Genomic DNA, 44,992 nt, shown 5'->3' with positions numbered 1-44,992 from the left:
GCTTTGTGGCGGTTATATTTATATTTCTTTAACTTTAGTTATGAAGAGGCAATTAGAGGGGCATCGTTACTTAGATATCTTGGATGTTATGTTATAGCTATCGGAATGATTGCAGCTTCGTATGTTAAAAATAGTATTTTCTTACACAAGCAAAGTAATAAAGAGTTATTTATATTCCCTCTGCTTCTTGCTGTTTCTACGTTTTCCGTAGTAAAAAATATACTAAGAATCAAACACTTAAACTTAGAACAAAAGAATTTTATCCAGCAAACAACAGAAGTTAAAAAGCTATTGGAGCAAGGTAATAAAATTGAATTTAACTTTAGCGGTAAGAAAGATAATTTACAATGTTATATATTAAATTATAATCTAGTACCATATTTAGGTAAGAAATCCTTACAAGAATGCATAAAAGCTCCTAAAGAAGCGATTATAGAAACAAAGGAAGCAGCGGTATACGCTCCTTTTAAATAGCGTTGAGGATTTGTTGCACAGTTCCTATGTTATTCCTGTGTGGGCTTGTTGTGTAGATATTACCCCATCATTGCGAGCAATTGTAGTACTTGCGTGGCAATCTCATAAAATAATAACAGACTTCTGAGATTGCTTCGTCAATTGCTATGCAATTTCCGTAGCTCAGACGGGAAAGCTGATTCACGCAACAACATCACGCGAGAATAACATAAAACCAATATAGATTTTAACAATTATGGATATAAAATATAATTTAGCTGCTGCTTACCGAATAATGGCGTATTTATCGCTGGATGATCATACTTATACGCATCTATCCGCAAGACCTAAAAATGCCGATTTTTACTATATTTATCCTTTTGGACTAAGATTTGAAGAAGTAACTACAAAGAATCTTTTAAAAGTTAGTTTAGACGGACAAATTTTAGAAGGGGAAGAATATCAATATAATAAAACCGGTTACTTTATTCATGGTAGTATTTATAAAACACGCCCTGATATTTCTGCCATTTTTCATTATCATACTCCTGCAGCTATTGCCGTTTCTGCTTTAAAATGCGGGCTTTTACCGATCAGTCAATGGGCATTACATTTTTACGATAGAATATCATATCATAATTATAATTCTCTAGTACTAGATGCCGACAAACAGAGTAGTAGACTTGTTACTGACCTTAAACAGAATTATGTGATGTTACTTCGTAATCACGGTGCTATTACCTGCGGCAAAACTATTCATGAAGCTATGTTTTATACTTACCATTTAGAACAAGCTTGTAAAACGCAATGCCTACTAAATTCTACAAAAGAACAAGAGCTTATAATTCCTTCCGTAGAAATATGTAAGCAGACGGTAAAAGACTTATTATCGTTTGAAGAAGATTTAGGCAAACGTGACTGGGCAGCTTGGCTACGACTTGTGAAGATGTGATCACAATACTACGACCCCAGCGGCTTTACTTGCTTGTTTTAAGGATTTATCAAGTGTTGCTATTGGTAACCCACAGCGTAATGCTAGCTCTAAATAGCTAGCATCATAAAGTGTTAATCCATATTGTACGGCTAAATCCATTGTCTCAAACCATATATGTTCCAGTGTTATTTGATCAATTTTGATGTAAAGATCCTTTAAAGTATAAATTGCTTGGTGACGTTGATTTGCAGTAAGACGTTTTGCACGCTCTGCACATAATAATACATTTCCAATCTCAAGCCCCCAAATAGCAGGGACAATTGCTCTTTCTGTTATGGTTTTATCTAGTATATCCAAGCTTGCTACTTCATCAGGCATAAGCCATGATAAAGCAATTGAAGAATCTAAAACAAAAGAGACCATTTTTTACTTCTTACCCTCATTTTTGTAATTTAGCCATACTTCTAAATCCGATGGTTGTAAATTAATTTCTTTTGCAAGTTTTCGCAGTCTAAGAGCTGCAATCTTTGCTATTTCAATATTATTATGAGAATCAATAGGAACAATTTTTGCAGCAGCTTTCCCTCTTTTAGTAATTAAAATTTCTTCACCTTTACTAGCTCGGTCTAATAATTTAGAAAAATGGGTTTTAGCATCAAAGGCTGTAATTGTGTTTTTCATATAATTAACTAGTTAATTAACTAGTCAGTTATAACATATTTTAAATTTAAATGTCAAAAACTTTAATAGACATCTTTCCAAACGCTTATAGAGAGGAATTTAAAGGAGCTACGGAAGCACTTATCACCGCAGCGTACACACTAGTACGTGAGGATACGAGTCTAGGCTTGATGTATAAATTACCTCTAGAAGCGAAGTTTGAGAAAATGTCTAATGCCTACAACCGCTACCGTGAATATGTGGAGGATGGAGTTTTATATGTTTTAGCATCTTTTTAAGTAATGTATCACGCTTAAGTTTTGATAAATAATCTAAGAAAGTTTTGCCGTTTAAATAATCTATTTCATGCTGAATTACAGTTGCTAAAAAGCCTTCTGCTGCTAGTTCTTGCTTATTACTGTTATAATCAAGATATTTTACCTTGATTGCTTTTGATCGTGTAATAGATGCTTCAATGCCTGGAAACGATAAAGAACCCTCAATAACAGTTTGTTTTTCTTCCGAAAAATAAGTTATGTCCGGATTAATAAAAACTATAGGCGATAATTTATTATTTTCATGTAGGTCAACTACCGCTATACGCTTTCATATTCCTACCATATTAGCACCCAAGCCCACTACCCTTTCTATATGTAAATTCTGAAGCATTTTATCGACAATAGTACGAATATTATTATCAACAATGTCTATATATTCTGCTTGTTTTTTAAAAATATAGTTTGGTGCATAAACTATTTGATAGTAAGGTTTATCTTGATTCATTAATATACTCCGATAAATGAAGAGTTATTTTTGCATTGCTAAATAAAGATAGATATCGTTATTGCGAGTGAGCATTGTTGCGTAGACCGGTTTTCCCGTCATTGCGAAGAAATTACAAAGTAATTGACGAAACAATCCAGTAAAAAATTCTAATTTACAGAATTTTTTAATTATTTTCTAGATTGCCACGCAGCCTATGGCTGCTCACAATGATGACTCAGTGTCCATGCAACAACGCCTCCTTGCAATAGTGTAGCTTTTTCAAACCATCAATATTTATTTAGCAATACCATTATTTCATTACGATAGCTGATAATATATTCTGATTATAAGGTTCTTGCAAATGATATGAGCGTCTTTTACTTGGATATTTTAACGGATTTGTGTAAGTATCTTCAGCAATATTTTTTATATCTTTGACGCCTGCTTCTTTAAGTTTTAACTCTACAAAAGCCGGTAAATCAAACATATAATGATTTTCTTTTATAGAGTTTATAAAAAACTGTTTATTGTTAATATCCTTACTTAAGAAAGCTTTATAATATTCATCATCAACTTCATATGAACTTTGAGCTATAGCAGGACCTATCACTGCTATTAAATTCTTTGCTCCTTTTTCTGTTATTTTAGTAACTATATTACTAATAATATTATTTATACTTCCTTTCCAACCTGCATGTGCCGCTCCGATTATTTTACCGTCGCCGCTTGCAAGTAATACCGGTACACAATCTGCCGATTGTACCGCTAATACTAAATTTTTCTTAGTTGTAATGCTGCCATCTGCTTCAGGTACGGCAATTATGGACTCATCAGCATTAACAATTTGATTGCCATGTACTTGGTTTAAAATTAAAATATCTTGTGCTTTAAAATAAGTAGTAATAGATTTTTTGTTTTCAACTATTTCTGTTTCATTTATAGAGTTATTTTTTTTTATATATCTATGACTAGAATTATTGAATGTTTTATCAAAAATTTTATAATAAACTGATCCGTTTATTAATCCTTCCATGAAAATACTCCATATTAATTATAATAGTTTTATTAATACTTTATCCGGTCGTTTACAAAAAAATAAACGGCTAGAAAAAATAATAGCACAATTTCATCAAGACTATAACCTAATCCCTATTATCGGCGTAGAAATAGAGTTTTATTTAAGTCACAATATTGATATAGCTAAATTTGAAATACTTTCAAGAAAATACTTAGCTAGATTTAAAATTGCTAAAATAAAAAAAGAAAAAGGTAATAACCAATTTGAAATAGATCTTCCCCCTTCTGTAAACTTAATACAATATATAAAAAATATATTAGAGGTTAAAACTATTTTAAAAAAAATGGCACAGCAGTTAAACGGTTATATAGATTTTTCGCCTAAGCCGTTTTTGGATGATTATGGCAATAGTATGCATTTTCATATTAATTTTAATTCCGAGTTCAATGATTATTTTTTAGCAGCGCAAGGGCTATGTCACTATATGTTAGACACCCTACTCGTTTTTATGCCTACTACTCTAGATTATTCACGGATAAATAAAAAATTTATGGCTCCTACGCATATATCGTACGGTGGAAATAATAGAAGCGTAGCCGTACGAACCCCAAATGCTTTTCCCAAACGTTTAGAACATCGCTTATCTTCCCCCGAAACCGATCCATATATAGCAATTTTTACTATTTTAAAGTCAATATTGTTGGCTTTAAAATCTCCAAGTTCGCTCCAAACAATAGAAAAAATTTACGGGAATGCTTTCGATCCACAATATAATTTAACTCCATTACCGACATCATCTCAGGAGAGCTTTATGTTATTTAAACCAGATTTTTTTTTTAATAATTTGTATTTTGTGCACAAAACCTAAAAACTAAACAATAATTGTTTTTTACAACTAAAATAAAGATTGATATAAAATATTAAATATAAAACTGCCGAAATTGTTTCAATTAATTATTTTATTTTTGTAAAACTAAATACTGATTAAGTGCTTTAAGCTGCACTTCACTCCATATTTTCATAATTTTTCATTAGATAATTAAATTCTGCACCATAGATAAATATCATATTTATAATATAGAAGAATATTAATGTAACTATTATACTACCAAGGGAACCATACATTAGATTTAATTGATTATAGTAGACTATATAAGTTGAAAGCAAATAACCGCTTATTATCCATAATATCACAGTTAATAAAGCCCCTGGAAATACATCAATAAAATTTAGTTTTACATTAGGTAATATATAATACAAAGACGAGGCACCTAAAAATAATAAAATTAAAATTAAAGAATATCTTATAAAATTTAAAATGATCTTATATTTTTCAATGGTCTCTAATATTATCGGAATTTTTGTAAATAATATTGGAATAACCACTAAAAGAAACATAGTAAAGGTAATCAATGCACTAATTATAAGAAACTGTATAATACTAAGTAATCTTCTTCTTATATAAGGGGGTGGAGATTTTATTTGATATACACGATTTAAAATAGTCCTTAAACATTCTACAAAAGAAGAAGCAGTCCAAATACTGCCTACTATGGCAAGATTCATTAAACTTTGAGGAGGAGCACTTAGTAATTCTCGTATTCTTTTTTCTATTGATTCCGTTGCTTGTTCCGGAAGACTCTCTAGAAAAATTTGTATAAAATTTTGACCAAGTTCTGAAGCTCCTAAAAAGCTTGTTAAAGCTAATAAGAATACTAGGAAAGGGAAAATAGATAAAAGTATCATGAATGACATATATCCCGAATGTTCAACGCCATCATCTTCTATTGTTCTAAATAAGGCTACGTAAAGACAATTAAAAATTTTTCTCATTATAAAAGTTAAGTTGTTATTATTAATTTTATATTTTTCTATAATATACCAAAATTTTATTTCTTTATAAATTGTAATTTGTGCTTCAGTAAATAAGTTTTTAAAACATAAGGTATTCATATTTTAAAAATAATTTTAAAGTTTTTATGATATTTTTATTTGATAAGAAATAATTTTATTCTTTAATAATTATTTACCAAATGATTACAAAAAACTTAAAAAATGTTATTTTATAGTTGCTTATAATATTAATTTATGGTATTATTTCTACTTACACTTGGATAAATTTAATGGTATTAAATTATTAATAACCACATATGTTTTATAATAATATAGGATAATATAATTTTTGTTCAAAGAAAATTTTTAAATATAGATATAATTAGTAACCAAGGAGAGGATAATGGGTAGAAAAAACGATATTATACAAAAAATCGATAGTTTTATCGGCAAGAAAATTTATTCTTTAAGACTCGCTAAGGGGTTGTCTCGTCAACAACTTGCTGAAGTAATTGATGTTACGCATCAACAATTACAAAAATACGAAAAAGCAATTAATAGAATTTCTGTAGGAAGGCTAGTACTAATCGCAGAAGCTTTAGATAGGAATATTGATTATTTCTTTGAAGGTTTAGAAGAAGCTAATAAACCGCAGCCCGTACATACTCAACATCAACGTATGTGCATTGAAGTGTCAAGAAATTTTATGAAAATTAATAGCACGGAAGAACAACAAGCCGTTAATAATTTAGTAAAATGTTTAGCTGGAAAAGAAAAACTAAAAACTAATGCATAAAGGCAAGCTGCCATCCTGATTATGTTATGATATCATTTATGTCATCCCCGCAGAAGCGGGAATAACATTGCTTACCTTAATAATATACAGAATACAAATCTTGATCAGCGTTGTGGAGGGGAAGACGCTCTTTTAATAGGCGTTGATTTATTTAAATTTTCCGACTGCATGCTATCTCTTGCATTCATTAATGCTCCCATAATTTTTATACTCTCTTTGATATTAACTCTATCTCTTCCTACTACCATTTTAGCTTTTTCAATATCCGGCTCATCTTTACTTATAGGTTTCAATTTAGACTTTCCTGATACTACTCTTACATCTTCCGTTTTAATACTAGGGTTTTCAATTGCTTCTGCTCGTTTTTGTACTTGTTCTTGTAATAACTTATCTATAGTTTGTAAACGTACCTCTTTAGATAAAGTTTTATCATCAATTAAATTAGCTTTAATGAAACTTTGCTGTTCTTCAATAGAAGATTTAGTACCAAATGCCTTTACCAGCTCATCTACTTTTTTTATTGATTCTTCTTTTTTTTCTTCAAGAGTTTTAAGGTTACCATTTGGAGAAAGTATAGCACGAAAATTATTGACTTTCTCAATTGTAAACTTAGAGATATTATTTAATATACTAGAAGTTTCTTGTACAATCCTTTCTTCTGCCGACACTACCGGTTCTTTAGATTTTTCTAATGCTTCTATAACAGGGTTAACAGCGTTAATTATTTCCTGAGCTTTGTTATATATATCATCACGAGGCTTGTGTTCTTCTATATTCTGTCCTTTTAACCCTTCAGTTAAATTTTGAGTTTCTCTATCTAAAGCTGCTTCACTCGCTGCATCTTTAGCTTTTTTAAGTGCCTCTTTCTCAGAGTCATTAATATTACTATTATCGATTCCGCTAGAAACTGCCTTAGTTATTTCAGGACCTCCTTTGCCTTCATAAATACCGTCTACTAACCCTTTAGTCATTAGCTCTCTATCAGGTAAATTGGTCTTACTTTCTGCAATACCTTTTTCCGCTGATGCCATAATAAGCGCTTTAAAGGATAAAGAGGTATCACTATGAGTAGCTATAGTCTCGCCTACCCCTTTAACAATCGCTGCTTTGTCTTGAGCTTCAAGCGAGCTTCCTGCAACTGTGTTAGTAATTTCTTGAATTATTTCGCCTTTGACTTCTGCTGTAGCCAGACCATCTAAAACATTAGACGTAATGGCTTGTATGTTTGTTGTTTTTAATTCAGTATTACTTAGAGGATCAAATAAAATATCATTTACTTTTTTTATTGTATCTTTTTTAGTTTGTTCCGCCGTAATCTTATCTAAATTCTGCTGCATCAATTGTTGTTGTGCCGGACTGAGAACTTGGGCTTCTACACCTTTCTTTAATACAGAACCTAATAATTTTTGTTTTTCCGCATTGCTTAATTCAGAGACATTAACCTTATCACCTACTGCTATAAGCATTGCCCCTTTATTTTCAGTAAAAAGGTTACTTTTTATTACAGCATCCGTAATACCGTCAATTGCTACAGCTCTACTTGCATCATCTTTAAGACTTAAACCGACATCTACTGCCTTTTCTAACATCTGCTGTTTTTGCTTCAGCTCAAGATTTTCTGAATTTAAAGCGATAGCTACTGTAGCTTCAAGCATTTTCGATTTTTCCAGGTCTGGGGTATTCTGATCATTTTTTATGGTTTCTAATACTGCATTGACTCCAGCTACTTTTGCGTCCGGTGTGAGGTTTTTATTATTGACCGTATTTTCAGCTAAAGCAATGATATTAGCCTGCTTTTCAGCAATATCACTTTTCTCATTATTAAGAATTACCGTGGCTGTTTCTTTAATTAAATCAATCTGTTTATTGCTATCAATTTCTTTTGTTAAACCTGCATTTACATAATTTAATAAATCTTGCATGCTGCCTGATAAAGCCGTAGCTGCATTAAGATGCGACTGTGGCATTTGTAAAGTCTCAGGTTGTAGTGGTTGGTTAGTAGTAATTGGCGGTACTTGTTGTTTATACTGAGGTGGTTCAACCGATGAACTTGCTGTTTGCTGTGGAGTTATTAGCGGTTGTTCCTTACTTTGTCCTTGTCCTATTATAATATCTTCAGCTTGCGATAAATCAACGCTCTGCCCTTGGTTTAGTTCTACCTCTTTCATCATTTCTTTATATTTACCGCGTGTTACCGCAAGTGTATAAATTTCTCCACCATGCTCTATATAAGCTATTGCATCATCTCCGGTTCCGACAAATTTTAAAGGTTTTGGTGAGCTTATTTCTTTAAGTTGAGGTTTACCGTTTGGTCCTTCTTCGTAGTGGACAGTGAAATATACGGCTTTATCTTTAGAGGGCTTTGTGCCATCAGCTTTTAATGCTACCATCGATAAATGCATTGATCCATCGGCTTTATCAAGTTTTATAGGAAAATCTATTTCCCTATATGAGCTGATCTGAACCTGAGTACCGTCTTGTTTAGCTAAAGTAAAAGGCTTAGTTTTAACAGTTGCTTCATTTAAGGTACAGAGTTCATCACCTGCATCATTTTTAACTACTGTTGCTCTAAGATCGCTTGCACTTACTTGATTTTCCCACTGTACCGGTTTAAATCCACCAGGGTACCCACTAGCGGCACTAAATGTATTATGAATATTTTTATAGCCGGCTATTTCTATTGATTCTAATTTCTTTTTAAGCTCAGGATTTTCTAAAGCCTTATCAATAAACTCTCTATTAGCCGGATTACCGAAAAAAGTACTTAATGCTTTATCTTTTTCTTCTTCTATTTCTTTTCTTTTTTGTTCAGCTAAATCACGGTCTGTAAGGACTGCCAGGTTTTTTAATATTTGTTCTATTAAATTATCTTTTTGCGGTTGTATAATTGTTTCCCTTACAGCCTTGGTTATTGGGTCTGATATCTGACTGTCAGGAGAGATATTGTCCGATAAAGCACTAATTGAAGGGGTAAATTGAGCAGAAGATGCAGAAGTAACGATAAAACCATCGTCAGCTTCTAGTTCTGGGGTTGTAGTTTGAGATAAAAATTCTTTTTGCTCTTGTTCTTCTGTATATTCCTTATTTGCTAAAGGATCAAATTCACTTGTATCTAGGTTACCGTCTTTACTCATAAAACCTCTCATTTAACCAAAAATTAATTAGCACAAACTGTAAGTGATGCGTAGTCAAGCCGATGTTGTTACGTTGATCTTTACCCTCTATGTCATTCCCGCGTAGGCGGGCATCCAGTCACTAAAAAGTCTAAGCACACTATATTTTTAAATTAAAAGCTCAATTTATTTCGCTTTTTTCTGGATTCCCGCCTACGCGGGAACGACATAACATATCCTTTTTTCACAGTTTGTGTTATACTGTCAAAGATAGTATATAGAGATTTTAGTAATATCAAGTATTATTATTGAGAAAATTTAATAGAATTTTTATATTCTTTATTGAGTGCTTTAGTTGCCCAAAGCCAGGTTAAGCAAGTAATTATAAATATAATCATTAAACAGATGGAAATAGATTGATAACTAGCGGAAGGTAATATTATAAATACCAATGATTGTAAAAATGCACTACCAGATTTACCGAGTTTTGTACCTATCACGTCGGCAGCAGCTTTACCTTTTATTTTTATTTCCGGATCTAAAGGAACATAGGCCATTTCTTTCGTTGAATCAAATAAGGTATATTTGCTTGATTTACTAAGCACATTTTGAATAGCACCTATTGTTATAGCAATTAAAGCAGGATCGGTTAGAATAAAATTTGCTATTATTAAGCCGGCAAATCTTTCAAAATTATTAACGGCAAAAAATAATATACCGGTAATAAAAACTATTAAAGGGGTGATAACAGCCGCCGTAAACCAGCCAAGTCTTCTAACTATATTTGAACCAAGTACGACAAATAAAATAGTCAATACTCCGGTATAGCTCAAATAACTTCCTATAAAAGCTGCATATTCGGTTGGAGTTTTATAAATTTTAGTAGCTGCTGCTTTCCAAGGACCTTCTACTAAATTAATGGCAATGCCATAGCAGATAAGCAAAGTTGCAATTAATCTAATATGTCTTGACGATAGAAGCATCTGAAAACTTTCGGCAATAGTCATAGATTTTTTCTTTGCTTTAAACCTAAGTAATGCCATATGCTCTTTGTCTAGTACTTTATGATTAAGCAACCAAAAAGTTTTAATAGCTATTATTCCTAAAATTAATACTATAGTTAGTATAATTTGTATAGAAAGTGTATGAAAAGATGATTGCAATGCAAATTTATTAGTTACGTAATCATTAATATTACTTAGATTTTCTAAAAACTGCCCTGCTAAATAAATACCTGTTTGACTCAGTAAACCGAATAACGGATAAAATCTTTTAGATTCTTCCACTGTAGTAATATTATTAACAAACTGCCAAAAAAGTAATGCGAAAACTACGTTTGGCCATAATTCGGCTATTATATAAAATAATGAAAAACTCCATTTTGATAAAAGCAATATAAACCATTTTAAATTAGGTAAACTTGCCGTTAAATTTTGAACGGTTACAGGGCTTAAATGCAGCATTTCATGATTTGGAAAAATAACGTAAGCAAAAAGAGCAAAGAATGTTAAAAATATTGATATAATAAGATAAAATATATTTTCTGCTTTCATCTTATTAATAAGCTTTACATATATAGCAGTCATTAAAAAAGCTGACGGCATCACTCCCCAAAACTTCAAAAACGAGATAATCTCGACACCGATCATAGTAGTAACAATACTATCTTTTAAAGCTCTGATTAGATTTTGGATAAATAAAATACAGAACATTAATAAAGTGATGAATAAAAATTTAGAAACTTCATGGCGTTTTATAGGCCAGATATAATCGGTAAGTTTGGAAAAACAGCTATTGATTTTAGAGGAAGAATTTTCTATATTACTGGGGTTAATCATCATTATTTGGTCTAACCTATCTTGCTATTGGCTAGAGTTATATATTAAAGATTTTCTAAATTTAAGTCAAATTAAAATCAAATTAAAATGAGTAATTATTGGTTAAATATTTATAAACCAAGAGGTATAAGTTCTGCTCAACTTGTTAGCATAGTAAAAAAAATACTTGGTAAAATCAAGATAGGACATGCCGGTACTTTAGACGTAGAAGCGGAAGGAATATTACCACTTGCTGTAGGTGAAGCTACAAAGCTGATACATCTGCTAATTGATGCTAGAAAAACCTATATTTTTACCGTAAAATTCGGAACGCAAACCAATAGCGGCGATTATGCCGGTAAAGTAATAGCAACGAAAGATTGTATCCCTTCTCAAGAAGAAGCTTATGCTGTATGTTCTAAATTTATCGGTAACGTAACACAAATACCGCCGGCTTTTTCAGCTCTTAAAGTTAACGGTGTAAGAGCTTATAAATTGGCTAGAGAGGGAAAAAAAGTAGAATTAAAGCCACGAAATATAACTATTTATGATCTAAAATGTTTAAATTTTGATGAGAAAAATGCTACCGCTACATACTATACGGAATGCTCAAAAGGTACTTATATAAGGACTTTAGCAGAAGATTTGGCATTGTCCTTGCAAAGTTTAGGATTTGTGATAGAATTACGCCGTACTCAGGTTGGAATATTTAAAGAAGAAAATGCTATCCGAATTAAATCGCCTGACAAAATTACCAAAAATTCTCTAGAGGAAAAAAGTATAAAGATAGAAGCAATACTGGACGACATCCTGGTTCTTGATGCAACTGATAGCCAAGCACAGCAAATTAAATATGGACAGAAATGTTTATTTAATTATGAAAAAGACTTTAGACATCTTGCCAAATTTGCTTATAGAGAGGAATTTGAAGGAAACACGGAACACAGCACCACAGCGTACACTTTAGTACGTGAGAATGCGAGTACCGGATTAACGTACAAATTACCTCTAGAAGTAGAGTTTGGCAAAATGTCTGTTGATCTTTTATGGGTTCGCTATAAAGGCACTTTGCTTGCAATAGGTAGCTTAAACAAGAGTTGCTTTAATTCTTTACGAGTATTTAATTTAACACAAGACTTCTTTTAAAACTGGAAGTCTATATATTTAAGGAGAAATTATCGATGTCGATTACTACAGAACGTAAACAACAATTAATTAAAGAATATGCTATAACGGAAAATGATACCGGTTCAAGTGCAGTGCAATGTGCTATCTTAACTGAAAGAATCAATAATTTAATCGAGCATTTTAAATCTAACCATAAAGATCATACTTCAAGACGCGGATTATTAATTTTAGTCGGGCGTCGCCGCAGATTACTTAACTATATTAAAAAGAATAATGTTAGCAAATATTTAGATTTAATAAGCAAGCTAGGAATTAGAAAGATTAAGTAGTTGGATAATCGTCATTGCGAGCAACCGTAGGTTGCATGGCAATCTCGTCAAATATCCTGAGATTGCTTCGTCGAATTACTTCGTAATTTTCCTCGCAATGACTTGGTAGAATACAATAAAATATAAATTATGAAATGAGATAAATAGATGTTTAACGAAATAACTAAGAGTGTTACATGGAACGGAAAAGTTCTTGAGCTTAGTACAGGTAAAATAGCAAGGCAAGCTGACGGGGCAGTTACGGTAAAAATGGGTAATTCCGTTTTATTATGTACGGCAGTAGTAGCTAACAAAGCAAAAGAGGGCATAGGTTTTTTTCCTTTAACAATTAATTATAGAGAAATGGCATATGCTGCCGGTAAGATACCAGGGGGATTTTTTAAACATGAGGGAAAAGCATCAGATAGAGAAGTTTTAGTATCTCGTTTAATAGATAGACCGATTAGACCATTATTTCATCCGGCTTTTGTGAATGAAACGCATGTAACTTGCAGTGTTCTTTCATATGATCCTGAAGCTCCGGTAGATATACTTGCAATTATCGGTGCATCGGCTGCACTTAGCATATCCCCTGCTCCTTATCTAGAAACAGTTGCAGCAAGTAAAGTAGGTTTAATCAATGGTGAATTTGTTTTAAATCCGACACTTGAATTATTAAAAACAAGTCAGCTTGATTTAGTAGTTGCAGGAACATCAAATTCAGTAATGATGGTTGAATCGGAAGCTCATTTACTCTCTGAAGAACAAATGTTAGAAGCCATAAAATTTGGATTTGAAAGCTTTCAGCCGATAATAAAGATAATTAAAGAACTAGCAGAAGAAGCTAAAAAACCAAAACTTGAAATGCAAGATTTATATCCTGCTTCATTAAAGAAAGAAATTGAGAAGTTATTTGTAAAAGAAATTGAACAAGCTTTTGCAATTAAATCTAAACAAGAACGTAGCACTAATTTAGATTTAATACCTGAAAAAGTTCTTACACATTTTGTAAGCGACATAGAAAATAAAAAATATAGTAATTATCAAATCGAATCAGCTTTAAAAGCTATTGAATCAAATATATTACGTAACGAGATTTTAGAAAAAAATAGACGTATCGATGGAAGAAGTACCACGGATATAAGACAAATTGCTTGTGAAATAGGTTTACTACCTTCCACACATGGTTCAGCTTTATTTACTAGAGGTGAAACGCAAAGCTTAGTTAGTACTACATTCGGTACTAGTTTAGATGAGCAGATAGTTGGCAGTTTAGAGGGTGAGTATAAAGAGCGTTTTATGCTCAATTATATCTTTCCGCCCTACTCTGTAAATGAAGCAATGCCGATGAAAGCACCTAGTCGTCGTGAAGTCGGACACAGTAAACTCGCATGGCGTGCTATTAATCCAATATTACCTAATAAAGTACAATTTCCTTATTCTATTAGAGTAGTTGCCGAAACTACGGAGTCTAACGGTTCTTCTTCAATGGCAACTGTTTGCGGTAGTTCTCTTGCCTTAATGTATGCCGGCGTACCGATAAAAGCACCGGTTGCGGGTATTGCTATGGGACTTGTTAAGGAAGGCAAAAAATTTGCCGTATTATCGGATATTCTCGGCGATGAGGATTATTTCGGTGATATGGACTTTAAGGTTGCAGGAACTAGCGAAGGGATTACTGCATTACAAATGGATATCAAAATATCCGGAGTAGATTTCAAAATAATGAAAGTAGCTTTAGAGCAAGCACGACTCGGTCGTTTGCATATACTGGAGCAAATGAATAAAGTTATCAGTAAACCAAATAACGAACTAAGTAAAAATGCTCCTTCTACTACTACTATAAAAATAGATAAGGATAAAATTAGAGATATTATAGGACCGGGCGGTAAAGTAATAAAGGAAATTTGTGAAACTAGCGGTGCTAAAATAGATATAAGCGATGACGGTACGGTGTCTGTTTATGCTTCAGATAGAGATAAGCTAAAAGTTGCCTTAGATAAAATTAAAGCTATTACCGTTGAACCTGAAATCGGTGAAATATTTAACGGTATGGTAATGAAAGTCTTAGATTCCGGTGCTTTTATTAATTATTTAGGTAATAAAGACGGCTTTGTTCATATTAGTGAAGTTTCAGAAGAAAGAATAGAAACGGTTAGCAGTGTTTTAAAACAAGGCGATATAGTAACAGTTAAGCTAATAGGCTTTGATAATAAAGGCAAAGCAAAATTAACTATTAAAAATGCCGATAAAGATAAATCTTCAAATAATACAAAACCAAAAACTAATGTTAATAATGCTAAGGACAATTCAGAACCTGAGCAGCGACGTGATTCTAGTAAAAAACGAGCTTGGAATGAAGATAATAATGCTGAAACTGCTGAAGTAATTACAGAACGTAAGTATTTTAATTGATATGAAGCTTAATCGTCATTGCGAGGAAATTACGCAGTAATTGATGAAGCAATCTCAGGAGTTTGTTATTATTTCATGAGATTGCCGCGCAGCCTACGGCTGCTCGCAATGACGGTTCGGGTATCCACAAAAATAGCTCATAATACTAATAATTTGCTGGATACCGTGAACAAGCCACGGTATGACAATGAGTAAATAAATGACCGACACAAATAATTACCGCATCATCGCAAAAAGGGTTATTTCTAGTGAAGCAAGTGCTTTAGAAAAATTATCCGAAAATATCCCTGAAGACTTTAACAGAATTATAGAATTTTTACTATCTTTCAACGGACGGATAATTCTAACCGGCATAGGCAAAAGCGGTTATATTGCAAGAAAAATAGCTGCTAGCTTTTCTTCAACCGGTATGCCTGCTTTTTATTTACACCCGGCAGAAGCAAGTCACGGCGATTTAGGTATGGTGACGAGAAACGATCTAGTCATTATGTTATCTAATTCCGGTGAAACTAAAGAACTATTTAATATAATTGAATATTGCAAGAACTCTTCCATAAAAATTGCTGCAATGACAATGAATAAAAATTCTACTCTAGCTAAAAGAAGCGATTTTTTATTAATAGTACCTGAATATCCAGAAGCTTCTGTAATTGGAGCTCCTACTATATCATCTTTAATCATGCTATCACTCGGTGATGCTTTAATGACTGTTATACATGAAAAACGAGGCTTTACTAAAGATGATTTTAAAATTTATCATCCGGGAGGTACAATTGGTGCTAATTTAACAAAAATTAAAAACCTAATGCATAGCGGTGATGAAATACCTTTAGTATATGAAGATACTTCCTTTGCCGAAACTATAATTATTATGAATAAAAAACGTTTAGGTTGTACGCTTGTAACAGATAAAAACCAAAATTTGGTGGGAATTATAACCGATGGGGATTTACGTCGTCATATTAACGATCAAATCCACTTAAAAACAGCATCAAGCATTATGACCAAAAACCCTATTCATATCTCATCGGAAATATTTGCAAAAGAGGCTTTAAATTTAATGAAAGCCAAGAATATCACTAATATACCGATTGTTGATGATAATATTATTATAGGCATTATTCATATTCATGATTTACTACGCATAGGGGTGAGCTAAAATCTATGCCCTCTTCTTATAAATGGCGAAAAAAAATTTGGAAATCTGTATATCTTTTAATAACAATTGGAATTTTGTATATAGGATATATATTAATTAAAAGCGGTTATATTAATGAAGAAAACGATATTAACGTTACAAAAAAAAGTTTAAAAGATAATAAAAATTTTGATTTAAAGTATAATATTATATTGAAAGATTCAATTTTTGAAGGAGTAAATAAAAATTTAAATGCGTATAAGATTAAAACTGAACGAGCTATAAAAGAGTCGAATAACAAATATAAATTAGATATAATAAATGCTATTTATAATGTAAATCAAGACCAAACTCTTATTATCAATGCGAACGAAGGCTTTTTAGATGAAGAATCAAACATATTAGATTTAAAAAACGATGTAAAACTTTTTTTTGATGGGATCATATTTAATACTAACGATGCAAGGATTGATTTAGTAAATAAGAATATAACCGGTCATTCCCCTGCTAAGTTACTTTACAAAAACTCTTCAATTACTTCGGATAGTTTTAATACGAAAGATGAAAATAATATTATAATTTTTAAAGGCAATGTCTCTACAATCATCGATTTATCGGATTAGACATCTTTCCAAACCAGCTTATAGAGAGGAATTTAAAGGAGACATGGAACGCAGCACCACAGCGTACAAAGAAGTACGTGAGGATACGAGTACCGATTCGACGTCTAAATTACCTCTAGAAGCGAAGTGTGGAAAGATGTCTATTATTAAACTTGTTTTACTTCTTATAATTAGTACCATAATATATGCTAATGATAAAAATATTTCAAATTTACATATCACATCTGATAGTTTAATCATTGATAGAACCAAACAAAAAGCAGCATATCTTGGAAATGTTATTGTTTACTTCGATAATGCGATACTGAGAACGAAAGAATTATATATTTTTTATAAAACAATAGATGAAAAGCAAACTATTGATTATATAGTTGTCCCTACTAAATTGACTGTAGAAAGAAAAATAAATAATGAATTATTACTTGCAGATAGTGCTAAATATTTTTGTGATAATAAACAACTTATTCTACTTGGTAATGTAATATTACAGCGTGACGATAATGTTTTAAAAACTAATAAACTAATCTACTATGTAGATATTATTAAGAAATAGAGCTATTTACCGTTGGTACGTCATTGCAAGCGATTGCAAAAAGTGTGACAATCCAGAAAATAATTAAAAAAAATGCTAAAGATTAGTATTTTTAACTGGATTGCTTCGTCAATTACTTACGTAATTTTCTCACAATGACGTTGAAAATTAATCCACGCAACAAAATCTTAACAAATAAAAAAGATGGACAGCTTACACGTTAAAAATATATCAAAATCCTACAAAAAAAGGAATATATTAACTGATATATCTCTGAATATAAAACAAGGAGAGATAGTTGGTTTATTCGGTCCGAATGGAGCCGGTAAAACAACTTGCTTTAACATTATTATCGGTTTAATGAAACTGGACTCAGGGCAATTACTTTTAAATGATATAAATATTACCAACTTGCCTATTTATTTACGAGCAAGGCTTGGACTCGGCTATCTTCTTCAAGAACCTTCGATATTTCGGGAATTGTCGGTTGAAGATAATATTAAGGCTGTAGTTGAGATATCTGACAATGATAAAGAAGTAATTGAACACAAAACTCATAATTTGTTAGAGAAGTTTTCGATAGTTCATTTAAAAGATTTATCCGCTGCTAGCTTATCAGGCGGTGAAAGGCGTAGGCTTGAGATTGCACGTGCACTTGCAATAGAGCCTAAATTTATCATGCTTGATGAACCGCTTGCCGGTATTGACCCGCTTGCTATTTCCGATATCAAAAATCTAATTACTTATTTACGTGAATTTAATATAGGTATATTAATTACCGACCATAACGTACGTGATACTCTAGATATAGTCGACCGTGCTTATGTTATTTTTGAAGGTAAAGTATTATTAGAAGGAAGTGCTAAGGAAATAGCAAATAGCAAGAAAGTTAAGGAAGTGTATTTAGGTGAGAGCTTTAGTTTCTAGACTATGCAAATTCGTCATTGCGAGCGACTTGCAGGTGTTATTGCATGAATTGTTTTATGTCATTCCCGCGTAGGCGGGGATGACATCGAGTAGGTTTTCCGAGCCATGCAACAAGGCTCTTTTGCAGGAATGACATAAGAGTCATGTAATAATATTCAAAACAGTTTTCTATGCAAATTAACAAAGAAATTTTTAGGGCTTATGATATAAGAGGCAATAGCCTTAAAGATTTAACGGAAGAAGTAGCTTATAAAATCGGCTTTGGTTTTGCCGAGATGACTATAACGAAAGATAACGATAAAATCTGTGTCGGTTTAGACGGTCGGCTTAGCTCCCCTACCCTTTGTAAAGCTTTAGAACTAGGATTAACTAATGCAGGGGCTGAAATCATAAATATTGGCGTAGTTCCAACGCCGGTTTTATATTTTGCCGATAAACACTTTACGCCTGCCGGTAGTATTATGGTCACGGGATCACACAATCCTCGTGACGATAACGGCTTTAAAATACTACAAAACGGTAAACCTTTTTTCGGTGATCAGATACAGGAGTTATTGACTAAGATTTTGGATAACTACTCCAATACCACACCAGCATCCCCTTATGTCATTCCTGCAAAAGCAGGAATCCATAATATACAATCTAAATACCTAAAACGTATTTTAGATGGAATAAACATTAATCCAAAATTAAAAGTAGCTTGGGATTGCGGCAATGGAGCAACCGGCGATATTGTTGAAGAACTTAAAAAGCATCTCTCAAACAAGAATATGATCATACATAGTAAGATTGACGGGAATTTTCCAAACCATCATCCTGATCCTACAAATCCTGCTAATTTGCAGGAGCTAATAAAAGTGGTTAAAGAACAAAATTGTGACCTTGGTATAGCTTTTGACGGTGACGGTGATAGAATCGGCATTATAAGCTCAAGCGGTAAAATATTATTCGGTGATCAAATTTTATGCATTTTTGCTGAGGATATTTTAAAGGAAAATCCAAATGCAACTATAATAGTTGATGTAAAAGTCAGCCAATTTATAGTCGCTAAAATAAAATCATATGGAGGACATCCTATAATATGGCGAACAGGTCATCCTTTTATTAAAAGCAAAATGCTTGAGACAAAGGCTTTACTCGCTGGTGAAATGAGCGGGCATATATTCTTTGCCGATAAATATTTTGGTTTTGACGATGCAATTTATGCAGCTCTTAGATTTTTAGATTTACTTAGTAGATCAAGTAAAACTCTAGATGAGATAATAGAGGATGTACCGAAAAGCTATAGTACACCGGAAATTAAAATTTTTGTTCCTTCAGAGTTAAAATTACAAATTATTAAAGAGATTAAAGAAAAATCATTAGAAGAGAAAATAGAGTTTAATGATATAGACGGTGTACGGGTAAATACTGCACATGGTTGGTGGCTCTTGCGTAGCTCTAATACCGAATCTATTATAGTTGCAAGGGCTGAATCAGATAGTAAGAATGGTTTAGAGGAAATAATCACTATAATTAATAAATATCTTGAAAAATACGGGTTATTAATTAATTATTAAAACATTATTGCTTTCTAAAATAGAATTTTATATATTTTTCTTACATTAAATTAATATAAAGAAAAATAATATGTTAAAAATCTCAGATATCAATCACTCATTTGTTGATACTAAATTAGTTACTACAATAACGCCAATAGGTGCAAATAACATTAAATATTAACACATTGAGGCACCATTAGTAATAAAACATAAAGACCTTGAGCCTACTGATAATCCTCTCATTTTTAAACTTAACAGTGACGTAGCCGCATCTAACGGTTTAAATAGTCTGACCATTGTATTAATACTGATGAAACCGTTTAAGGATATGAGGTCATTCCTGCAAGGCGTTGTTACATGGATATGTTTTTCCGTCATTGCGAGAAGTTGCGTTAGCAGCGACGCGGCAATCTCATAAGATAATATAAAAAAAACTCCTGAGATTGCCACGCTAGCATAAATGCTGGCTTGCAATGACGATACAAGTTCGTATTTATTAGTTAAACAAGTGATAAAGAAAGAAATATACTCAAATGATTTGGAGAATGGGAATGTAAAACGAGGAGCGAGTACGCACAGCCTATATTTAATAGGTGATCCAAAGTTTTGCAGAAACAATTCTTCAAAGCAGAAGAGTATAATTATATTATGCGGGCCGACTGCTAGCGGGAAGTCTTATTTAGGTCATGAACTGGCTAAAGCTTATAACGGCGAAATCATTAATATCGACTCAATGCAGGTTTATAAGGAAATTCCTATTATTACCGCCTCCCCTCCGAAAAGCTACAAAACTGAAATCTTGTATCATTTATATAACTTCTTATCAATGACAGAAGATTTCTCGGTAATAAAATATCTAAAACTTGCGACAGAAAAAATAAAAGAAATAACCGACAGGGGTAAGCTACCTATATTAATAGGTGGAACGGGTTTATATATCAATTCTTTAGTTTTTGGCTATAATAATATTCCTGATATATCAGAAGATTTACGAGAACAGGTAAGAAATTTACATGCTAAAATAGGCAATATAGAATTATGGGGTAAATTAGAGAAGCTTGACCCGCTTGCTGCTTCTAAAATAAACCAAAATGATACTCAGCGTTTAATTAGAGCTTATGAAGTACTCATGCAAACCAGTAAATCTATTTTTTCTTTTCAAACTTTGCCAAAAGAACAAATCTTATCTGATTTTAATTTCAAAATTATTTTCTTAAATCCTGAGCGAAAATTTTTATATAAAACATGTGATGAGCGTTTAGATAAAATATTTAAAGAAGGGGCAATTGACGAAATAGCTTTAATAAAAAAGCAATTTGCTCCTAAAGATTATACGAATTTGAAAGCTGTAGGGATAAAAGAAATTTTAGCTTATTTAAACGGCAATCTCACTTTAGATGAGGCTTTAAATGCAGCTCAAATACGAACCCGTCAGTATGCTAAAAGACAAGTTACTTGGTTTAAAAATCAGATACAAGACAAAATCACATTGGAATATGCTAACCAAGAAGAATTTACTCACACTTTAAAAAACCCTTTTAAAACTATATAGCTTATCTACGTATTTCTTCTTTCTTTTTATTATTGGAAATAGGAGTAATGGGAAGTGTATTTGTATTAGGTCCTACAATATTAATCTTACTATTTAAATTTAAGACGATACTTTGTGCTTCTTTTAATACATCAGCCGGAACTTTATTTTCTAATTCTGGTTTCTTATTAGATTTTTGATTAAAATAACCAACTCCCGCTTTAACAACATTTAGTATTTGTTTAATAATATTCAGTGCTTGCCCTTCTTTCCAAACTAAACTACCTATACTAGTAGCAACATTAATATATTTTTTATTTTCAATATTTTCTAAGATTTGAATCAGCTTATCCGGTTGATTGAGCATAGGTGTTAGTATACTATATAATTCTTTCTTATCGAGCTTATTTATACCGGGTACATCTTTTAAAGTTTTATCTAAAATACCTGTAAATATTTCCTTATTATCGTTTAAATATTTTTTGATCTCGGGATTATCTTTAGTTAATTTTTCCATTAAAAACCTTTTTTAATGATTCCGGATTATCAAGTAATATAGGCATTACATTCGTAAGTTTTGTAGTATCTTTTGTTTCTAGTCCATAATTTTCAAGCTGCTGTTTATAGTTTGGCTATTTTTTTCATCTTGCTCTAAAACGCCTTTAATTAAATTATCGAATAAACCCTCTTTACTTTGCTCTACTAATATATTTTAACTTAAATGAAGGTTCGTTAAAAGCAGTAATTACACGGCTTGTTACGGTCATATCATCGCCTTTATTTATATCTGTAATAATAGCATGTACAATTTCCGGTTTTGACATAACTTCACCTACTATACTAAGCATTAGTTTATCAAAATTATATTCTTCCATCATGCTTTGTATATTCGGAGTATTTTCAATAATAACTGAGGCAATATCTGGTAAGACTGTTTTATTATCAGCAAAAAAACTTTTTAATTTATCGTCACCTGCTACCATTTCTAAAGATTTCTCAAGAACCACCATTACTCCTTGATTTGCATTCAGAGTATCAAAAATCTTTGTTGTTTCAGGCATTTTATTTAATAAAGTAGGAATAGTATCTACAATACTCGGATCAACTTTATAGCTTTCAAAATATTCTTTTTAAGAAAGGTTTAGCTTGTTCTTTAGTTTCTATTAAGAAACCTGCTATAATTATTTATTTTTCAGAAGATAATTTATTAAACCTTTTTAGAGCATTAGGATTGTTTATATTTTCAGCCAGCTCTTGTTTAAACTCAGGATGTTCATTAAATATTTTTATAACTTTTGCATATGTATCATTACTTTGAGGTGTTTGTAATATATTATCAAAAGCTTTTATATAGTCGCTTGGAAGTATTTCAGTTATGTAATTCACAATATCGTTACCTTTTTCATTAAAAAATTTTAAGCAATTTTTATCCGTGGATAACATTTCTAATGTTTTAGAAGTTATTTTATTATAGTCCGGTACTTCTTGCTTTATCTCAAGTGCAATTTCTTGAAGGCTTTTAAGTACAGCATCATTTTTAAAACATTCTTTTAATGTTGTAAGACCCTTGTGATCTAGAAAACTACCTTCTTGAAATTCTCTAAAACCTGCTTTTACTAAGATTTGTCCTATTTTTGGTAAATCATCGGCATGCTTTTTTAGAAAATCCTATATTTCGAATTTTTCAAGAACAGATTTTTGAAACTTTGAATCAAGATATATATCAGAGAGGCTTGCAAGTTTAACAAGATTATAACTATTTACGGGATTAGTGAAGGCAAACTTCGCACCTTTTAATAATGCTCCTATATTAACTGGTAATATTTTTTTCTTTGGAGATGCAAGGTCATAAATAAAGCTTGTCAATGCCTTGTCTGCATCAGGAGAAGATAATGTCTTTTTAACAGTTTTATTAAAATTCTTTAATTTAATATCTTTAATGGAATTTGTAACTGCCATAAAAATAATGAAATATATTTAATTACATAAATATTAAATTATCTTAAAATTGATTCAAAGAAATAAATTAAGTACTACTTAAATATTTTAATTTATATTACATAATATGGTAATTCAATCAATTTGATCTAAGATTTATGGAGTTATCTGTGTATTTGTTTACTTTTTGTAGGTAATGATGCGTAAGTATGTGATTTATCGTGATAATCTACTATATGCATTTTACTATCTAAATTTGAAACTATATTTTTTGCTTCTTTTAAAACATTTAATTTTTTAATATTTTCAAACTCATTTTTAAAGTTATCTTTTAACTGTTCATTGAAGATTTCTTTTGGTAAATAAATCCCACCGGTAATAGTGCCTACCCCAGTATATTTAGATTTAGAATTTAAAGTAGAGGCAATATTACTTGCTAACTTTTCTAGATTTTTTGGCTCTAAAAAATTATTTATATTATCAGGATTTTCTTTAGAATATTCAGAAACGATAGATTTTAGCATCTGATTCATCATGTAAAAATCTTCACCTCTATTATTACCTTTATCAAAAAGTTTTTGTGATATTTTCTCGCTTAAAATATTTGCCAATAAATTACTCTTAATATTTTGTTTATTTGCAATATTTTCATATAAAGGGTTCAATATTTGTAATGGAGAATTTACATGATTTGTAATATGTTTATATTGATTTGTTTGAGGAGTAGCTAGGTTAGTAACCATATTCATAGGTAGTGAATTTAGTTTTTCTATAATATAGTCTTTAATCGTTTGATTTTCTTCATATAATCTTTTTACTTGTTGAGCAAAATTTTTTTTACTAAGTACATTTCTTTTTCCTTCAGCTTGTATTTGTAAAAATACTTTATCAATTGCCTTATCAATTAATTTTGCTTGTTGTTCTTTAATTAGTTTAGGTACTAAAGGAGGGATAACCTTATCAAGATTATAAGTATCAGTAAGTAGCATTAAATTATCAGGTAATTTAGCCTCTGCTAAATTAATATTTTTAAAATTACAATCTTTTAAAGAAGTTACTTTAGTTAAATCTGCATTTTTTAATGATACGCCTGAGAAGTCGATATTAGATAAATTACCTACTAATATAGCTCCCTCTAAGCTGAATTTTCCATTTTGTATTTTATGTAAATTATTTCTAAGAGTAATTTCATCTATAGTTTTATCTTTAAAATCTTGTGATGGACTAAATACATCTTTTACTTTTTCAGTAGCATAGCTAAAACCTGCTTTTATAATATTCGGCAATTGCCCTTCCAAATAATTTGTTTTTTGAACTAGATTATATATAGCACTAGCAGCCCCACGATAATTACTTTTTTCAACCTCTTCTATAACTTTAACTAATTCATTAGGATGGTTTAACATTGATGGAAGTACATTATATAATTCTTTCTTATCAAGGTTATTTATACCTGGTATTTCTACTAAAGTTTTATCTAAAATACTTGCAAATATTTCTCTATTATTGCTTAAATATTTTTTAATTTCAGGATTATCTTTAGTTAAAGCTATTAACTCTTTTGCCATGCCCGTATAATCACCTTTAATAAAATCGCGAAAAACCTTTTTTAATGATTCAGATTTATCAAGTAATATAGGCATTATGCTCGTTAGCTTTGTAACATCACTCGCTTCCAGACCATAATTTATAAGTTGTTGTTTTATAGTTTGGCTATTTTTTGCATCTTGTTCTAAAACTCCTGTAATTAAATTATCAAATAGACTTTCTTTACTTTGCTCTACTAATATATCTTTTAATTTAAATGAAGGATCATTAAGGGCGGAGATTATATTACCGGTTAAACTTATATAATCGCCTTTATTTAAGTCTGCAATAATCTCATGAGCAATTTCCGGTTTTGACATAACTTCGCCTACAATACTAAGCATTTGTTTATCAAAATTATATTCTTTTGTTATGCTTTGTACGCTAGGAGTATTTTCAATAATACCTAAAGCAACATTTGGTAAGATTGTTTTATTATTAGCAAAAAAACTTTTTAATTTATCATCACCAGCTACCATTTCTAAGGATTTCTCAAGAGATATCATTACACCTTGATTTGGAGCATTAAGAGTATCAAAAATCTCTTTTGTCTCAGGTATTTTATTTAATAAAGTAGGAATAATATCTAAAATTTTAAGATCAATTTTGTAGGTTTCAAAATGTTCTTTTAAGAAAGGTTTAGCTTGTTCTTTTGCTTCTTCTAAGAAATTTTCAATAATTATTTGTTTTTCAGGAGATAACTTATTAAATCTTTTTAGAGTATTAGGATTGTTTATATTTTTAGCCAGTGCTTGCTTAAAATCAGGATGTTCATTAAATATTTTTAATAAATTTTTCTTTTCGGGTTTTTGTAATATATCATCAAAAGTTTTTATATAATCGCTTGGAAGTATTTCAGTTGCTCCTGTACGTATGTATTTCGTAATATCTTCACTCTTTTCGTTAAAGAATTTTTGGAAGTTTTTATCGGTAACTAGCATATCTAAAGTTCTAGAAGTCACTTTATTCCAGTCCGGTAGCTCTTGCTTTACTTCAACTGCAATTTCTTGAAGTTTTTTAAGTACTTGTTCATTTTTAAAACATTCTTTTAGTATTTTGAGTCCCTTTTCATCTAAAGCACTCTTATCTTGAAATTCTCTAAAGCCCGCATTTGCTAAGATTTGACCTATTTTAGGCAAATCATCCGAATGTTTTTTTAAAAATTCCCATATTGGAGATCTTTCAAGAAGTGATTTTTGAAATTCCGGATCAAGATATATCTTAGAAGAGTTAGCAAGCTTAACAAGATTATAAGTATTTACAGGATTAGTTAAAATAAATCTTGCTCCGAGTAACATCGTTCTTAAGCTTATACTCTTTGAAGATGATAAGTCCTTAATTGCACTCTTTAGTACTTTATTAGCTTTAGAAGAAGATAAAACTTTTTCTACAACTTTTTGATAGTGTTTATTATTTATAACAGCCATAAAATTACTCGAAATTTTTAAATATTCTAAATCTATTTTAAAAAATTTTTAAAAATAAAGATCAGGTATTTTTAATTTTTTGTTATTGTTGTTGTTAATATGTATACTTCGACACAACATGTTCAGCATCCGAGGACTTACAAAGACATGGCTACCAATTTTTCAAGTTCTATCTGAGTATATTATTTAGCCTCCGCTTTTGGCGTCCATCTCAGTGAATACTTCTTCCCATGAACCGGTAGTCGCTGCTTTTGAATATTCAGTTGCTCTATTTTCAAAAAAGTTCGTATGTTCGACTCCGTTTAGCATTTCATCAAGCCAAGGAAGGGGGTTATGATTTACCAAATATACATCTTTGAGTCCTAGCTGCATTAAACGACGGTCGGCAATATAACGAATATATTGTCTTACTTCATATGCCGTTAATCCCTCAATACCGCCAACTTCAAAAGCAAGTTCAATAAAGGCATCTTCAAAATGCACAATAGTCGTACAAGCTTCATAAATACGTTTACGTAAAGTTTCCGTCCAAACTTCAGGGTTTTCTCTTACAAAAGTCTTAAACAGAGTAATAATTGAGTTAGTATGAAGTGTTTCATCACGCACTGACCAAGCAATAATCTGTCCCATACCTTTCATTTTATTAAAACGAGGGAAATTAAGCATGATCGCAAAAGAAGCAAAGAGCTGTAATCCTTCAGTAAAAGCTCCAAATACTGCGAGTGTAGTTGCTATATCTTCTTTGGCATCCACTCCGAATTGCTGCATATAATCATACTTGTCTTTCATTTCCTTATATTTAAGAAATGCTGAATATTCTACTTCCGGCATACCTACCGTATCAAGTAAATGTGAATATGCTGCGATATGTACCGTTTCCATATTAGAAAATGCCGATAACATCATTAATATTTCAGTCGGTTTAAATACTCGTGAATAATGCTTCATATAGCAATTATTCACTTCAATATCTGCCTGTGTAAAAAAACGAAATATTTGTGTTAATAGATGTTTTTCCCCTGGAGTTAAGTTATATTTCCAATCTTTAACATCGTCGGCAAGTGGTATTTCTTCTGGTAGCCAATGAATTTTTTGTTGAGTGTGCCAAGCTTCATATGCCCATGGATATGAAAACGGTTTATAAATTGGACTTGCATCAAGTAGTGACATAATTTTTCTTCTTTTAATTTTTCTATTTCTTCTTTTGAAAGCTTAGTCACCTTGTTTTATCCGTAAACAATTTTTTAAATGCTACATCATTTGTTGGGTCTAAATATCTTTGCATAGTTATATTATACCTACTGACAAGCTAAGCATTCTTCGTAGTTACCGGCTTCTGCTAACTTATCGTTTTGTTCCTCTAAATCTTTAAAATCGGCCTTTAATACGTCATGCGAGACCTTATCGGCTCGCTGTATTGATGTCGATCTACAATAATATAAACTTTTTACTCCTTTTGTCCAGGCTTTAAAATGAATATTATTTAAATATTTCTTACTAACATTCCCTGGTAAAAAGATGTTTAAAGATTGTGCTTGCGTAATGTAAGGAGTACGATCGCTTGCCAGTTCAATTAGCCAATTCTGATCAATTTCGTAAGCGGTTTTGAAAACTTGTTTTTCTTCTTCGGATAAAAATGTTAAATGTTGTACTGATCCTTCATGTGTTGCAATCGAAGACCAAACTTGATCATTATTAAATCCTTTCTCCTCTAATAACTTTTCTAAATGTTTGTTACGCACGTTAAAAGAACCGGTTAAAGTCTTTTGTACAAAGCTATTAGCGGCAAACGGCTCTATTCCGGGTGAGGCATTACCTGCTATTACCGAAATTGAGGCGGTAGGTGCTATTGCGGTTTTATTGCTAAATCGTTCATTACTTCCTGCATCTAGAGCATCAGGACATGCTCCTTTTTCTTTACCGATTTCTATTGAGGCTTTATCAGTTTCAGCAGATATATATTCAAATATTTTTTTATTCCAAACTTTTGCCATAACCGATTCTATCGGTACTTTTTTCATTTGCAAAAATGAGTGGAAGCCCATTACGCCAAGTCCAACGCTTCGCTCACGTAAAGCTGAATATTTAGCTCTTGCCATAGTATCCGGTGCTTTATTAATAAAGTCTTCTAAAACATTATCAAGGAACAACATAATAGAATGGATAAATTCTTTATCATCTTTCCACTCTTCGTAATACTCTAAATTTAAAGAGGAAAGGCAGCAAACAGCAGTTCTTGACTTTCCTAAATGGTCAATTCCCGTCGGCAATGTAATTTCGCTACAAAGATTAGACATTTTAACTTGAAGCCTTAATTTTTTATGATGCTCAGGGATAGATTTATTAACACTATCGATAAATAACAAGTAAGGCTCACCTGTTTCTATTCTAGTAGTTAATAACTTAACCCATAAATCTCTTGCTCTAACTTTATTTACGACTTTTTTGGTAGCAGGACTCACAAGGTCAAAATCCGTATTGTTTTCAACTGCTTTCATAAATTCATCGGTTATAGCTATACCGTGATGAATATTAAGAGCTTTACGGTTAACATCCCCACCTGTCGGACGTCTTATATCGATAAATTCTTCAATTTCAGGGTGATTAATAGGCAAATATACAGCCGATGAACCTCGTCTAATAGAACCTTGCGAAATAGCAAGAGTCATAGAATCCATTACTTTAATAAATGGTATAATACCGGATGAATGACCTTTATCACGAATCTCTTCATTAATAGCACGAACATTACCCCAATAACTGCCAATCCCGCCACCGCGTGCAGCAAGCCAAACATTTTCTGTCCATAAATTTACTATATCGTCTAAGCTATCATCGGTCTCATTCAAGAAGCATGAAATAGGAAGTCCCCTATCCGTTCCGCCGTTACTTAAGATTGGTGTTGCTGGCATAAACCACATTTTACTCATATATTCATATAACTTCTGAGCATGCTGTTTATTTTCGGCATAATAACTAGAAACTCTTGCAAATAAATCTTGAAAATCCTCACCTTTCATAAGATATCGATCTCGCAGAATAGCTTTACCGAAAGGAGTAAGTAAATTGTTATGGTTGTTGTTTATAGTTATTTGAAATTTATTTTTTTTAAGCGTGTTCATTATAGGTACTATGGGGTTGTAGGCGTTATTTATAATGCTTATTGTGAAAAAATGACACCATATTCAGTGTATAGAATCTTCACCTAAGTAGACACGAGAATAATAATTTATTCAATATAAATATTTATTTTTTTTTAGATTTTTGACTTGACACAAATCACTCTTGATTACTATATAGAATAGTTTTTACAAATATTATGCTTTCTTAAGGCACAAGCAGTCTTATCTTGCGGAAGTAAGGCAACGTTGCGTGGTTCCCGGTTACATTTTCGTGTAGATACATAAGTTTAAGGATCGATTCCATCTCTGTCATCTCACGATCAAGTCACAGCGTAACAGAAAGCAAACCGATCCATGCAACAAGACCATCTATGCGGGAATAACGTTAAAAACATTCTCCATCATTCGTATTAAGACCTAGCGGTGTAACCTCATCCTTATATTCAACAATAAACGATACAACAAACGTGGTGTGTCGGCTACTATCCAATCAACTTCTACAACATAATATCCTGGCTCTCTATCTGGAAAAGTTACTTCAATCATTTTAGAAGGAGCTAATGTATGATCCCAGTAAGGAAATTTATCAGAAAGTTCACTATAAATTTCTTCTAAATCATCGTGTTTCAATCTATTTTCAAAGGTAAACTCTGCCTTTGTCATTTGCACTATATAACCACGAGTTTTATGTGACGCAGTACAATCCCATTCTATTGTAAGTTTTTTCTCACCCTCTAATGGTATAGCACAGTTTATCCAGTTAAACGTTGGATCTTTTAATTCCGCTCTTATTTCTTCATTATTAGCATTTACCCAATCTGTATCATCTGTACGCCCACCATTAAGAATATGCCCATCTAGTGGTAGCGGTTCCCTTGCAACATCATTTCCAAAACGCTCATCACTCCCTTTCCCTGTTTCAAATTCGTTAAGTTTCCACTCTTCATCTATTAGCTTCTTATCTACACAAACTTTTCCCATTGTGTAAAGCGGGAATATTATTCGACCATGTTTTGGAGTTGGTTGATTGTGTTGTTCTTCATTTTTCATAAATTCGACCTTTATTTAAGTTAAAAATATTAAGTAACTACAAAATACTAAATGTAGTTATAGTAATATAAAACTTAAATTATTTTTGATATTATAATCAAAATACAGCTTCATAATACCGGACAGCAATGTCTAGCACCCTAGGAGTCAATCCATACAAGCAACAAAGTTAGAACCTAGGCTGAAGAATTTTGATTTTAAAGATTTTTTATTATATAGCTATGGCTGGGTTATGGTAATAGTGTCTTGAAACGTGCCAGCAGTAGCAAGAGGTTGTGACGGCAAGCGTGCATATACGGTATAGTTTTTTGTGACCGGTTCAAGACCTATTGTATAGCTATCGATAAATGTTACAGTACTACTAGTACCGTTACCGAGGATTTGAGTAAAACCGGCATCTTTATACAAATTATAATTCAGCTTACGTACTCCATTAATCATATTTCTTGGGTTATAAATATTAGCAGCTCCCGTACTAAAAGTTACGGTATAGCTAACAAGTAGTGATAATAAAGCACTACAAGTAACTGAAGCAGTAACGGAAGTTATGCTAACGGCACCGACATTAAAACTACCGAAGTTTACGGTTGGAACTGACGGATTACACATTGCAAGTAACGCCATAGCATTTCCTGATATAATCATGTTGATTAATAATATTATTACTGATTTCTTGACATTGCTTAAAAAGAATTTGTCATACCGTGGTCAAGCCACGGTATGACAACGGAGCATTTTTAAGTCCACACAAGAGTAACAATAAAGTCTTCATTTACATATTGCTTCGCCTAAATCAATTACAGGGTCATTTAAATCTCTATTAACCGGTACGCTAAAATGACAGCATTTATTATTTTCCTCATTCTCGTCACAAATAGAACCGTTTAATACTTCAAGATCTTTAATATCATTAATATATATCTTACCGTCATAGCCTACAAATATTTTTTCATCTAAACCTTCAATACTCACTGTGCTATCAAATGGAATAAAATGTTTATTACTATCAAATACTGTCATTTCAATGCTTTTAATTATTTTAATATTAATAATAATACCGCTGATTTTATTTTTGGAGCAATTTTCAAAGCAATTTCTTCAAATTCTGTATTAAGAGGTAGATTTTCATCGTCTAGTCTTATTTCGGAAGGAACATACGGTGTTAAGTTAGGTATAAGCATTTTACCTTTATCATCGGTATCACCCGCTAATAGATTATTATTATAAACCCCGACATTCTTTAAACTATTTACTTTAATCAAAGCAAGACCTCCGTTAATCGGTCTTGTCGCATAATAGCTTTTATCAATAGAGAAAATTCTTCCTTTGATATTAAACTGTTTCATTATTTCGGTATCATTTTTCTGCAGATAAATTCCAATATCATTATTTTTACCGTTACGGTCAACTTGTACATTGTAATTTGTAGCTTTAGCTTTGATCAGGTTAGCATTATATCCCCGTCCCATATTTGAAGTAATCGGCGAGGAAACACCAAGTTGCTTTGTATGATATTTATTTTGATATAAATCGGTCAATGAAATACTTTTATTGGAATCTAAATTTAAGTTAAATGGTATATAGGCAAAATTATTTTTACGTTTACTGTTTAAATCGGTACCTATAGTAAAACTTAAGAAACCTTTTTTAGTAATATTTCTTTGATAAGTTGATGATAATATATTTGAGCGTTTACCTTTTTGTATTGTGTTATTTACGACAAAAGACAAAAAATTAACACTTATATTACCAAAATCGGTATTACCGCAGCTAGCTGAAATCTGATAATTTAAACTTGAGAAAATTTTATCGGGATAGTTATATACGTCCTGATAATTACTATTAATATCAAAATATTCCGATTCATAAGTATAGCCGCAATTAATTCTTTGAGAGCGACCGAAATTTTTGATATTATTTGCAGCTGAAATGCCTATAATGCCAAAATTCCCGATTTTTAAATTATTAATTACCCCTACTGCTCCATTATTTTTTAAAAATTCAAAATGTCCGCCACTTGTTAAATAATCATTCATACCAAGCATATAATCAGTATTTAGAACTAAATATTTATAAGCATTGCTATATATAGTAAAATCTTGTCTTTGAAAACCTGCTTCATAAGAGAAATGTGAAAGCCCGGGACGTAATAAACTCGGTGATGCATAATAAGGAATAGTAATTGCCTGAACTTTACCGATTATATCTTGCGTTTTAACTATTAAATCACCTCTACCGGTGATAACCGGAATATTGGTTATATCAAAATCCCCCATATGAGCTTTAGCATTATATATAGGTATACTATTTGAAAACATCTCTATACTGCTTGGAAGTTCTGATTTCTCTCTAAAATCCAGTAACGGATAAGTAACTAAATTCGGTCTAACTGCAAAATTAGTAGCATACTGAATACCGGCAAATCTAGTTGAATTAGACCAAGAAGACGCTTTAGTTATGTTATCCCCTATCTGCCAATTAGTCATCTTATCCACATTCTCATATGTCCAATTTGTGTCTAAACGTGTAAATTTATTTTGGTTTTTTGTGGTATTTGTGATTTTAGAAAAACTTGATTTAACGGCTTCAGTTTGAAATAAGAAACTATAACTATATACACCGTTTTCAGTGAAATAATTGAGTTCCTCTACTCCAGCTAAATAATTAATATCATCATTTGCACTAAGAGTCACATCATAGTTTAAATATACCCCACTAATAAGTTTAGTATCGACGTTCTTCATAGGATCACCCGAAGCATCAAATGATTGAGGTTGCATTTTTTCCGCTGGAAAAGTAATATTTAAATCTAAATTCTCAAAGTTTAAATCATATTTAGTACCCTCAAGCAAATCTAAATTAATATATGCAGTATCATGATAATTCACTAAACCCTGCTTAAGATAATCTTCTTGAACATCAAAATGTTCTATATCTTCAAGAGGAATTAAATAATGACCTTGAGCGTTTTGCACTATAGTCGGCAATATATCGGTTTCGGTATAATTAACTTTTAACGAAACAATCAATTCACTCTCACCCGCAATTTCATTAGCGCTATTCTCAAATTCTACTGCTAGAGGTAATTGGGGCAATAACTCTAACTCCTGATCCTCATATACGTTTGTATCCGCTGCGATTCAAGGCAAAATATCGCCAAGAGATTCAGAGATAACTCCATCTGCAAAACTCACCGGTATAAAAAAATAATACCTATAAAAACCGATATTATTATTTAAAAAGCACATTGCTTTAATTTATTTAGTTTTAAAGATTTTTAACCTGATATTGTTATAAGTATACTATGCTGAACAACAAGATCTACGGTAGAGGTAACACTATTTTCTAACTTCACTCTACGAGGTAATTCTTTTATAAAAATTCTATAGTCTTTTGCTTTAGTAGAATAATTCTGTGTGTTTTTTAAAGCTACCCGTATCAATTGTATTTTACCATCAGGTAAGGTAAATGTTACCGGAGTTGCCACTACTCAATCTTTAGTTTCTTCATATTCTTCTATACCATTTTTATATTTACGCTTTAAAAGAATTAATTGAAACTTTTTAGGTGCATAATCATTATTTTGCACCGTCATAGTTGCTATTCTATTACCTTTGTTTACCTCTATATTGACAGGTACGATAGTGACACTGGCAAAAGAATTAAAAGTCAAGAGTATAGATAGGATAGGTAGAAATCTTAAAAAATATTTTTTCATAATATCAATATGCCACGGTTACTGTAATTGTATCATTATAAGTATCAGAAGGAACATTTGCTCCTTGAGGTATTTTGCTGTATATTGTGATCGTTTGATCTAGTCCTGTTCCAATTACCCAGTCACTTGATTGATTTCCCCAATTCTGCGTTCTCCCTGCATTGGAGTAAAGATTATAAGGTAAATAACTAGTAATGTTAACAAGATCAGTCATTTTACGGGTACTAGTTGTAGCAGCAGATGCAGTACCGGCATTTAATGAAACAGTATAATTAGTACCTAAAGTACACTTTATTATAATTTTATTTGTTTGCAGAGCATCGGCAGTTGGAACATACGTACCGAAAGCTAAAGGAGTAGCCGTAACTATACAAGACGGTAAAACCGTCGCACTAACAAGGAAAAAAGCATTAGCGGAGGAGGCAAAACTTATTGCCCGTACTTATAGTTAAGATAATAAAACCGACAATATTTCGTAGAATCTTAATTTTCATAATTTATAATAAAAATAATTAATTTCTATTATTAATCTTTTACAAAGTTTAACGATTTTACAATGCTAGTTTAAGAAATGGTGATATTTAAATATGAACTGATGATATTTTTCCCACAGAATTTGTTTTGGTTTTTCTTTAAATTTTATTTTTTACATTAAAATATAATGAATATAACCCAAATTAGCTATAAATAGAAATATAATTGACCACTTTATTTGACTATTATAGTATAATAATACTTTTATTTTTTGCAGGTTATTAAATGACTATTAAAATAGCAATCAGTCAATTTAAATCTCATTGCCTTGCAATAATAGAAAAATTACAAACAGATAAAGAATCTATTATAATTACCAAAAGAGATAGGGAAGTAGCACAAATATTACCTATAAATACTAAAAAAATCTCATTATTTGGTATGCTAAAAAACAAAGCCAAGATAAAAGCGGATATATTAGAACCAGTAGAAGAAAAGTGGAATGCAGCACAACCTTTAAATGCATCTCGTCTAGTATAATATCCGACAGTTTTTAAAAATCCCCCTACGAAAATGTTGGATTTCTATAAATATACTCACATAATCATTGATTATTTCCTCAATATCCAATAAAATCCTTTTTAAAATTTAAATATAAAAAGTATGTATAATACTGATGTTGTAATAATAGGTGCTGGTCCGATTGGATTATTTGCAGTTTTTCAAGCAGGAATGCTTGGCATGAAATGTCATGTTATTGATACACAAGAAGTTATCGGCGGTCAGTGTATTACCCTATATCCTGAAAAGCCTATTTACGATATACCGGCATATCCTAAAATTGCAGCAGAAGAGCTAATAAAACAGTTAGAACTTCAAGCAGCTCCTTTTAACCCTATATATCATTTAAATCAGCAAGCTATAGAGCTAAATAAACAAGATGATTTTTTTGAAATTAAAACCTCAAAAAACACTCTTATTAAAAGCAAAGTTATTATTATTGCAGCAGGAGCAGGTTCATTCGGTCCAAACAAACCGCCCCTTGCGAATATTGAAGATTTTGAAAGCAAGTCGGTTTTTTATTTCATCAATGATAAAAGCAAATTTGCGGGTAAAAATATAGTTATAGCAGGCGGCGGGGATTCGGCTGTTGACTGGGCTATTTCTCTTTCAGATATTGCAAATAAAATATATTTAGTACATAGGCGGGATACATTTACGGCAGCTCCTGAAAGCGTAAGGCAATTAAGACATATTGCAGAAACCGATAAAATCGAGTTAGTAACCGGTTATCAATTAAATGCTTTAGATGGTAATAATAGTGAACTTCAATCGGTTATAGTTAAAGATTTACAAAATAATACTCGCAAATTGGATGCCAATATATTACTACCTTTTTTTGGTTTAAAACAAGATTTAGGTCGCTTAGCAAATTGGGGTTTAAATGTTAAGCTTCACCATATTGAAGTAGACTCTTCCTATTATCAAACTAATATAGAAGGTATTTACGCCATTGGCGATATTGCGCATTATGTCGGTAAGCGTAAGCTGATTCTTACGGGTTTTGCTGAAGCGGCAAGCAGTCTTCATCATGCTTATAGTAAAGTATTTGACGGCAAGGCTCTACATTTTGAGTATTCTACTACCAAATACAGGGAAAAGAAGTAAGAGTGTTACTAAATAAAGAGATCATCATTGCGAGCAACTGTAGAGAGCGTGACAATCTCATGAAACAATAACAAACTCCTGAGATTGCTTCGTCAATTACTTACGTAATTTCCTTGCAATAACGTTAAAACTGAACGGAGACAAAAATAAGAGTGAATAATATAATTGACTGTAAAGCATTAGCCAATGAGATACTAGCGGACTTAAAGCTAGAAATTCAAGAACTTACAAGCCAAACCAACGCTTCACCGAAACTTGCTATAATCCTAGTAGGCAATAATCCGGCAAGCATTATTTATGTAGGAAACAAAATAAAAAATGCACATAAAATAGGAATTTATACTTTATTAGTAAATCTATCTACTACTATTCATACTAATGATTTAATATCAAAAATCAATGAGTTAAACCTTGATAACGAGATTTCAGGAATTATAGTTCAGCTTCCTTTGCCAAGCTCCATAGATAAAAATAAAATTTTATCGGCAGTATCACCTTCTAAAGATATCGATGGTTTCCACCCTTTAAATGTCGGTTACTTACATAGCGGGATTAGTCAAGGCTTTATTTCCTGCACTGCTCTTGGTTGTCTTGCAGTTATAAAAAAATACGAACCTAATTTAACCGGTAAAAACGTTGTAATTATTGGACGCTCAAATATAGTAGGAAAACCTTTAAGTGCTTTACTGTTAAAAGAAAATTGCAGCGTTACTATTTGTCATTCTAAGACACACAATTTAAGCTCTATTACTTCTAAAGCCGATATTGTCGTTGCTGCAATAGGCTCACCTTTAAAATTAACTGCAGAATATTTTAATCCTGAATCTATAGTAATAGATGTAGGCATTAATAGAATTAGCAGCAATAAAATTATCGGTGATGTTGATTTTGAAAATGTTCAGCCTAAAGTAAAATATATTACTCCCGTCCCAGGCGGTATCGGACCGATGACTATTGCGTTTTTACTTAAAAATACGGTTAAGGCATTTAAGGATTCCTTATATACTCTTGATAAGTGAAAAGTAGATAGACGACGTCAATTTTTCAAATTAAACGAGTATCTTATAAACATTTGCAAGTTCTACATAATTTCTTACATTATCTTGCATATATTCCAAATCTTGATCGGTTAAATATCTAACAAATTTTGCAGGGGATCCCATCCATAATTCTTGAGATTTAATTATCTTCTTTGGTGGGATAAGACTTCCTGCAGCAATAAAAGCATATTCTTCTATTACTGCATAATCCATTATCGTAGCACTCATACCGATAAAAGCATTATTATGTATTGTACAGGCATGAATAAGAGAGAGATGACCGATAGTTATATTATCGCCTATTTCTACCGGTCCGTTAAATCTTGAAGTATGAATTACACTACCATCTTGTACGTTAGTATTATTTCCTATTTTTATCGATTCAACGTCGCCTCTAAGAACCGTATTAAACCAAATGCTTGAATTACTACCTATTTCAACATCTCCTATTAAAGAGCTGCTTTCGGCAATATATGCACTTTTATCGATTCTTGGCGTAACTCCTTTGTAAGGGATAATGAGCATTAATTATAATCTACCCAAGAAATATTACCGTCTTTACGATAATAAACTATATTGATACGATCATTATTTATATTTTTAAATACTACTGCGGGTAAATCTTCTAAATCCATTTTCATTACCGCTTCTTTTACTGATAATTTTAATATTTCTACAGGCTTTTCAGCGATAATTGCCGGATTATCATTATCTTTGGCGTTAGAGGTTTCACTATCAGATTGCGGATTAATAATATATTTGGTACCTTCGTAAGCAATTTCTGATATTTTTACTTTACCCGCATGATGATTTGTGAATTTTGATTTATATTTTCTAAGCTGTTTTTCTAGTTTTGACATAGCTTTATCAAAAGCTACATATATATCGCTACAACTATCATTACTTTTGACTATATTATGTTTACCTGGGCCATATTTTACTATAATATCACATTTAAAGTTAATTCCCTCTTTTGAAAAATGTATATCTATATTTATTATATCGGTAAAATATTTTTTAACAACTTGCGTAGCCCTCTCTCTTGAATATTCTTGTAAATTATTACCGATAGAAATATGTTGACCTGAAACTGAAATAATCATAAATAACCTTTATAATCTGAAATAATTAATATATAAGCGTTACTAAGTAACACCTATACAATTAATTTATATTTAGAGCAATTTCAAGTTTTATTACAAATTAATTTTTTTAAACTTTAGCCGTAGAGTTTAGAACGCTTATCCTTATTCTGTTGCGATTTAATTAGTTTTTTAGCAGTCTTTCTTACATAATTAGGCTCAATGCCGATTTCTAAGCAGGTAGCATTAAAATTTTCATTATTTTCAAAAAGCTATTTTTTAGCGTTATATTCTGCTTTTGTTGCCTCTTTCTTGGTAGAAGTATTAGTTGCATCTATTATTGCCTGCATAATAATAGCACTTCTAAGAGCAATATCGGGTATAGGATTATAAAGTTCGCTCAAAAGGAGTAGTTAATTTAATGACATATGGTTTAGTCATATAAAACCTCTAATAATTATTAATAAAGTAAGATTTTGTTAATATAAATGTAACCAATAGGTTTTTCTTTTTTAACAAAGTCCTTAAAAAGTATAATAATTTTCAAAGCTTCAACTAGTAGTGACTAATTTGGATTAATAGAGATATCTAGTAATTATAATATTAGGAATAAGCTATAAAATCTAAACGTTAAGTTCTGTATATTTTTTGATAAAATACGATATTTTACTCTTGCAGAAATAGAAGAATTGTTATATACATTGTTATCTTTTATGTATATTCAAATGATTTCAAGAATTGAATTTTATTTTGAGAGGTGAGCACCCGCAGCCTATACTTAATAGATGAGGATGCAATCCTTGATAAAATGAAAGAGCAATTCTTAAAAGCAGAAGAGTACATAAGGGGGTGTAGCTCAGTTGGTTAGAGCATCTGCCTGTCACGCAGAAGGTCGCGGGTTCGAGTCCCGTCACTCTCGCCAAGCCCTTTCAGGGTTTCGGGATTTTCCGTTGTTTTCTAAAAAATTCATATGCTCCTCTTATTCGCCTTTTGTTTTAATTGTTATATTAAACTCTTTTAAATCCGAATTTTAAATATTATAAAAACTAACTTTGTATATTCCTTAAAGCAGCCTCAACTCATTTATTCACACTTTTAGTTAAATTTCTATTATTTTCTTAAAACTTCTTATTATAATTCTATCTATAAGCTCATTTTTAATAAAATATTAAAATTTATAGAATTTAATAAGAAAATAATTATGTTTAGATGGTTGCAACCCTCAAATCAAGAATTAATAAGAACTATACAGAAAGAAAATACCGCTGAAACACAAAAATTAATTGCCGCAATGGATATTACTGAATTAAGTAAAGTTAGGGATATTTATATTAGCAGGGCTATTTGCAGCATCCGTACCTATATTTTGAGTTACATTACCGTCACCTATAAAATTCAATGTACCGCCTACACCGCCGGTGCTAAGTACTGCTCCATTTGCTCCTACGCTACCTGTTACCGTTCCATCACCTGCAAATATTAACTTACCGCTTCCGTTTCCGGCAGTAGTTGTCACTGCTCCGGTTAGCGTAACCCCATCTGCTAAAGCTAAGATAGAGCCATTCTTATTTAAAGCTACGGGAGCAAATACATTAGCTGAGAACGTAATGGGATTTGCTCCGATATTTACGAGTTTTAAGCTGCTCCAATCGTACCGTTAACATTACCGCTTTGTATTGTCAGTGTTCCTTGGTTATTTGCAGAGATCGTAACTGAACCGATCACACCATTTACTATTAACTCACCATCTGCTCTAGATAATATGTTACCACCCGCTCCTAGATCTAAAGCTTAGTTAAATGTTACCTGCTATTCATACTAAGTAACTTCGTAAATACCGTATTATCGACTACGACATCACCTGCTCCGTTTAATATGAAATTCTTAAGGCGATGAGTATTATCCTGCCCTATAGTATAAGGTCCACCGTTATTTAGCAAATTTACATTCCCATTTGCTGCATCTATTGTATATGTCGTATTATCTGCTATTCTAATATTACCTATATCTCCGGCACTTGGATCATAGACCGTTAACACTTATAGTTCCCGAAGCTAAAACACTATCTGCAAAAACAATACTATTTACCGTAGTATTACCTTGTAAATCAAGAACCTTACCGTTATCTCCATTACACTGAAGTATATTTAAATTATTTATATTTCCGTTAAGTGTAGCATTTCCTATACAATTTAATATACCGCTTACTCCGTTAGCACCATTTATATTACCCGTAACCGTTATGTCGTCATCTAAATTAAGTACAGACGTATTACTTAGTATTATTTATATTACCCGTTAACGTTGTTATATTACCGTCAAAAAGAGTAAGTATAGAGTTATTGTTAGTAAGATTTATATTTGCAGCATTAATTGTAATATTACCTGCTCCGGGCATATAAATCTGCGCTTCCCCGTTTCCTACATTTATTCCGGAAAGAGAGTTAGTTAGACCTATGTGATTTGATATAGTACCCGTACCTGCAAATGTTATTGTACCGTTATTGCCAGCTACCGTATTATCTATCTGAGTTGTAATATTTAAACCGTTATTAATTTGTAAAGTAGAATTCTTACCGGCGAAATCTATATTACTAAATATTTGATTACCGACTCCGGTAATAATTGACGTAACATTATTATTAATAAATTTAAGAGGACCGAAATTAGGAATAAGACCTACTGTTACACTAAGAGCACCTATTGATACATTTTGACTTACCTCAACCCCACCAAAAGCAGGTAGTGCTATTAATGTATTTATCCCGCCAATAACAGCATTTGCTTTATCTGCCGATATTTTAATTCCAAGCCCTCCAACCGCTATTTGAATAATATTGCCGCTATTAAATACTCCTCCTACAAGACCGGCACCGGTACTCAAGCTTACGCTACCGAGATTAGGAATTGTTGCTCCTGCAGTATTAGAGCTAGTGAATAATGTTCTGCATAATGATGCCGTTGCTAAAAATTTTCTTAATATTTTTGATTCTTTCATTAATATTAACTCCAATACATTTAATTAATAATTTGTAGCAACTTTTTTACAACAACAAAATAGAAGCAGATAGAGCTAGATTCAGAAAGCTTTAGACAGGATGAATTGACGACTGTATTTAGAATTAAGTTAAAGAAATTTCTCAATGAAAATTGGAAAGCAGAAAGATAAACTAAGCTGTTTTGTCTTTTATTGTAGGCATGGATTTTACTACCTCGGATAAGCCGCTTTGAGTAGCTGCCGCAGTAGTAGCAGTATTACTGTGTCACCCCCACGGGATCCATAAAAACAATAAAAAATACTAAAATTATTAGTATTTTTAACTGGATCCCGTGGTCAAGCCACGGGATTGACAGAGGTGAAATTGATCCACGCAACAATATAGTCAATTCAGCCCAATTTAGTGACAGGCGTAAGGAAGAAAGCCTATAATAATAGGCGAGTTCAAGATAGTCAGGAATTAAGCAAGAAAAATCGCATTTTGATTGAAAAGTCAAAAAGAATTACTTTACTATAGCTTACATTAATTTAATATATGATATTTTGACTATTAACAAATCTCTATTTATTTATCAGTGTTCCTACCAAAGCATGCTTAAGTACTTGATCAATATTTGATACAGATATAATTTCTAGGCTTTCTTTTATATTCGGCGGTATATCTTTCAAATCTTTGACATTCTCTTCAGGAATCAACACGGTTTTAATACCTCCCCTACTTGCAGCAAGTAACTTCTCTTTAAGACCACCTATAGGTAAAACATTGCCTCTTAAAGTAATTTCACCGGTCATTGCTACAGTACGATGTACGGGTATTTTAGTCATCAACGAAACAATAGTCGTAAACAAAGCACAGCCGGCAGACGGTCCATCTTTTGGAGTAGCTCCGGCCGGCACGTGAATGTGAATATCAAAATCTTTATAATTGTCGTACTTTAATCCCAAATTTGTTGCTCTGCTTCTAAAACAACTATAGGCAGCCATTGCCGATTCTTTCATAACATCACCGAGTTTTCCGGTGGTCTTTATTTCACCTTTCCCTGGAAATGCTAAAGCCTCTATAGTTAAAAGCTCTCCGCCTACTTCAGTGTAAGCAAGTCCCGTAGTACTTCCTATTTGATCTTCTTTCTCGGCAAGCCCGAAATTATATTTCTTAGCTCCTAAAAATTCTTCAAGATTATTACTATCTATGGCGATATGCTTAACACTTTTATCTGCTAAAATCTGCTTTAATGCTTTTCTAGTTAAGGCTCCTATTTCACGCTCTAAAGCTCTTACACCTGATTCCTTGGTATAATATCTAATTAAATCCAAAATTGCCATCTCGGATATAGTAATTTCATCTTTTTTGATTTTATGCATTTTAAATTGTTTTGGAACTAAATAATTTCTGGCAATTTGGAGCTTTGCTTCCTCTACATAACCGGAAATATATATTTTTTCCATTCTATCACTTAAAGCTCTAGGTAAATCATGAGAGTTAGCAGTAGCAATAAATATTACATTTGATAGATCATATTCTACTTCTAGATAATGATCAACAAAGTGACTATTCTGCTCAGGGTCTAATACCTCAAGCAAAGCGGATGCCGGATCACCTCTAAAATCAGAATTCATTTTATCGATTTCATCAAGCAGCATTACAGGATTACTAGTCTTAACTTTCTTAAGTTGACCTAAAATTTTACCGGGCATTGATCCAAGGTAAGTTTTTCTATGCCCTCTGATTTCTGCTTCGTCTCTAACACCGCCGAGCGCAAGTTTAGTATATTTTCTGCCCATTCCTTCGGCAATAGATTTTACAAGTGAAGTTTTACCGACCCCTGGCGGACCTATTAAACATAATATAGGTCCTCTAATTTTACTTGAACGCTGTAATACCGCTAAATATTCTATAATTCGTTCTTTAACTTTTTCGAGTCCAAAATGGTCACGATTTAAAACTTTCTCTGCTTGGTTAATATCTATTTTGCTACTATCATACTTACCCCAAGGCAGGCTAAGCAATGTCTCAAGATAGTTACGCGTTACTCCCGACTCCGCTGACATTTGGTTCATGGTACGAAGTTTCTTAAGTTCAGCCTCAGCTTTTTCTTTTGCTTCTTTTGATAATTTTAAACTTTTAATTTTTTTCTCAATATCGGCAAGTTCTGATTTATCTTCATCAAGCTCTTTTTGAATAGCTTTCATTTGTTCGTGCAGATAATAATCACGCTGCGTTTTTTCGATTTGCTTTCTTACTCTTTGCTGCAATGCCTGCTCGGTTTCTGAATTTACTATATTGGAAGTAAGCGTACTAATAACCGTAGTGATACGCTTAAAAGGACTAGTTTCTTCTAATAAATGCTGCTTTGCCTCAAGTGAAGTTATCAAATGTGAGGCTAATATATTTATAATATCTATGAAATTAGTGCTATTACTTATTTCTTTATTGATAGTTTCAATAATTTCTGCATTAACTTTCTTATCATTAATCGCATATTTACTAAATAGTTGTACTGCATTATCAACGAGTGAACGCATGTTATTAACGTCAAATATTTCTTCATCCGGAATAATTTCGTAATTTGCTTCAAAAGCTTCCTCGCCTTTGATATTGCTTAGCTTTACTCTTGCTACTGCTTCTATTAAGATTTTTGCCGTATTATTAGGCAACTTCACTATTTGGATAATCTTGGCAAGTATAGCTGTGTTATAAAGTTCGTGTGTACTAGGGTTGTCTTGATCAAATTTTTTCTGTAAAGTTACTAAAATATATTTACTATTATCTTCCTCGGAAATGGTAGTATGAGCAAGTGCTTGCAGCGATTTTTGCCTACCCACAAAAATAGGAGCAATTACTCCCGGGAATACTACCATATCTCTCAGTGCTATTAACGGAAGGGATTTTTTATTCATCAATTAAAACCTTTTAAAATTTCTAATTATTAACTATATAATATAGTATCAACCTGATTTCAAGCTACCATTATTAATTATATTTATGAATTTATTACTACAACCTCCTCAAAATGTAGCAGCCGCACATAATAGAATAAAACAATATCTACATTTAACTCCGATCGTTCACTCTGAAAGCTTAAATGAGATGCTCGGTCATGAGATTTTTTTTAAGGTTGAATCATTACAAAAAACTGGTGCATTTAAAGTTAGAGGCGTGTTAAATCATTTATTAGAATTAAAAGAGCAAGGAAAATTACCTGATAAAATAGTCGGTTATAGTACGGGTAACCATGGAATCGGTCTTGCTTATGCGAGTAAATTATTCGGTATTAAAACAAGGATTTATTTACCGTTAAATACTTCAAAAGTAAAACAGCAAGCAGCTCTTTATTATGGCGGTGAAGTTATATATA

General features: G+C 31.8%; 33 protein-coding genes, 1 tRNA gene and 9 pseudogenes. 20 read left to right on the top strand and 23 right to left on the bottom strand.

The genetic code is table 11. From position 1 onward, the window contains the following. Both RGRA_RS0104275 and RGRA_RS0104270 read left to right on the top strand, forming a co-directional pair. A pseudogene (locus RGRA_RS0104275) lies at positions 1–474 on the top strand (hypothetical protein); the annotation flags it as partial. A gap of 235 nt (positions 475–709) precedes the next feature. Continuing rightward, positions 710–1,405, top strand: a complete 696-nt coding sequence (locus tag RGRA_RS0104270) for a class II aldolase/adducin family protein (RefSeq protein ID WP_017442942.1) — start codon at positions 710–712, stop codon at positions 1,403–1,405. On the opposite strand, the gene RGRA_RS0104265 is transcribed toward RGRA_RS0104270, so the two are convergent. After that, on the bottom strand, positions 1,406–1,810 hold the full coding sequence (locus tag RGRA_RS0104265) for a type II toxin-antitoxin system VapC family toxin (RefSeq protein ID WP_017442941.1): 405 nt from the start codon (positions 1,808–1,810) through the stop codon (positions 1,406–1,408). Between the two features lie 3 nt (positions 1,811–1,813). Next, a complete protein-coding gene (locus tag RGRA_RS0104260) occupies positions 1,814–2,068 on the bottom strand; it encodes a type II toxin-antitoxin system Phd/YefM family antitoxin (protein WP_014409207.1) in 255 nt (84 codons plus the stop codon). A 50-nt stretch (positions 2,069–2,118) separates the two neighbouring features. On the opposite strand from RGRA_RS0104260, the gene RGRA_RS0104255 reads away from it, so the two are divergent. Continuing rightward, positions 2,119–2,346 (top strand): palindromic element RPE1 domain-containing protein, encoded by a 228-nt coding sequence (locus tag RGRA_RS0104255; RefSeq protein WP_017442940.1) that lies wholly within the window; start codon positions 2,119–2,121, stop codon positions 2,344–2,346. Here the strand turns inward: RGRA_RS0104255 and def are convergent. The 3 genes and pseudogenes from def to pgeF form a co-directional block, all read right to left on the bottom strand. Further along, positions 2,279–2,830, bottom strand: a pseudogene (gene def, locus RGRA_RS08855) (peptide deformylase). The gene RGRA_RS0104255 and the pseudogene def sit on opposite strands and share 68 nt — an antisense overlap. Positions 2,831–2,918: 88 nt before the next feature. Continuing rightward, positions 2,919–3,021: pseudogene (locus tag RGRA_RS14335) on the bottom strand (lytic transglycosylase domain-containing protein); the annotation flags it as partial. 101 nt (positions 3,022–3,122) lie between these two features. Then, on the bottom strand, positions 3,123–3,845 hold the full coding sequence (gene pgeF / locus RGRA_RS0104245; RefSeq protein ID WP_012150859.1) for a peptidoglycan editing factor PgeF: 723 nt from the start codon (positions 3,843–3,845) through the stop codon (positions 3,123–3,125). Between pgeF and RGRA_RS0104240 the strand changes: the two genes are divergently transcribed. Then, a complete protein-coding gene (locus RGRA_RS0104240; RefSeq protein WP_017442939.1) occupies positions 3,844–4,698 on the top strand; it encodes a type I glutamate--ammonia ligase in 855 nt (284 codons plus the stop codon). The two genes, pgeF and RGRA_RS0104240, sit on opposite strands and share 2 nt — an antisense overlap. 137 nt (positions 4,699–4,835) lie before the next feature. On the opposite strand, the gene RGRA_RS0104235 is transcribed toward RGRA_RS0104240, so the two are convergent. Beyond that, positions 4,836–5,663, bottom strand: a complete 828-nt coding sequence (locus RGRA_RS0104235; protein ID WP_024547297.1) for a YihY/virulence factor BrkB family protein — start codon at positions 5,661–5,663, stop codon at positions 4,836–4,838. 403 nt (positions 5,664–6,066) lie between these two features. Between RGRA_RS0104235 and RGRA_RS0104230 the strand changes: the two genes are divergently transcribed. After that, the gene (locus tag RGRA_RS0104230) at positions 6,067–6,459 is read left to right on the top strand and encodes a helix-turn-helix domain-containing protein (protein ID WP_011271056.1); all 393 of its coding nucleotides are present in this window, start codon (positions 6,067–6,069) and stop codon (positions 6,457–6,459) included. A 104-nt stretch (positions 6,460–6,563) separates the two neighbouring features. Here the strand turns inward: RGRA_RS0104230 and RGRA_RS0104225 are convergent, their stop codons facing one another. Together RGRA_RS0104225 and tlc4 are read right to left on the bottom strand one after the other, a co-directional pair. After that, the gene (locus tag RGRA_RS0104225) at positions 6,564–9,605 is read right to left on the bottom strand and encodes a Sca4 family spreading effector (protein ID WP_017442937.1); all 3,042 of its coding nucleotides are present in this window, start codon (positions 9,603–9,605) and stop codon (positions 6,564–6,566) included. Positions 9,606–9,877: 272 nt separating this feature from the next. Beyond that, the gene (gene tlc4, locus RGRA_RS0104220) at positions 9,878–11,413 is read right to left on the bottom strand and encodes an NTP/NDP exchange transporter Tlc4 (protein ID WP_017442936.1); all 1,536 of its coding nucleotides are present in this window, start codon (positions 11,411–11,413) and stop codon (positions 9,878–9,880) included. An 84-nt stretch (positions 11,414–11,497) separates the two neighbouring features. Between tlc4 and truB the strand changes: the two genes are divergently transcribed. The 10 genes and pseudogenes from truB to miaA all read left to right on the top strand — a co-directional run bounded on the left by truB (position 11,498) and on the right by miaA (position 21,553). Further along, on the top strand, positions 11,498–12,535 hold the full coding sequence (gene truB, locus RGRA_RS0104215) for a tRNA pseudouridine(55) synthase TruB (RefSeq protein ID WP_017442935.1): 1,038 nt from the start codon (positions 11,498–11,500) through the stop codon (positions 12,533–12,535). A gap of 35 nt (positions 12,536–12,570) precedes the next feature. Further along, entirely contained in the window at positions 12,571–12,846 is a 276-nt protein-coding gene (gene rpsO, locus RGRA_RS0104210; RefSeq protein ID WP_017442934.1) for a 30S ribosomal protein S15, read from the top strand. 147 nt (positions 12,847–12,993) lie between these two features. Then, positions 12,994–15,240: a polyribonucleotide nucleotidyltransferase gene (gene pnp, locus RGRA_RS0104205; protein WP_017442933.1), complete on the top strand. Its 2,247-nt coding sequence runs from the start codon at positions 12,994–12,996 to the stop codon at positions 15,238–15,240. A gap of 199 nt (positions 15,241–15,439) precedes the next feature. Then, positions 15,440–16,399, top strand: a complete 960-nt coding sequence (locus RGRA_RS0104200; RefSeq protein WP_017442931.1) for a KpsF/GutQ family sugar-phosphate isomerase — start codon at positions 15,440–15,442, stop codon at positions 16,397–16,399. Between the two features lie 5 nt (positions 16,400–16,404). Next, a complete protein-coding gene (gene lptC / locus RGRA_RS0104195; RefSeq protein WP_024547296.1) occupies positions 16,405–17,001 on the top strand; it encodes an LPS export ABC transporter periplasmic protein LptC in 597 nt (198 codons plus the stop codon). A 136-nt stretch (positions 17,002–17,137) separates the two neighbouring features. Then, positions 17,138–17,554, top strand: coding sequence for an LptA/OstA family protein (locus RGRA_RS0104190; protein WP_410525675.1), 417 nt, complete (start codon positions 17,138–17,140; stop codon positions 17,552–17,554). A 183-nt stretch (positions 17,555–17,737) separates the two neighbouring features. Then, positions 17,738–18,460, top strand: coding sequence for an LPS export ABC transporter ATP-binding protein (gene lptB / locus RGRA_RS0104185; RefSeq protein ID WP_017442957.1), 723 nt, complete (start codon positions 17,738–17,740; stop codon positions 18,458–18,460). Positions 18,461–18,630: 170 nt separating this feature from the next. After that, positions 18,631–20,019: a phosphomannomutase/phosphoglucomutase gene (locus tag RGRA_RS0104180; RefSeq protein ID WP_017442956.1), complete on the top strand. Its 1,389-nt coding sequence runs from the start codon at positions 18,631–18,633 to the stop codon at positions 20,017–20,019. A gap of 70 nt (positions 20,020–20,089) precedes the next feature. Beyond that, positions 20,090–20,299 (top strand): annotated as a pseudogene (locus tag RGRA_RS14590) (hypothetical protein); the annotation flags it as partial. Between the two features lie 162 nt (positions 20,300–20,461). After that, complete coding sequence (miaA, locus tag RGRA_RS0104175) at positions 20,462–21,553, top strand: tRNA (adenosine(37)-N6)-dimethylallyltransferase MiaA (RefSeq protein WP_017442955.1); 1,092 nt, start codon at positions 20,462–20,464, stop codon at positions 21,551–21,553. Between the two features lie 172 nt (positions 21,554–21,725). On the opposite strand, the pseudogene RGRA_RS13410 reads toward miaA, so the two are convergent. The 10 genes and pseudogenes from RGRA_RS13410 to RGRA_RS0104100 all read right to left on the bottom strand — a co-directional run. Beyond that, positions 21,726–23,491: pseudogene (locus RGRA_RS13410) on the bottom strand (pentapeptide repeat-containing protein); the annotation flags it as partial. Positions 23,492–23,634: 143 nt separating this feature from the next. Further along, the gene (locus RGRA_RS0104150; RefSeq protein ID WP_024547292.1) at positions 23,635–26,484 is read right to left on the bottom strand and encodes a pentapeptide repeat-containing protein; all 2,850 of its coding nucleotides are present in this window, start codon (positions 26,482–26,484) and stop codon (positions 23,635–23,637) included. Between the two features lie 186 nt (positions 26,485–26,670). Next, entirely contained in the window at positions 26,671–27,654 is a 984-nt protein-coding gene (locus RGRA_RS0104145) for a ribonucleotide-diphosphate reductase subunit beta (protein ID WP_017442984.1), read from the bottom strand. A gap of 128 nt (positions 27,655–27,782) precedes the next feature. After that, positions 27,783–29,606, bottom strand: a complete 1,824-nt coding sequence (locus RGRA_RS0104140) for a ribonucleoside-diphosphate reductase subunit alpha (protein ID WP_017442983.1) — start codon at positions 29,604–29,606, stop codon at positions 27,783–27,785. A gap of 417 nt (positions 29,607–30,023) precedes the next feature. Then, positions 30,024–30,656, bottom strand: a complete 633-nt coding sequence (locus RGRA_RS10535; protein WP_084520571.1) for a lytic polysaccharide monooxygenase — start codon at positions 30,654–30,656, stop codon at positions 30,024–30,026. A gap of 147 nt (positions 30,657–30,803) precedes the next feature. After that, positions 30,804–31,301 (bottom strand): annotated as a pseudogene (locus RGRA_RS08850) (Csu type fimbrial protein). 123 nt (positions 31,302–31,424) lie between these two features. Further along, entirely contained in the window at positions 31,425–31,676 is a 252-nt protein-coding gene (locus tag RGRA_RS12775; protein WP_017442982.1) for a hypothetical protein, read from the bottom strand. A 14-nt stretch (positions 31,677–31,690) separates the two neighbouring features. Continuing rightward, positions 31,691–33,751, bottom strand: coding sequence for a fimbria/pilus outer membrane usher protein (locus RGRA_RS13405; protein WP_017442981.1), 2,061 nt, complete (start codon positions 33,749–33,751; stop codon positions 31,691–31,693). Between the two features lie 182 nt (positions 33,752–33,933). After that, positions 33,934–34,251, bottom strand: a pseudogene (locus tag RGRA_RS08845) (fimbria/pilus periplasmic chaperone). Between the two features lie 127 nt (positions 34,252–34,378). Next, entirely contained in the window at positions 34,379–34,744 is a 366-nt protein-coding gene (locus tag RGRA_RS0104100; RefSeq protein ID WP_029662627.1) for a Csu type fimbrial protein, read from the bottom strand. 389 nt (positions 34,745–35,133) lie between these two features. Here RGRA_RS0104100 and RGRA_RS08840 point away from each other — a divergent pair, with 389 nt between their 5' ends. The 3 genes from RGRA_RS08840 (at position 35,134) to folD (ending at position 37,535) form a co-directional block, all read left to right on the top strand. Next, complete coding sequence (locus RGRA_RS08840) at positions 35,134–35,388, top strand: type II toxin-antitoxin system Phd/YefM family antitoxin (protein ID WP_017442979.1); 255 nt, start codon at positions 35,134–35,136, stop codon at positions 35,386–35,388. A 123-nt stretch (positions 35,389–35,511) separates the two neighbouring features. Next, complete coding sequence (locus tag RGRA_RS0104085; RefSeq protein ID WP_024547289.1) at positions 35,512–36,516, top strand: NAD(P)/FAD-dependent oxidoreductase; 1,005 nt, start codon at positions 35,512–35,514, stop codon at positions 36,514–36,516. A 152-nt stretch (positions 36,517–36,668) separates the two neighbouring features. After that, positions 36,669–37,535 (top strand): bifunctional methylenetetrahydrofolate dehydrogenase/methenyltetrahydrofolate cyclohydrolase FolD, encoded by an 867-nt coding sequence (gene folD / locus RGRA_RS0104080; RefSeq protein ID WP_017442978.1) that lies wholly within the window; start codon positions 36,669–36,671, stop codon positions 37,533–37,535. Between the two features lie 30 nt (positions 37,536–37,565). Here the strand turns inward: folD and RGRA_RS0104075 are convergent, their stop codons facing one another. The 3 genes and pseudogenes from RGRA_RS0104075 to RGRA_RS11455 all read right to left on the bottom strand — a co-directional run bounded on the left by RGRA_RS0104075 (position 37,566) and on the right by RGRA_RS11455 (position 39,079). Continuing rightward, positions 37,566–38,081, bottom strand: coding sequence for a gamma carbonic anhydrase family protein (locus RGRA_RS0104075; RefSeq protein ID WP_017442977.1), 516 nt, complete (start codon positions 38,079–38,081; stop codon positions 37,566–37,568). Further along, a complete protein-coding gene (gene hpf / locus RGRA_RS0104070; RefSeq protein WP_017442976.1) occupies positions 38,081–38,659 on the bottom strand; it encodes a ribosome hibernation-promoting factor, HPF/YfiA family in 579 nt (192 codons plus the stop codon). The genes RGRA_RS0104075 and hpf overlap by 1 nt, the downstream gene beginning before the upstream one ends. A gap of 116 nt (positions 38,660–38,775) precedes the next feature. Further along, a pseudogene (locus RGRA_RS11455) lies at positions 38,776–39,079 on the bottom strand (hypothetical protein). A gap of 404 nt (positions 39,080–39,483) precedes the next feature. Between RGRA_RS11455 and RGRA_RS0104060 the strand changes: the two are divergent. Further along, positions 39,484–39,560 (top strand) — tRNA-Asp (locus RGRA_RS0104060). Between the two features lie 399 nt (positions 39,561–39,959). Here the strand turns inward: RGRA_RS0104060 and RGRA_RS14585 are convergent. Together RGRA_RS14585 and lon are read right to left on the bottom strand one after the other, a co-directional pair. After that, positions 39,960–41,636 (bottom strand): annotated as a pseudogene (locus tag RGRA_RS14585) (beta strand repeat-containing protein); the annotation flags it as partial. Between the two features lie 561 nt (positions 41,637–42,197). Next, positions 42,198–44,534 carry an endopeptidase La gene (gene lon / locus RGRA_RS0104030; protein ID WP_017442970.1) on the bottom strand — a complete coding sequence of 779 codons (2,337 nt, stop codon included), beginning with the start codon at positions 44,532–44,534 and terminating at the stop codon, positions 42,198–42,200. An 85-nt stretch (positions 44,535–44,619) separates the two neighbouring features. On the opposite strand from lon, the gene RGRA_RS0104025 reads away from it, so the two are divergent. Continuing rightward, the coding region (locus RGRA_RS0104025; protein WP_024547288.1) for a pyridoxal-phosphate dependent enzyme at positions 44,620–44,992 on the top strand (373 nt) is incomplete at its 3' end.

Source organism: Rickettsia gravesii BWI-1 (genome assembly GCF_000485845.1).
Classification (GTDB): Bacteria; Pseudomonadota; Alphaproteobacteria; order Rickettsiales; family Rickettsiaceae; genus Rickettsia; species Rickettsia rickettsii.
The sequence above is the reverse complement of the archived record's forward strand: the minus strand, read 5'-3'. Positions and strand labels throughout refer to the sequence as shown.

Coding starts and splice junctions, on each gene's coding strand:
- tlc4 (WP_017442936.1), bottom strand. CDS start 11,413: ATGATGATTAACCCCAGTAATATAGAAAATTCTTCCTCTAAAATCAAT.
- pnp (WP_017442933.1), top strand. CDS start 12,994: ATGTTTAACGAAATAACTAAGAGTGTTACATGGAACGGAAAAGTTCTT.
- RGRA_RS0104260 (WP_014409207.1), bottom strand. CDS start 2,068: ATGAAAAACACAATTACAGCCTTTGATGCTAAAACCCATTTTTCTAAA.
- RGRA_RS0104240 (WP_017442939.1), top strand. CDS start 3,844: ATGAAAATACTCCATATTAATTATAATAGTTTTATTAATACTTTATCC.
- rpsO (WP_017442934.1), top strand. CDS start 12,571: ATGTCGATTACTACAGAACGTAAACAACAATTAATTAAAGAATATGCT.
- RGRA_RS0104085 (WP_024547289.1), top strand. CDS start 35,512: ATGTATAATACTGATGTTGTAATAATAGGTGCTGGTCCGATTGGATTA.
- pgeF (WP_012150859.1), bottom strand. CDS start 3,845: ATGGAAGGATTAATAAACGGATCAGTTTATTATAAAATTTTTGATAAA.
- RGRA_RS0104075 (WP_017442977.1), bottom strand. CDS start 38,081: ATGCTCATTATCCCTTACAAAGGAGTTACGCCAAGAATCGATAAAAGT.
- RGRA_RS10535 (WP_084520571.1), bottom strand. CDS start 30,656: ATGAAAAATGAAGAACAACACAATCAACCAACTCCAAAACATGGTCGA.
- lon (WP_017442970.1), bottom strand. CDS start 44,534: ATGAATAAAAAATCCCTTCCGTTAATAGCACTGAGAGATATGGTAGTA.
- RGRA_RS08840 (WP_017442979.1), top strand. CDS start 35,134: ATGACTATTAAAATAGCAATCAGTCAATTTAAATCTCATTGCCTTGCA.
- RGRA_RS0104255 (WP_017442940.1), top strand. CDS start 2,119: ATGTCAAAAACTTTAATAGACATCTTTCCAAACGCTTATAGAGAGGAA.
- RGRA_RS0104180 (WP_017442956.1), top strand. CDS start 18,631: ATGCAAATTAACAAAGAAATTTTTAGGGCTTATGATATAAGAGGCAAT.
- RGRA_RS0104190 (WP_410525675.1), top strand. CDS start 17,138: ATGTCTATTATTAAACTTGTTTTACTTCTTATAATTAGTACCATAATA.
- hpf (WP_017442976.1), bottom strand. CDS start 38,659: ATGATTATTTCAGTTTCAGGTCAACATATTTCTATCGGTAATAATTTA.
- truB (WP_017442935.1), top strand. CDS start 11,498: ATGAGTAATTATTGGTTAAATATTTATAAACCAAGAGGTATAAGTTCT.
- RGRA_RS0104270 (WP_017442942.1), top strand. CDS start 710: ATGGATATAAAATATAATTTAGCTGCTGCTTACCGAATAATGGCGTAT.
- RGRA_RS12775 (WP_017442982.1), bottom strand. CDS start 31,676: ATGACAGTATTTGATAGTAATAAACATTTTATTCCATTTGATAGCACA.
- RGRA_RS0104150 (WP_024547292.1), bottom strand. CDS start 26,484: ATGGCTGTTATAAATAATAAACACTATCAAAAAGTTGTAGAAAAAGTT.
- lptB (WP_017442957.1), top strand. CDS start 17,738: ATGGACAGCTTACACGTTAAAAATATATCAAAATCCTACAAAAAAAGG.
- RGRA_RS0104200 (WP_017442931.1), top strand. CDS start 15,440: ATGACCGACACAAATAATTACCGCATCATCGCAAAAAGGGTTATTTCT.
- miaA (WP_017442955.1), top strand. CDS start 20,462: ATGCTGGCTTGCAATGACGATACAAGTTCGTATTTATTAGTTAAACAA.
- RGRA_RS0104235 (WP_024547297.1), bottom strand. CDS start 5,663: ATGAGAAAAATTTTTAATTGTCTTTACGTAGCCTTATTTAGAACAATA.
- RGRA_RS0104145 (WP_017442984.1), bottom strand. CDS start 27,654: ATGTCACTACTTGATGCAAGTCCAATTTATAAACCGTTTTCATATCCA.
- RGRA_RS0104225 (WP_017442937.1), bottom strand. CDS start 9,605: ATGAGAGGTTTTATGAGTAAAGACGGTAACCTAGATACAAGTGAATTT.
- RGRA_RS0104265 (WP_017442941.1), bottom strand. CDS start 1,810: ATGGTCTCTTTTGTTTTAGATTCTTCAATTGCTTTATCATGGCTTATG.
- lptC (WP_024547296.1), top strand. CDS start 16,405: ATGCCCTCTTCTTATAAATGGCGAAAAAAAATTTGGAAATCTGTATAT.
- RGRA_RS0104140 (WP_017442983.1), bottom strand. CDS start 29,606: ATGAACACGCTTAAAAAAAATAAATTTCAAATAACTATAAACAACAAC.
- RGRA_RS0104230 (WP_011271056.1), top strand. CDS start 6,067: ATGGGTAGAAAAAACGATATTATACAAAAAATCGATAGTTTTATCGGC.